The 55,182-nt window shown below is 62.7% G+C and carries 57 protein-coding genes (2 of these 57 only partly in view); 27 read left to right on the top strand and 30 right to left on the bottom strand.

Translation table 11 applies throughout. The features are described from left to right. The 7 genes from cckA to flgB form a co-directional block, all read right to left on the bottom strand. Window positions 1-1,189 carry the 5' end (the start) of a cell cycle histidine kinase CckA gene (gene cckA, locus ACI3KW_RS04445; RefSeq protein ID WP_113121167.1) on the bottom strand. It extends 1,382 nt beyond the left edge of the window, so only the first 1,189 of its 2,571 coding nucleotides appear in the window; the start codon lies at window positions 1,187-1,189; its stop codon lies beyond the left edge, outside the window. 223 nt (window positions 1,190-1,412) lie between these two features. Further along, window positions 1,413-2,495: a flagellar biosynthesis protein FlhB gene (gene flhB, locus ACI3KW_RS04450; protein WP_262167014.1), complete on the bottom strand. Its 1,083-nt coding sequence runs from the start codon at window positions 2,493-2,495 to the stop codon at window positions 1,413-1,415. Then, the gene (gene fliR / locus ACI3KW_RS04455; protein WP_404847093.1) at window positions 2,496-3,266 is read right to left on the bottom strand and encodes a flagellar biosynthetic protein FliR; all 771 of its coding nucleotides are present in this window, start codon (window positions 3,264-3,266) and stop codon (window positions 2,496-2,498) included. Further along, window positions 3,266-3,532 carry a flagellar biosynthesis protein FliQ gene (gene fliQ / locus ACI3KW_RS04460; RefSeq protein WP_035098915.1) on the bottom strand — a complete coding sequence of 89 codons (267 nt, stop codon included), beginning with the start codon at window positions 3,530-3,532 and terminating at the stop codon, window positions 3,266-3,268. The genes fliR and fliQ overlap by 1 nt, the downstream gene beginning before the upstream one ends. 77 nt (window positions 3,533-3,609) lie before the next feature. Beyond that, window positions 3,610-3,939: a flagellar hook-basal body complex protein FliE gene (locus ACI3KW_RS04465; protein WP_404847094.1), complete on the bottom strand. Its 330-nt coding sequence runs from the start codon at window positions 3,937-3,939 to the stop codon at window positions 3,610-3,612. Between the two features lie 20 nt (window positions 3,940-3,959). After that, the gene (flgC, locus tag ACI3KW_RS04470; protein WP_262167009.1) at window positions 3,960-4,370 is read right to left on the bottom strand and encodes a flagellar basal body rod protein FlgC; all 411 of its coding nucleotides are present in this window, start codon (window positions 4,368-4,370) and stop codon (window positions 3,960-3,962) included. 11 nt (window positions 4,371-4,381) lie between these two features. Beyond that, entirely contained in the window at window positions 4,382-4,789 is a 408-nt protein-coding gene (gene flgB / locus ACI3KW_RS04475) for a flagellar basal body rod protein FlgB (protein ID WP_404847095.1), read from the bottom strand. Between the two features lie 190 nt (window positions 4,790-4,979). On the opposite strand from flgB, the gene ACI3KW_RS04480 reads away from it, so the two are divergent. Both ACI3KW_RS04480 and fliP read left to right on the top strand, forming a co-directional pair. Further along, window positions 4,980-5,612, top strand: a complete 633-nt coding sequence (locus tag ACI3KW_RS04480; RefSeq protein ID WP_404847096.1) for a flagellar biosynthetic protein FliO — start codon at window positions 4,980-4,982, stop codon at window positions 5,610-5,612. Window positions 5,613-5,616: 4 nt separating this feature from the next. Beyond that, the gene (gene fliP, locus ACI3KW_RS04485; protein ID WP_113121161.1) at window positions 5,617-6,369 is read left to right on the top strand and encodes a flagellar type III secretion system pore protein FliP; all 753 of its coding nucleotides are present in this window, start codon (window positions 5,617-5,619) and stop codon (window positions 6,367-6,369) included. Here the strand turns inward: fliP and ACI3KW_RS04490 are convergent. From ACI3KW_RS04490 to ACI3KW_RS04510, 5 genes are all read right to left on the bottom strand, one after another. Next, entirely contained in the window at window positions 6,366-9,713 is a 3,348-nt protein-coding gene (locus ACI3KW_RS04490) for a tetratricopeptide repeat protein (RefSeq protein ID WP_404847097.1), read from the bottom strand. The two genes, fliP and ACI3KW_RS04490, sit on opposite strands and share 4 nt — an antisense overlap. 145 nt (window positions 9,714-9,858) lie before the next feature. Continuing rightward, window positions 9,859-10,866 (bottom strand): MotE family protein, encoded by a 1,008-nt coding sequence (locus ACI3KW_RS04495; RefSeq protein ID WP_404847098.1) that lies wholly within the window; start codon window positions 10,864-10,866, stop codon window positions 9,859-9,861. After that, window positions 10,863-11,291, bottom strand: a complete 429-nt coding sequence (locus ACI3KW_RS04500) for a DUF6468 domain-containing protein (protein ID WP_162740160.1) — start codon at window positions 11,289-11,291, stop codon at window positions 10,863-10,865. The genes ACI3KW_RS04495 and ACI3KW_RS04500 overlap by 4 nt, the downstream gene beginning before the upstream one ends. Beyond that, on the bottom strand, window positions 11,291-12,442 hold the full coding sequence (fliM, locus tag ACI3KW_RS04505; protein WP_113121157.1) for a flagellar motor switch protein FliM: 1,152 nt from the start codon (window positions 12,440-12,442) through the stop codon (window positions 11,291-11,293). The genes ACI3KW_RS04500 and fliM overlap by 1 nt, the downstream gene beginning before the upstream one ends. Continuing rightward, on the bottom strand, window positions 12,442-12,936 hold the full coding sequence (locus ACI3KW_RS04510; RefSeq protein WP_113121156.1) for a flagellar basal body-associated FliL family protein: 495 nt from the start codon (window positions 12,934-12,936) through the stop codon (window positions 12,442-12,444). Before ACI3KW_RS04510 ends, fliM begins: the two co-directional genes overlap by 1 nt. A 283-nt stretch (window positions 12,937-13,219) precedes the next feature. Here ACI3KW_RS04510 and flgF point away from each other — a divergent pair, with 283 nt between their 5' ends. From flgF to ACI3KW_RS04555, 9 genes are all read left to right on the top strand, one after another. After that, window positions 13,220-13,960 carry a flagellar basal-body rod protein FlgF gene (gene flgF / locus ACI3KW_RS04515; RefSeq protein ID WP_315974497.1) on the top strand — a complete coding sequence of 247 codons (741 nt, stop codon included), beginning with the start codon at window positions 13,220-13,222 and terminating at the stop codon, window positions 13,958-13,960. A 16-nt stretch (window positions 13,961-13,976) separates the two neighbouring features. Further along, the gene (gene flgG, locus ACI3KW_RS04520; protein ID WP_404847099.1) at window positions 13,977-14,762 is read left to right on the top strand and encodes a flagellar basal-body rod protein FlgG; all 786 of its coding nucleotides are present in this window, start codon (window positions 13,977-13,979) and stop codon (window positions 14,760-14,762) included. A 12-nt stretch (window positions 14,763-14,774) separates the two neighbouring features. Then, the gene (flgA, locus tag ACI3KW_RS04525; protein ID WP_404847100.1) at window positions 14,775-15,716 is read left to right on the top strand and encodes a flagellar basal body P-ring formation chaperone FlgA; all 942 of its coding nucleotides are present in this window, start codon (window positions 14,775-14,777) and stop codon (window positions 15,714-15,716) included. Between the two features lie 16 nt (window positions 15,717-15,732). Further along, window positions 15,733-16,470, top strand: coding sequence for a flagellar basal body L-ring protein FlgH (gene flgH / locus ACI3KW_RS04530; RefSeq protein WP_404847101.1), 738 nt, complete (start codon window positions 15,733-15,735; stop codon window positions 16,468-16,470). A 220-nt stretch (window positions 16,471-16,690) separates the two neighbouring features. Then, a complete protein-coding gene (locus ACI3KW_RS04535; RefSeq protein WP_404847102.1) occupies window positions 16,691-18,187 on the top strand; it encodes a carboxypeptidase M32 in 1,497 nt (498 codons plus the stop codon). 359 nt (window positions 18,188-18,546) lie between these two features. Further along, window positions 18,547-20,130: an ABC-F family ATP-binding cassette domain-containing protein gene (locus ACI3KW_RS04540; protein WP_404847103.1), complete on the top strand. Its 1,584-nt coding sequence runs from the start codon at window positions 18,547-18,549 to the stop codon at window positions 20,128-20,130. A 136-nt stretch (window positions 20,131-20,266) separates the two neighbouring features. Next, window positions 20,267-20,698, top strand: a complete 432-nt coding sequence (locus ACI3KW_RS04545; RefSeq protein ID WP_404847104.1) for a curlin — start codon at window positions 20,267-20,269, stop codon at window positions 20,696-20,698. Between the two features lie 69 nt (window positions 20,699-20,767). Continuing rightward, on the top strand, window positions 20,768-21,163 hold the full coding sequence (gene csgH / locus ACI3KW_RS04550) for a curli-like amyloid fiber formation chaperone CsgH (RefSeq protein ID WP_404847105.1): 396 nt from the start codon (window positions 20,768-20,770) through the stop codon (window positions 21,161-21,163). Between the two features lie 195 nt (window positions 21,164-21,358). After that, window positions 21,359-21,778 (top strand): curlin, encoded by a 420-nt coding sequence (locus tag ACI3KW_RS04555; protein WP_262166981.1) that lies wholly within the window; start codon window positions 21,359-21,361, stop codon window positions 21,776-21,778. A 71-nt stretch (window positions 21,779-21,849) separates the two neighbouring features. Here the strand turns inward: ACI3KW_RS04555 and dksA are convergent, their stop codons facing one another. The 3 genes from dksA to ACI3KW_RS04570 form a co-directional block, all read right to left on the bottom strand. After that, on the bottom strand, window positions 21,850-22,269 hold the full coding sequence (gene dksA, locus ACI3KW_RS04560) for an RNA polymerase-binding protein DksA (RefSeq protein WP_113121149.1): 420 nt from the start codon (window positions 22,267-22,269) through the stop codon (window positions 21,850-21,852). Between the two features lie 180 nt (window positions 22,270-22,449). Further along, window positions 22,450-23,784, bottom strand: coding sequence for an MFS transporter (locus ACI3KW_RS04565; protein WP_404847106.1), 1,335 nt, complete (start codon window positions 23,782-23,784; stop codon window positions 22,450-22,452). A 112-nt stretch (window positions 23,785-23,896) separates the two neighbouring features. Continuing rightward, entirely contained in the window at window positions 23,897-24,799 is a 903-nt protein-coding gene (locus ACI3KW_RS04570; RefSeq protein ID WP_404847107.1) for a LysR substrate-binding domain-containing protein, read from the bottom strand. A gap of 95 nt (window positions 24,800-24,894) precedes the next feature. Here ACI3KW_RS04570 and ACI3KW_RS04575 point away from each other — a divergent pair, with 95 nt between their 5' ends. Beyond that, window positions 24,895-25,146 carry a hypothetical protein gene (locus ACI3KW_RS04575; protein ID WP_404847108.1) on the top strand — a complete coding sequence of 84 codons (252 nt, stop codon included), beginning with the start codon at window positions 24,895-24,897 and terminating at the stop codon, window positions 25,144-25,146. Window positions 25,147-25,215: 69 nt separating this feature from the next. On the opposite strand, the gene ACI3KW_RS04580 is transcribed toward ACI3KW_RS04575, so the two are convergent. Then, a complete protein-coding gene (locus ACI3KW_RS04580; RefSeq protein WP_404847109.1) occupies window positions 25,216-25,602 on the bottom strand; it encodes a GFA family protein in 387 nt (128 codons plus the stop codon). A gap of 7 nt (window positions 25,603-25,609) precedes the next feature. Continuing rightward, complete coding sequence (locus ACI3KW_RS04585) at window positions 25,610-26,533, bottom strand: LysR family transcriptional regulator (protein ID WP_404847110.1); 924 nt, start codon at window positions 26,531-26,533, stop codon at window positions 25,610-25,612. Window positions 26,534-26,625: 92 nt separating this feature from the next. Between ACI3KW_RS04585 and ACI3KW_RS04590 the strand changes: the two genes are divergently transcribed. Continuing rightward, complete coding sequence (locus ACI3KW_RS04590) at window positions 26,626-27,495, top strand: aldo/keto reductase family oxidoreductase (protein WP_404847111.1); 870 nt, start codon at window positions 26,626-26,628, stop codon at window positions 27,493-27,495. A gap of 46 nt (window positions 27,496-27,541) precedes the next feature. Here the strand turns inward: ACI3KW_RS04590 and ACI3KW_RS04595 are convergent, their stop codons facing one another. Beyond that, window positions 27,542-28,192 carry a pyridoxamine 5'-phosphate oxidase family protein gene (locus ACI3KW_RS04595; RefSeq protein WP_404847112.1) on the bottom strand — a complete coding sequence of 217 codons (651 nt, stop codon included), beginning with the start codon at window positions 28,190-28,192 and terminating at the stop codon, window positions 27,542-27,544. Window positions 28,193-28,549: 357 nt separating this feature from the next. Here ACI3KW_RS04595 and ACI3KW_RS04600 point away from each other — a divergent pair, with 357 nt between their 5' ends. After that, the gene (locus ACI3KW_RS04600; protein WP_404847113.1) at window positions 28,550-29,737 is read left to right on the top strand and encodes a TCR/Tet family MFS transporter; all 1,188 of its coding nucleotides are present in this window, start codon (window positions 28,550-28,552) and stop codon (window positions 29,735-29,737) included. On the opposite strand, the gene ACI3KW_RS04605 is transcribed toward ACI3KW_RS04600, so the two are convergent. Continuing rightward, the gene (locus tag ACI3KW_RS04605; protein ID WP_404847114.1) at window positions 29,734-30,375 is read right to left on the bottom strand and encodes a glutathione S-transferase family protein; all 642 of its coding nucleotides are present in this window, start codon (window positions 30,373-30,375) and stop codon (window positions 29,734-29,736) included. The genes ACI3KW_RS04600 and ACI3KW_RS04605 overlap by 4 nt on opposite strands. Window positions 30,376-30,553: 178 nt before the next feature. On the opposite strand from ACI3KW_RS04605, the gene ACI3KW_RS04610 reads away from it, so the two are divergent. Further along, window positions 30,554-30,946, top strand: coding sequence for a DoxX family protein (locus ACI3KW_RS04610; protein ID WP_404847115.1), 393 nt, complete (start codon window positions 30,554-30,556; stop codon window positions 30,944-30,946). 4 nt (window positions 30,947-30,950) lie between these two features. On the opposite strand, the gene ACI3KW_RS04615 is transcribed toward ACI3KW_RS04610, so the two are convergent. Further along, the gene (locus tag ACI3KW_RS04615) at window positions 30,951-31,379 is read right to left on the bottom strand and encodes a flagellar assembly protein FliX (protein ID WP_404847116.1); all 429 of its coding nucleotides are present in this window, start codon (window positions 31,377-31,379) and stop codon (window positions 30,951-30,953) included. Window positions 31,380-31,599: 220 nt separating this feature from the next. Here ACI3KW_RS04615 and ACI3KW_RS04620 point away from each other — a divergent pair, with 220 nt between their 5' ends. The 7 genes from ACI3KW_RS04620 to flaF all read left to right on the top strand — a co-directional run bounded on the left by ACI3KW_RS04620 (window position 31,600) and on the right by flaF (window position 36,495). Beyond that, window positions 31,600-32,736: a flagellar basal body P-ring protein FlgI gene (locus tag ACI3KW_RS04620; protein ID WP_404847117.1), complete on the top strand. Its 1,137-nt coding sequence runs from the start codon at window positions 31,600-31,602 to the stop codon at window positions 32,734-32,736. After that, window positions 32,736-33,056 (top strand): rod-binding protein, encoded by a 321-nt coding sequence (locus tag ACI3KW_RS04625; protein WP_404847118.1) that lies wholly within the window; start codon window positions 32,736-32,738, stop codon window positions 33,054-33,056. Before ACI3KW_RS04620 ends, ACI3KW_RS04625 begins: the two co-directional genes overlap by 1 nt. A gap of 2 nt (window positions 33,057-33,058) precedes the next feature. Next, window positions 33,059-33,526, top strand: coding sequence for a hypothetical protein (locus ACI3KW_RS04630; RefSeq protein ID WP_113121138.1), 468 nt, complete (start codon window positions 33,059-33,061; stop codon window positions 33,524-33,526). Between the two features lie 114 nt (window positions 33,527-33,640). Further along, window positions 33,641-33,973 carry a hypothetical protein gene (locus ACI3KW_RS04635; protein ID WP_262166949.1) on the top strand — a complete coding sequence of 111 codons (333 nt, stop codon included), beginning with the start codon at window positions 33,641-33,643 and terminating at the stop codon, window positions 33,971-33,973. 262 nt (window positions 33,974-34,235) lie between these two features. Then, complete coding sequence (locus tag ACI3KW_RS04640) at window positions 34,236-35,624, top strand: flagellin (RefSeq protein WP_113121136.1); 1,389 nt, start codon at window positions 34,236-34,238, stop codon at window positions 35,622-35,624. Between the two features lie 126 nt (window positions 35,625-35,750). Further along, on the top strand, window positions 35,751-36,176 hold the full coding sequence (gene flbT / locus ACI3KW_RS04645) for a flagellar biosynthesis repressor FlbT (RefSeq protein WP_404847119.1): 426 nt from the start codon (window positions 35,751-35,753) through the stop codon (window positions 36,174-36,176). After that, the gene (flaF, locus tag ACI3KW_RS04650) at window positions 36,127-36,495 is read left to right on the top strand and encodes a flagellar biosynthesis regulator FlaF (protein WP_035098871.1); all 369 of its coding nucleotides are present in this window, start codon (window positions 36,127-36,129) and stop codon (window positions 36,493-36,495) included. Before flbT ends, flaF begins: the two co-directional genes overlap by 50 nt. A 298-nt stretch (window positions 36,496-36,793) precedes the next feature. Here the strand turns inward: flaF and ACI3KW_RS04655 are convergent, their stop codons facing one another. The 3 genes from ACI3KW_RS04655 to ACI3KW_RS04665 form a co-directional block, all read right to left on the bottom strand. Beyond that, entirely contained in the window at window positions 36,794-38,713 is a 1,920-nt protein-coding gene (locus ACI3KW_RS04655) for a hypothetical protein (RefSeq protein WP_404847120.1), read from the bottom strand. A gap of 12 nt (window positions 38,714-38,725) precedes the next feature. Beyond that, window positions 38,726-40,561: a flagellar hook-associated protein FlgK gene (gene flgK / locus ACI3KW_RS04660; protein WP_262166940.1), complete on the bottom strand. Its 1,836-nt coding sequence runs from the start codon at window positions 40,559-40,561 to the stop codon at window positions 38,726-38,728. Window positions 40,562-40,630: 69 nt separating this feature from the next. Beyond that, window positions 40,631-42,406, bottom strand: a complete 1,776-nt coding sequence (locus ACI3KW_RS04665; RefSeq protein ID WP_404847121.1) for a flagellar hook protein FlgE — start codon at window positions 42,404-42,406, stop codon at window positions 40,631-40,633. A 199-nt stretch (window positions 42,407-42,605) separates the two neighbouring features. Here ACI3KW_RS04665 and ACI3KW_RS04670 point away from each other — a divergent pair, with 199 nt between their 5' ends. After that, window positions 42,606-43,508 (top strand): ATPase, encoded by a 903-nt coding sequence (locus ACI3KW_RS04670; RefSeq protein ID WP_404847122.1) that lies wholly within the window; start codon window positions 42,606-42,608, stop codon window positions 43,506-43,508. 68 nt (window positions 43,509-43,576) lie between these two features. Next, complete coding sequence (gene metA, locus ACI3KW_RS04675; protein ID WP_404847123.1) at window positions 43,577-44,488, top strand: homoserine O-succinyltransferase; 912 nt, start codon at window positions 43,577-43,579, stop codon at window positions 44,486-44,488. Window positions 44,489-44,545: 57 nt separating this feature from the next. Here metA and ACI3KW_RS04680 read toward each other — a convergent pair whose 3' ends face one another. Next, a complete protein-coding gene (locus ACI3KW_RS04680; protein ID WP_404847124.1) occupies window positions 44,546-46,528 on the bottom strand; it encodes a PhoX family protein in 1,983 nt (660 codons plus the stop codon). A gap of 231 nt (window positions 46,529-46,759) precedes the next feature. Between ACI3KW_RS04680 and ACI3KW_RS04685 the strand changes: the two genes are divergently transcribed. Continuing rightward, window positions 46,760-48,211: a YcjX family protein gene (locus ACI3KW_RS04685; RefSeq protein ID WP_404847125.1), complete on the top strand. Its 1,452-nt coding sequence runs from the start codon at window positions 46,760-46,762 to the stop codon at window positions 48,209-48,211. Beyond that, window positions 48,208-49,224 (top strand): YcjF family protein, encoded by a 1,017-nt coding sequence (locus ACI3KW_RS04690; protein WP_404847126.1) that lies wholly within the window; start codon window positions 48,208-48,210, stop codon window positions 49,222-49,224. Before ACI3KW_RS04685 ends, ACI3KW_RS04690 begins: the two co-directional genes overlap by 4 nt. A gap of 85 nt (window positions 49,225-49,309) precedes the next feature. On the opposite strand, the gene ACI3KW_RS04695 is transcribed toward ACI3KW_RS04690, so the two are convergent. Beyond that, window positions 49,310-49,732, bottom strand: a complete 423-nt coding sequence (locus ACI3KW_RS04695; protein ID WP_404847127.1) for a winged helix-turn-helix transcriptional regulator — start codon at window positions 49,730-49,732, stop codon at window positions 49,310-49,312. A gap of 95 nt (window positions 49,733-49,827) precedes the next feature. Here ACI3KW_RS04695 and ACI3KW_RS04700 point away from each other — a divergent pair, with 95 nt between their 5' ends. Beyond that, complete coding sequence (locus tag ACI3KW_RS04700) at window positions 49,828-50,400, top strand: NADPH-dependent FMN reductase (protein WP_404847128.1); 573 nt, start codon at window positions 49,828-49,830, stop codon at window positions 50,398-50,400. A gap of 249 nt (window positions 50,401-50,649) precedes the next feature. Here ACI3KW_RS04700 and ACI3KW_RS04705 read toward each other — a convergent pair whose 3' ends face one another. From ACI3KW_RS04705 to ACI3KW_RS04725, 5 genes are all read right to left on the bottom strand, one after another. Continuing rightward, on the bottom strand, window positions 50,650-50,970 hold the full coding sequence (locus ACI3KW_RS04705) for a 2Fe-2S iron-sulfur cluster-binding protein (RefSeq protein WP_404847129.1): 321 nt from the start codon (window positions 50,968-50,970) through the stop codon (window positions 50,650-50,652). A gap of 91 nt (window positions 50,971-51,061) precedes the next feature. After that, window positions 51,062-52,087 (bottom strand): NAD(P)/FAD-dependent oxidoreductase, encoded by a 1,026-nt coding sequence (locus tag ACI3KW_RS04710; RefSeq protein WP_404847130.1) that lies wholly within the window; start codon window positions 52,085-52,087, stop codon window positions 51,062-51,064. A gap of 151 nt (window positions 52,088-52,238) precedes the next feature. Further along, window positions 52,239-53,513 carry a phosphoadenylyl-sulfate reductase gene (locus ACI3KW_RS04715; RefSeq protein WP_404847131.1) on the bottom strand — a complete coding sequence of 425 codons (1,275 nt, stop codon included), beginning with the start codon at window positions 53,511-53,513 and terminating at the stop codon, window positions 52,239-52,241. After that, window positions 53,500-55,158 (bottom strand): nitrite/sulfite reductase, encoded by a 1,659-nt coding sequence (locus ACI3KW_RS04720; protein ID WP_404847132.1) that lies wholly within the window; start codon window positions 55,156-55,158, stop codon window positions 53,500-53,502. The genes ACI3KW_RS04715 and ACI3KW_RS04720 overlap by 14 nt, the downstream gene beginning before the upstream one ends. Beyond that, window positions 55,145-55,182, bottom strand: partial view of a DUF2849 domain-containing protein gene (locus ACI3KW_RS04725; protein WP_404847133.1) — the 3' end only. Its footprint extends 286 nt past the window's final position; only the last 38 of its 324 coding nucleotides appear in the window; its start codon lies off the right edge, out of view; the stop codon is at window positions 55,145-55,147. The genes ACI3KW_RS04720 and ACI3KW_RS04725 overlap by 14 nt, the downstream gene beginning before the upstream one ends.

Raw genomic sequence — 55,182 nt, forward strand, 5'->3', positions numbered from 1 at the left:
GCTCGCTCAGCGGCTGCATTTCGAGGCTCTTTTCCTCGCCCGACCATTTGAAGATGCGTCCGAACGGGGCATTGGTGCGGATAATGCGGCCTTCGCCGTCCAACGTGGCGATGGCAAAGGGGGTGTCGTTGAAGAAGCGCGAGAACCGCACTTCGGCGGCGCGCAGCTCTTCTTCGGTGTCGGGCGCGCTGGACATATCAAGCACCAGGGTGCGCGTCTCGCCCAATTCGCCATCGGCCATGCGGGCGGCGCGATGCAGCAGGCGCACCGGCAGGCTGGTGCCGTTGCGGCGAACCAGATCGATATCGATGACTTCGGTGGAAATCTCGCCATCGCCACGGCCGCGCATCAACAGCGTCGCCCCGTCGCCGCGCACAATATCGGAGAGGCCGAGATGTCCGGCATTGAACTCGGCCAAGTCGTAGCCGAGCCAATCGGATAGCGTGGAATTGAGATATTGAATGCGGCCATGCGCGTCGGCCGAGAAGAAGCCGGCCGGGGAATGATCGAGATAATCGATGGCGCGCTGCAGGTCGCGGAAGGCGCTCTCATTATTGTCGCGGTCGCGGGTGATGTCTTCCACTGACCAGATCACCAATGGCTTTTTGGTTTCATCGCTCTCGGGCAAGGGGCGCACGGCGACGCGATACCAGAAGGGGCGCGCGCTTTCGGCCTGCGAGCCACCCAGTCCACCGACGAGGCGGATATCTTCGACGGCACTGCGGCCATCCTTGGCGGCGCGGGAGAGGCGATAAATCGCTTCGCTGGCGTCGGACTGGCCGGCGAACAGGCGTGGCACGCCGACGGGCAAGCCATTGTTCAGCGCGCCACTGAAATTGCCATAGTGGGCATTGACGTAGGAAATCTTGCCGTCGCGATCGGACACCACCGCGCCGAAGGGCAGGCTATCGACCACGGCGCGGGAAATGGTGCGGCGTTCCTCATTGCCGGCAAAGCGGAACAGGCCCGCGGCCAGACCGAACAGGCAGAACACGCCGACCACGGCCAAGATGCCGACAAAGGTCATCACCAGGTCCATCGGGATCCGGTCGCTGAAGAAGGAAAAGGCGACGGCCAACGCCACCAGCGCCACGCCCAGGGCTACAACGCGCCACAGCCCGGCGCTGCTGCGCTCGGAGGCCAGAAGTGGGTCGGGATAGGTGTCCTCGCCGAGCGGCGTCGATGCCATGGGTCGTGGTGCTCCGGATGACGGTGAGTCGGGGGCGAATCAGGGCCTGCGACAGGTCTAGCAAAGGAACCGACCCGTTGGGAGGGTGAACAAAGTTATAAACACCGGCGTGAAAAGCGCCACACGTCTGGTTCGGCGCAAGCGGTGAGCGGCCCTCGGGTCGAGCCGGAGGGAGAGCGGTGGAGAGGATAGGCTTGTAAGGCGCCGCCGCTTCGTTGGCGCCCTACCCCGCCTTCCAGCCGCCGGGTTTCTTGAGGCGCATCACGAAGCCGATGACTTCGGCGACGGCCTGGAAATGTTCGCCCGGGATGACGTCGTCGATATCGACGCTGGCAAACAGCGCGCGGGCCAGTGGGGGATTTTCGACGATGGGTACGTCATTTTCCTTGGCCACTTCGCGGATGCGCAGGGCCACTGCATCGGCGCCCTTGGCGACGCATTGCGGGGCGCCCATCGAACGGTCGTATTTAAGGGCCACGGCAAAGTGGGTCGGGTTGGTGATCACCACGGTCGCGTCGGGCACCGAGGCCATCATGCGCTTGCGGGCGCGATCCTGCCGCATCTGGCGGATGCGGCCCTTGATCTTGGGATCGCCTTCCATCTGCTTATATTCGTCGCGGGTTTCCTGCACCGTCATCATCTGCCGCTTCCACCATTTCTGGCGGACATAGATGTAATCGGCCAAGGCGATGATGGTCAGCACGGCAAGCGTTGCGCCGAAAATCTTGAGGCCGATCTCCTGGAAATCGGCCAGGATGATGAGCGGGTCGGCCGTCATCATGGTGTCGAGGCGGTCGCGCTCGGGCCACACGACATAGAACAGCACCGTGCCCACGATGCAGATCTTGAGCAGGCCCTTGCCGAAATTGACCAGGGATTCCGTCGAAAACAGCCGCTTGAAGCCGGCGAGCGGGGAAATCTTGGAGAATTTCGGGGTAATCGGTTCGGTCGAGATCAGGGGCCGATGCTGGATGAGATTGGCGGCCACCCCGCAAAACGTCAGGATGGCCAGCGGCACGAGAATGGTGCCGAGCAGCGCCAGCGCCAAGCCATTGAAGAACACCGCAAAGCCCGACCCGCCCAGCTCGAACTGATCGGCATTGGTCATCACCACCTTGAGCGATTCCATCAGGCTGGCGCTGGTCGAGGGCGCCATCATGGCAAAGATGGTGGCCGAACCGAGCAGCATGAACCAGGTGGTCACCTCCTGGCTCTTGGCGACATCACCCTTTTGATGGGCGTCCTCCAGCTTTTTCTGGGAGGGATCCTCGGTTTTACTGGCTTGCTCGGGGGCTTCGTCTGACATTTAGCCCCTCCACATCGCCAGATGGTTCTCAAAGCCGGTGATGTACCAACCCATCATCATGGTCAGCAGCAGGGCAAAAAGAATGAGCCCGACCATCACATTGGCCGGCATCAGCAGGAAAAACACCTGCAGCGCCGGCATCAGGCGGGCGAGAATGCCGGCGCCCAGGTTGAAGACCAGGCCGAAAACGATGAACGGCGCGGACATCTGGATGCCGATGGAAAAAGCGCTGGCGACAGTGCGCAGCGCCAATTGCGCGGCGTCATCGAACATCAGGGGCGCATCGACGCCGAACACCACATAGCTGTCATAGGTGGCGGCCAAGGCGACGTGATGCAGATCGGTGGCGAAGATCAGCGTGACACCGAGGAAGGACAGAAAACTGCCAAACACCGCGCCCTGTACACCCGCCTGAGTCGGGTCGGCGGCCAGGGCGGCGCTCAACCCGGACTGGAAGGCTATAACTGCGCCGGCCACTTGCGTCGCCATGACGGTGATGCGGGCAATGGCGCCCAGCATCAGCCCGATGGCCAGTTCGTGAAAGATCAGCCCGATAATGCCCATGAAATCAACCGGCATAGTAGGCAGGTTGGGCGCCAATAGCGGATAGACCACCAACGTAAAGGCCAGCGCGAAAGCCAACCGCATCCGCGCCGGGATCATGGTTTCGCCCAGCGCGGGCATCAGCATCAAAATGGCGCCGATGCGGGAAAACAGCAGCAGATAGACAAAGGCGGTATTGGGCAGCCAATCCAGCCCGATCGTGATCATCAGCCGCCCACGATGATCATGTCGATCACCCGGTTCATATAGCCGCCCATTGTGGCGCCGAGGAATGGCAGGGTAATCAGCATGGTGATGAAAATGGCGATGATCTTGGGCACGAAGACCAGGGTCTGTTCCTGGATCTGCGTCAGCGCCTGGAACAGGGCGATGACCACGCCGACCAGCAGGCCAACGATCATCATCGGCGCAGCGACGATGATCAGTGTCCAGATGCCATCGGTGGAAATATCGAGAACTTCGGCGCCGGTCATTGCAGGTCCTGTCGGGCGAATCGTCGCCCACGCGCCCAGTCTACTCCCCTCGCGTCATTCCCGCGCGGGGGTCAGTGTCAGATCGGCATCCGCATGATTTCTTCATAAGCCGAGATCACCCGATCGCGTACCGTGACCATGCTTTCGATGGCCAATTCGGTCTGGCTGAGGGCGGTGACCATATCCACCACATTGGCCTTGCCATTGACCATGTCCAGCGCCATGGCGTCCGACGTCTTACCGGCATCCATCACGCCCTGCACCTGTTGGGCCAGCATGCTGGCGAAATTGTTGCCCGAGCCGCCAGCGGCGGCACTGAGATCGGTGGTGGGCTTGGCAGCCTGGTTGATCAGGCGGCTGGCATTGCCATAGGCAGCGGCGGCGGCATTGAACGGGGTGGTGACCATCTGGCTTATCCTTGTCGCGCTTAGCCGCGCAGAATATCGAGCGTGCGGCCCAGCATCTGCCGGGTGACGGTGACGACGTTGAGATTGGCTTCATAGGTGCGCTGGGCTTCGCGCATATCCATCGTTTCGATCAGCGTGTTGACGTTGGGATATTGCACATAGCCGCTGGCATCGGCGGCCGGATGGCCGGGCTCGTAGCGGCTGGTGAAATCGCTCATGTCATAGGCCAGGCGCCCCACTTCGACGACCTTGCCCCCCACTTCGGCATCATACTGAGCCTGAAAGGTCGGGACGCGGCGGCGATAGGGTTCCTCACCGGGCGCCTTGCCGGCCGAGTCGGCATTGGCGATGTTTTCGGCGATGACGCGCATGCGGGCCGTCTGGGCGTGCAGGCCGGTGGCGGCAATGCGGAGCGAGGAATTGAAATCCATGTCTGAGGCTCCTAGGCCGAGCGGCCAAGCGCGGTTTTGAGGATCTTGATCGACTTCTGGTAGACCGTGGTGGCGGCCTGGTAGTCCATCATGTTGGTGGTCACCTTCATCATCTCGTCTTCGAGGGAGACGCCATTCCCCTCCGGCGTGATTTCGAAATTGGCCATGCGCTGGGCGCCAAAGGCCCCGCCTTCGCTGCTGGACACAGAAAAATGCATCGGCTGGGTGGCGAGCGTGGTGACGTTGGCGGAGGAGAAACCGCTCATCTGGTCGGCAAAATCATATTGCGCCAGATCGCGGCCGCGATAATTGGGCGTTTCCGCATTGGCAACGTTTTCGGCAAGCAGGCCTTGACGGGCCTGATGCCAGCGCATCTTGTCGGTGAGCGCGGCAAAAACCGGCATGTCCATAAGGCCCATTGGCCGATACCCCCGCGAGTCTTCTGATAATGCGCGATGGGCAAATCTTGCCGGGTCATGGTTAATCAAGTGTTAATTAACCCCTGCAATACCGGCACCTGCCTCGCAATTTGCAAATTGCCGTCGCCAAATAGGCAATATATGCCGCTTATACCGTCCGGATTCGGGTCGGCACGTTCTGGGAGCCATCATGCAATTCATCACCAGCCTGTTCGGCGGTACGGAAAACTCCATCCTCACGGTGGTCTTTGCGCTCGGCATCGTGCTGGTGCTCATCGTGCTGGCCGTGTGGCTGCTCAAGCTGCTGTACGGCGCCACCGGCAATGTGGCGCGCGGGCGCAATCGGCGGCTGTCCGTCATCGATAGCCTCGCTATCGACCAGAAGCGGCAATTGCTCATCGTGCGGCGCGACAATGTTGAGCACCTGGTGCTGATTGGCGGGCCGCAGGACGTGGTGATCGAAACCGGCATCGCGGTCGATGAAACCGCGCTGGCCAGCCGCCGGCCCGTGCCGATGCTGGGCCGCAAGCCGGTGCAGCCGGCGGCCCCTGCCCCCAAAGCCGTGGCGCCAGAGCCGGTGGTCGCGCCCACTGTCGCACCCGTCGCAGTGGTCGAGCAATTGGCCGACAAGCCCCGCGGGCCCCGCTCCTTGCGGCAGACCGGGCTGATGCGGTCGGTGGAACCTGCCGAACCCATAGTAAAGGCGGGAAACTCCGACAAACCGGCTTCGCGACCCGCCGACTCAGCTAAAGAAGACAGTGCACAGCAGGACGTGGAAGGCACTGATCTTGTCGACGGCGATAGCACGGCCAACCGGAACTGACCCATTGCCGCGCCGTGCGCGACGTCTGATCGTTGTCGCCGGCCTTGCCGCTTTTGCCCTGCTGGCGCTGCCGAGCCTGGCCTATGCGCAAAACCTGTCGATCGATTTCGGCGACGAAGCGACGCTGACCGAGCGAGCCGTCCAGCTCATCGGGCTGATCACGCTGTTGTCGCTGGCCCCCTCGATCCTGGTGATGGTCACCAGCTTCACCCGTATCGTGGTGGTGCTGTCGCTGCTGCGCACGGCCATTGGCCTGCAAACCGCGCCGCCCAATTCGGTGATGGTGTCGCTGGCGCTGTTCCTGACGCTGTTCGTCATGCAGCCCACGCTGCAACAGACCTATGATCAGGGCATCGCGCCTTTGCTGGCGGGTCAGATCGAGGTTGCCGAAGCCTTCGAGGCGGGATCGGCACCGCTGCACGCCTTCATGCGCGCCAATGTGCGCGAGCAGGATCTGCAGCTGTTTTTCGACCTGACCAATGCCGAACCGCCGGCGGAGCCCGAAGCGATCCCGCTGCAATTGCTGGTGCCCGCCTTCATGATTTCGGAGCTGCGCCGCGCTTTCGAAATCGGCTTCTTGCTGTTCCTGCCCTTCGTGGTCATCGACATGGTGGTGGCGTCGGTGCTGATGTCCATGGGCATGATGATGCTGCCCCCGGTGGTGATCTCGCTGCCGTTCAAGCTGATCTTTTTCGTGCTGGTGGACGGCTGGTACCTGGTGGCCGGTTCGCTGGTGCGAAGTTTTGTCAGCAGTTAAAGCGCCGCCAATCCTGCATCGGGCTGGCTGGCGGAGAGCGGCGCCAGGGCGTCCTCGCCGCCATAGGTCTGGCGATAGGCGGCAAGGAAGGCGTTGAGGCCATCAGTCCCCGATACCTGGCTCGCCACCTTCTTGAATTCGAGGCTATCGACCTGGATCGGCCCAGTGACGTAGTCGAACATCGGCCATTCCGGCGAAGTGACCATGCGATCGGCGAATTTGGAGCGCAGGCGGGAGAGGCCCAGCGTGTCATTGGCCATGACATAGCCCACCGCCGCCTTGATAACGCTCATGCGCTCGGGCTGGCCTAGCGGGTCGGTCTGGTTGGGCTCGGAATAAAGCGCCTCCAGCATTTCGCTAGCCTCGACATAGCGCTTGGATTTCCAATGGGCATCGACGCGCAACAGGCTCACGTCGCGCCCATCCATGTCGCGCATCATGTCGAGCGCCAGCACGTCGCGGCCCAGATCGATCATGGCCCGGGCCTCGAGCAGCCGGCGCTGACGCACCAGGGATTCCGGCAGGCCCGGCAATTGGGTCGCATTGAGCACCCGCAGGGCATCCTGCGGCTTGCGATCGGCGACGTAGATCACGGCAAGATCGGTGGCGACCTGCGTCTTGGCCACGCCGCGCAGGCGATTGTCGAGCTGGTATTCGAGCAATTCGGCGGCCTGGGGCAGCAGGTCAACCCGCACCAGCCGGCGCGCCAGATTGCGGATCATCTCGTCGCCACGGCGGCCGGGCGGAGTGAGATGACGGAAGTCGTAGTAAAGGCTGAGCGCTTCGACCGGTCCCAGCGTATCGGCCTTGCCATCTAGGAACAACGCGCCGAACTCGGCCTGCGCTTCGTCGCGCATCGCATTGGTCGAGGCGCCGTCGGGATAGGTGCCGACTGCCTGCTTCACCACTTCAAAGCCGAGCCGGTAGTCGCCCTCGCGGAAGTAGAACTCGGCCAACAGCTTCTGCATATCGGCTTCGAGCGGATTGCCGCGCCATAGCAGGGCCTCCGCCGCCAGCGTCTGCGAGGCCTTGGCCAAATCCAGCCGCCCCGCCTGATCGAGGAGGTATAGCGTGCGATAGACCGCTTCGGCGCGGGTGGGGCGGATATCGGCGGCGATGACCTGGCCATAGGTGTCGATGGCCTCGTCGACCCGGCCATTGGCCTCGTCGATCCGGCCCGACATCAGGTGATAGAGGCTGCTGTCCTCGGCATCGAGGCTGGCGAAATCCACCTGGCTGAGAAAGCGTTCGGCCACGGCGCTGTCGCCGGTTTCGACGGCCGCCCGCATGGCGGCGAAATAGAAGCGATTGCGCGCCCAAGCGGGGTAGGAGCCGGCCACGCTGGCCGCTTCGAGGGCGTCCAGCTTGGCGCCCTTGAAATCATAGGCATCGGCGCGGGCAATGGTGCGCCAGAACAGGCCATCGACCTCCTGCGCCATGGCCGAGGTGTTGAGGATGGCCAGGGCCTCCTTGGGGCGGTGCGCCATGGTATCGGCGATGGCCAGGCTCATCCGCAGCTTGCGGGTCAGCGCCATGGATTGCAGCTGGCTTTCGAGCACGCGCAGCACGCCGATCGCCTCATAGGACAACTGGTTGGCCAGATAATATTGCGCCAGATCGAGCCGAGCCACGTCGCGCTGCGCGCCGTCGGCCTCGGCGGCAGTCGCCAGCAAAGCATCGCGCTGGGTAGCAAAGGCCTTGGGATCGGGCTGCTCGAGCCGAGCCAGATCGACAAAACTGCCGCGTGCACCCTCCCCCGCAGCAGCGCCGCCAATGCTCCGCGGACCATCGAGTGCCGAAACGGTCAACCCGCCCGGCGTCGAGATGACAGCCAGATCGTTGTCGATGGCCATGGCGAGGCCTTCGGTTTCCGGCTTGATCACGAGGCCATGCACGCTGCGCAGCGCGGAGAAATCGACATAGTCCAGCGCGCGGGTGATGCCCCGTGCCGGCGGATAGGCGGTGACCACCTTGAGCATGTCGCCCACATCTGGATCGCGGAAATCATGCACCTTGGCTGGTCGGGCGATATTGGCGGTGATCTCGAACGAGCCTTCGACATCGCGGCGGCGGCTGAGCTGGATCGGCTCGGTCGGGGTCAGCACGGTGTCGCCCAGCGACAGCACCCAGGCCATGCCTTCCGAGCCAAGGCTGGCCAAGCGATCCTGGTTGAGATTGACCCGCACCACCTGCGTATCGCCGGCGGCGACCACCGAGAATTCATCGGCCAGTGCATCAAGCTCGTCCGACTGGGCCGGCGAGGCAATGCCGGCCGTGGTGTCGAAAATCATCCAGACGGTATCACCGCGCCGGAACACCGCGGCAGGCGTATCCTGCTCGAACGGGAACACGACGCGGATGGTCGAGCCCACCACATTAACGAAGGGTTTTACCGTGGCGCCCGGCGTCTCGGCCTGCAAGGCGCCAATGCGGGGGGCGCCACCCACCTCCCCGGCTGGACCGGCGCTGGCCGGAATCTTGACGGCCTCGGCTAGTTCGGCCGCTTGGAAGCTGGGCAGAGCCTGCCCCGCAATATCGATATCGAGCACGAATTGCCGCGACGAATTCTGGTAAAAACGAGGCGTCACGCCCTCAGCCAGTTGCAGGGTGACATTGGCGCCATCGGGCGTGACGGCGCTGTCGACCCCGACAATTTCGGCGGGAAGATCAGCCAAAAGGCCACGCATATCGACGCCGACCGGCCACTCGAAGGCGATATGGCCCGTCTGTCCATCCTGCACATATTCCGCCGTGGTTGGCACGGTCCAATCAAATTGCAGGCGCAGGAAAGTGGGATTGCGGCCGATGCGGACATCCGCTTCCGGCTTCAGCGCTTCGGCATCGGCCGCCTTGCGCTCCCGCTCGGCGCGAATGGCCGCCAGCCGCGCCCGTTCGGCCAAATCGTCCACCACCTCCTGCGGCAGAGCCGGGGGCATGCCCTGCCAGGTGGTGGGCAGCAGATCGATAAACAGCTTTTCGCCGGCCTCGATGCGGTTGAAATTGAAGGCCTTGCGCAAGCCCATGCGCAGGCCGCGCCCATCCGGATCGACACGGGCCACCGACAGATAATCGGACATGGTGGTGCCGACATCGGGCAGGATCATCGAAACCTGCTCACCGAACTCGATCGAGAGCACGCCGTTTTCGATGCGCATCTTGTAGCTGGGCAGGCGATCTAAGCCGGGGAAACTCAGGATCAGCCGGCCATAGCCGTCTTCCTGGGTCACGTAGAGTTGGCCCTGCTCCTGGGCAAAAGCGGGCGCAACAGCGCAAAGCGTCACCGCCGCACATATTGCCAACGCACGCCTGGCCTTCTGCCAGGTTGCAAGTATTGCGGTCTTCACCGGCCGCTACCCCGAGCACTCTGACGCGTCTTCTCCGCCGGCTATTCTTGCCGGGAATTTGAAAACACGTGGGTTACACAAACTCTTGTGCCTAACCCATAGCGTGCCGGGCTTAACGGCGGCTTACTCCAATAGGGACAAAGCCCTATTGTCCCACGATCTGCGGCAGCGCCGCCAGGTCGTCCGGCGTCATCTCGGCGGCTGGCTGGTCGGCCAGCGCCGCCATGCGCACGGTGAGTTCCTGCGCCCGGGCGGCATCCATGGCCGCAAGGATGGGCGACATCTTGCGCGGGTTCATGGTCTTGGCGACGCGCAGCAGCACATCCATGTCCAAAGCATTGAAGATATTGGCGGCGTCGCGCGGCTTCATGGTCTCGTACATGGCCACGATGCCGGCAAATTGCCCGGCTTCCATTTCCTGGCGCTGATCGACCAGCGCGGAAATCTGCGCTTCCAGCGCCTCCAGCGTCGTCTGCCGCTCGGCCACGCGCTTTTCGGCGGCGTCGACCAAGGAAGCGCGCAGGGCCAGGTCTTTCTCGTAGGCTTCGAGTTCCGTGCGGCGCGCTGCCAGCGATTGCAGAATGCTGTCCTGCGTGGCCGAGCCGCCCTGCACATTGGTCATGGGCACGGGCACGCCGCTGGCATCGACCTGCATCGGCACCGCGTCGCCGGAGGGGAAACAATCCAGCGCCATGGAATCCACAAAGCTGCTGGTCCCGGGGTCCGCGGCGGCGCCTTCGGCGGGCGCGGCCTCGCCATGGCCGGCGGCGGCAGCCGGGGCAGTCGTGGTCACCGAACCGTTTTCCTTCAACTCGGCATCGACGGCGACGCAATTGTCGCCCGATGTCGCGGATGCCGGCGTGGCATGATCGGCCGCGGGACTTTCGGCCGGCGCCGGCTCGCCATGACCGCCCGCTGCTGTCTCGGAGGCCCCTAAAGTTGGAGCCGTATCGAACAGTGTCGGTGCGGAATCGTCGAGAGTGGTTTCGCCCTCAGGGCCCGGCGCAGCTTCGCCGCCGCTGGCGCCTGCCGCCCGTGCGGCGGTCACGCCAGTAAGCACATAGCCGCCATTGGTAACCAGACCGATGGTCTTGAACACCAGGAGGGCCGCAACTGCCATGACCACGACAGGAAGCAGGCGAACCGTTTTCACGCGGCAACCCCGCGATTGCGAACGCGGGAGGAGAGCTGTTCCAGCGCCGACTGCACCTTGTTGGGCTGCTCCACTGGCTCGGGGACCTGGCTCTGCCGGGCAACGCTGGTGATCTTGGCGATGCGCTCCAGCACGGCGGTGCCGGAGGTGACGTGATTGGCGAGTTCGATACCGAAGCGCTCGGCTTCCTCAAGGCGGGAATTGAGCGCCAGATCGGCTTCCACCGCGGTCTGCTTGAGTTCCTTGATCGCCTGATTGGCGAGATTGGTGGCGCCCACCAGATCCGCCACCATCTGGCGCATCACATCCTTGTCGGCATGCAGCCGCTTGAGGCGCTGGTTGAGGACCATGCAATAGCCGATGGTCAGAGCCAGAAGTACGGCAACCGCGCCTTCCACGAAAATCCCGAGGGGCAAACCGAACATCATCGTCCTTCCACTGTGTCGTCGAGTTCCTCAAAGGCCGCCATGGTGACCTTGGGAGGATTGAGCGGGCGGGTAACCCGCACCGAAACATGATTGCCGATATGGCCCATAATAGCCTCGGTGAGCTCCACATCGCCGCAGCGCAGGCGCACCGGATCGCTCGGCGTGCGCTCGAACATCACCATGTCGCCGGTCTTGAGGTTGAGCACACGCGACAAGGGCAATTCCTGCTCATGCAGCACAGCCTCGATCTCGACATCGGCCGAATAGATTTCGGTGGCCAGATGGCCTTCCCAGATCGGGTCGCGGCCGAATTTTTCGCCCATGAACATCTGCAGCAGCTGCTCGCGGATCGGCTCGATGGTGGCGTAGGGCAGCAGGATTTCGATCTTACCGCCGCGATCGTCCATCTCGATCCTAAGCTCGATCAGGATGGCGGCATTGCCCGGCCGGGAAATCGCGGCAAAGCGCGGATTGGTTTCCATGCGCTCGAGCTTGAAATTGACCTGCGTCACCGGTTCGAACGCGCGGTGGGTGTCGTCGAGAATAACTTCGATCATTCGCCGCGCGAGCGCCAGTTCGATGGTCGTATATGGCCGACCCTCGACGCGGATATTGCCCCCGACGCGACGGCCGCCTAGCAGCACGTCGATCATCGAATAGATCAGGGAGGAATCGACGGTCAGCAGCCCGTAATTCTCCCATTCCTCGGCCCTGATTACCGACAGAATGGCCGGCAGCGGGATGGAATTGAGATAATCGCCGAAGCGGACGGAGGAGATCGAGTCGAGCGTGACTTCGACATTGTCCGAGGTGAAATTGCGCAGCGAAGTCGTCGTCAGCCGCACCAGGCGGTCGAAGACGATTTCGAGCATGGGCAGGCGCTCGTAGCTGACCAGCGCCGAATTGATCAGCGCCTGCACGCCCGTCAGCTCGACATTACTGCCTACGCTGGCATCGAACCCGAGCAGGCTGTCGATTTCGTCCTGGTTGAGGACGCGGTCGCCGCTGTCTTCCCCGTCGCCCGCGGCGCCCTCGATCATCGCCGCCCATTCGGCAGCGGCTTCGGCGGCGCGCGCTTCCTCGGATTTGCCGGCGGCGTCGAGGCCCCAGTTTTCCGACAGCTTGTCTTGATCGGTTGGTCCAGCCATCACTGCACCAGAATTTCCTTGAACAGGATGCTCTCGACGCGTTGCGGATAGATCGCGACATTAACGCGGCGCGTCAGCTCTTCCTTGAGGCGATAGATGCCGGCGGAGCCTTCCAGATCGCTCTTGCGCAGCTCGCGCAGATAGACCTGGAATGCATCGGTCACCTTGGCAAGGCTCGGCTGAATCGCGGTCATCACCTCCTGATTGGCCACTTCCAGAGCAATGGTGAGCCGCATGAAGGATTCCCCGCCAGCCTCATTGCTGAGATTGACCGTCATGGGAGGCAGATTGAAGATGAAGGTCGGCGTCGCGGCGGCAGCAGTGGCGCCATGGCCATCGGCCGCGCCTTCGGCAGAGCTTCCCGATGAGAGGAAATAATAAAGGCCCGCCCCGCCCAGCAGCACGACCACAGCAGCGGCCCCGATAATGAGAAAGAGCCTGGGAATTCCCTTCTTGCGGGCGGCGCCTTCACCGGCTTCTGCTTCAGCGACCATGCCAACCTGCCAAACACGAGGAATTCCGGACGATTCCGGCTGTGCGTCCAGCTAAGCGCCGGATGGTTAACGATTGGTTACAAACACACGCAAAGCGGCAAAATTTGCCGGGCAGCTTTTGCCGCAAGGGAAAAGACTAACCCGGCAAGGCTAAGCCCACCGAAATCCTATCCATCTGATTTTATTAAATTTTCCGACTTGGCATGGTTTCTGCAGTGTAAACGGCGAGGCCAAGGCTTGGGGAAGTCGGCGGCTTCGGGGACGTTAACACCGGGGATCAGCGATGATCGGAAACGCGCAACTGATCAGCCTCAGCAGGCAGATCGCGCTACAGCGGCAGATGGATGTGGTGGCCAACAATATGGCCAACATCAACACTACCGGCTTCAAGGCCGAGAACCTGCTGTTTGAAGAATACATCATGCCGGTCGCCCGCGACCAGGATTTCCAGACCCGCGACCAGCCGCTCTCCTATGTGCAGGACTGGGCGACGATGCATGACATGTCGGGCGGCGCCATGGTGCAGACCGGCAACGAGCTCGATGTCGCGCTCAACGGCGAAGGCTTCTTCGCCGTGCAGACCGGCGCCGGCGAACGCTGGACCAAGTCCGGCTCCTTCCAGATCAGCAATAACGGCACGCTAGTCGACCTCAACGGCAATCCGGTGCTCGGCGAAGGCGGTCCGATCCAGTTCGGTCCCGAGGAAAGCGGCATCGAGATTGCCGCCGACGGCTCGGTCAGTTCCAGCGCCGGCCCCAAGGACCGGCTACGCCTGGTCGAATTCGCCAATGTGCAGGACCTGACCCGCGAAGGCGCCAATCTCTATGCCGGCGGCACGCCCGTAGCCGCCACCAATACTCGCACCATGCAGGGCTTTGTCGAACGCTCCAACGTGTCGGGCGTGTCCGAAATGGCCGAAATGATCCGCGTCACCCGCTCCTATGAATCCATCGCCTCGTTGACGCAGAAACAGGACGAGCTCCGCCGCTCGGCCATTCAGCGTCTCGGCGATGCCAACGCTTAAGTCCTGAGGAAAAGCCATGAAAGCCCTCTACATCGCATCGACCGGCATGAGCGCTCAGGAACGCAACGTCGAAGTCATCTCCAACAATATCGCCAACATGCGCACCACTGGCTACAAGCGCCAGCGCGCCGAATTCCAGGATCTGCTCTACCAGCAGATCACCCGCGCCGGTTCGCAAACCTCGGACCAGGGCACCATGCTGCCGGCCGGCCTCGAGATCGGCTCGGGCGTGCGCACCGTCTCCACCCCCCGCGTGATGAGCCAGGGCAGTGTGAGCATGACCGAACGCGAACTCGACATCGCCATTCGCGGCGAGGGCTTTTTCATGGTCACCATGCCCGATGGCCGCACCGGCTACACCCGCGACGGCTCGTTCGAACGCAGCGCCGAGGGCACGCTGGTCAATTCGAGCGGTTATGCCATCGAGCCCAATATCACCATTCCGGGAACCGCCACCTCGGTGTCGATCTCGGCCGATGGCGTGGTCGAAGCCTATCTCAACAATGACACCAACCCGACCGAACTGGGCCAGCTCCAGCTCGCCCGCTTCGTCAACAAATCGGGCCTGGAATCGCTGGGCGATAACCTCTTCACCGAAACCGCCGCCAGTGGCCCGGCCCAGGTGGAACTGCCCAATCGGGATGGCACGGGCAATCTGCTGCAGAACTATCTCGAAATGGCCAATGTTAATTCGGTCACCGAAATCGCCGACCTCATCGCCGCCCAGCGCGCTTACGAGATGAATGCCCGCATCATCTCGGGCGCCGACACGATGATGCAGGCCACCAGCCAACTTCGCTAAGGGAGAGCCTAGATGACCCGCACATTGCTTGCCGCTCTCGCCACCACATTGCTGATCGGTACCGCCTTTGCCGCGCCCGTACTCAAGACCGACATCGTCGTTTCGGCCGCGGTGGTCACCGTGGGCGACATGTTCGAGCAGGCCGGGATCGACGCCGAGCAGCCCCTGTTCCGCTCGCCCAAGCCGGGCACCAGCGGACTGGTGCCGCTGGCCGACATCACCGCCGCCGCCGCACGCGTGGGCATCACCGGCTTCGACAGCAGCGGCGCCACCGCCAGCCGCGTGACCCGCGCCAGCAGCGTCGTGGATGAAGCAAGCCTCACCGCTGTGATTACCGCTGATCTGCGCCAGCGCGGCATCATCACCGATGGCATGACGGCCGACATGCTGTTCAACACGCGGATCGCCCCGTTCGACGCCGAGCCGGTGGCCGAACCCGCCAGCATTATCAGCCTGCGCTACCTGCCGGGTACGGGCGCCTTCACCGCCCGCTTCGCGATTGCCGGCGAAGCCCAGCCGCTCGATGTTGCCGGCACGATCGAACTGATGATCGCGGCGCCCCATCTCAAGGCCAACCTGCCCGCCGGCGCCGTGCTGTCGGCTGATGATATCGAGATGCGTCCGGTGGCGCTGCGCTTTGCCGAAACAGCCGGCATTGCCCAGCTCAACCAGCTGGTGGGCATGGCCCTGACCCGCCAGACCCGTGAGGGCATGATGCTCAAGCCATCCGACGTCGCCATCCCCCAGCTGATCGCCAAAAACCAGCTGGTCACCATCTATTTCCGCAAGGGCCCTATGACGCTGACCGTCAAGGGCCAGGCCATTACCAGCGCCGCCACCGGCGGGCCGGTGCAAGTGCTCAACCTCATCTCCAAGCGCGTCATCAACGCCACCGCCATTGCCGCCGGCGCCGTCGAAGTCAGCGCCGCCCCCTTTTCAATTGCCGGCCTCTAAGCTCAGGAGCCCCAAAATGCTGCTCGTCAAACTCTCCGCCCTGCTGCTGCTCACCGGCTCGCTCGTCGCCTGCACCACCACAGATCGCCTCGCCAATGTGGGCAAGGCCCCGGTGCTGACCGCCATCGAGGACCCCACGACCGTGGCCGGCTATCAGCCGGTGCGCATGCCGATGCCCGAAGCCATTGCCGACACCTACCAGGCCAATTCGCTTTACCGCACCTCGGCCCGCGGCTTCTTCAAGGATGAGCGCGCCCACCGCATCGGCGACATCCTGACCATCGTCGTGACCATCAATGACAGCGCCCAGATCGACAACGCCACCAATTCCAGCCGCAGCGCCACCAATAGCGCCGGCATGGGGGGTATCCTGGGCACTGCCATCAAGGACGTTTCGGCCGGCGTCATCGATCCTTCCGCTGCCGTCGACTTCACCTCAGGCATGGCCAATAAGGGCGCGGGCTCGGTCAACCGCTCGGAAAGCCTGGAAACCTCGGTTGCGGCCGTGGTCACCCAGATCCTGCCCAATGGCAATCTGGTCATCGAAGGCCGCCAGGAAGTGCGGGTGAATTTCGAAGTCCGCGACCTGATCGTCACCGGCATCGTGCGCCCCTCCGATATCCGCGCCAACAACACCATCCCCTCGGCCAAGATCGCCGAAGCCCGCATCTCCTACGGCGGCCGCGGCCAGATCACCGATGTCCAGCAGCCCCGCTACGGCCAGCAGGTGATGGACGCCATCCTGCCTTTCTAGGCAGCGCCACCTCCCAGTTTCCCGCCGCGCATTCCCCCAATGGTGCGGCCGGGCTCTCCCGGCGGGGTCCAGAAGGACCTTGCCTGGCCGGCTCCAGAACAGATCCGGCCTTCCCCAGAGGCGCAGTCTCCCCGGCTGCGCCTCTTCCCCTTTTGTGGGCATGTCTTGCCCTCAGGGCCGAGCTATGGAACACCTCTGGGCGCAAATTTGGAGCCTGCCCATGTCCTTCAGCAAACTCGACGATCTCGGCCGCAAACTCGAAGCGCTGGAGCATGCGCTGTCCATTCTGGGGGCTGACGAAGCCACCCACATGGCCGTTGGCGGCGGGGAAAAGCGGGCCGAGGCCATGTCCAACCTGGCCGGGCTCTATCATGCCCAATCCACCGCGCCCGAAATCGCCGACTGGATCGCGGCGGCGGAAACAGAGGTTGAGTCGGAAGACCAGAAGCTGGCGCTGGTTGAATTCCGGCGCAGCTATATCAACGCCACCTGCCTGCCCACCGAATTCGTCGAGCGCCGCACCACTGCCACCATGAGGTCGGAACAGCTGTGGCGCGAATTGCGCGCCAAGAATGACTGGGACAGCTTTCTGCCGGCGCTCGAAGGCGTCGTGGCGCTGGTCCGCGAAGAAGCCCAATTGCGCGCCGAGGCACTGAAGCTGGCGCCCTATGACGCGCTGATGGAGCAATACGATCCCGGTAATCGCACGGCCGATCTCGATCTGGTCTTCGGCGATCTCAAGAGCTTCCTCAAGGGCTTCGTGCCCGAGGCACTGGCCGCCCAGGAAGAACGCCTCGCCAAGCGGCCCCGCAAGGCGCTGAACGGCCCCTACCCCATTGAAAAGCAGCGCGAGCTTGGCCTTGCCGCCATGCGCGCGGTTGGCTTTGATTTCACCCATGGCTCGCTGGCCGTGTCGCATCACCCCTTCTGTGGCGGCGTGCCCACCGATGTGCGCATGACCACGCGTTACCGCACCGACGAATTCCTGTCCTCGCTGATGGGCGTGCTGCACGAGACGGGTCACGCGCTCTACGAGCAGGGCCTGCCCAAGGAGTGGTCGCACTGGCCGCTGGGCAAGGCACGCGGCATGGGCATTCACGAAAGCCAGAGCCTGTTCGTGGAAATGCAGCTGTCGCGCAGCCCCGAATTCTGGGAATTCGCCCTGCCGCTGGTGCATCTGCATCTGGGCGAAGACGCCATTCCCGGCTGGGATATCGCCGATATCCTGAGCGAGGTGAACTATGTCGAGCGCGGCTATATCCGCGTCGATGCCGACGAGGTCACCTATCCGCTTCACGTCATCCTGCGCTACGAACTGGAACAGGACCTGGTCAACGGCAAGCTCGAGGCCAGCCAGATTCCCGAGGCCTGGGACGCCAAGATGACCGAATATCTGGGCCTCTCCACCCTGGCCGACCCCAAGGACGGCCCGATGCAGGACGTGCATTGGCCCGGCGGGGCCTTCGGCTATTTCCCCAGCTATACGCTGGGCGCCATGATCGCCGCCCAGCAATGGGCAGCGTTGGAAACGGCGCAACCGGGCGTGCGCGAGGATATTCGCAAGGGCGACTTCAGCGGCGTCAACCAATGGCGCTCGGACAATATCTGGAGCCAGGGCTCGCGCTGGTCGACGCCTGATCTGATCACACGCGCCACGGGCGAGCCGCTGAATGCGGATTTCTTCAAGGCGCATCTGAAGAAGCGGTACTTGGGGTAGTTTTGCAGGGGAATCAAAGCGGTAGAGGCGGCGGCGGAATCAATTTCCGTCGGCCCCGACCCACCCACCATCGTCATCACCCGGCTTGTCCGGGTGATCCATCGCCCCGCATATGCTGCAACATGGATTGCCCGGACAAGCCGGGCAATGATGGTGCGACGGGTATGGATCCCAACCAGCGAATCCCCAGTAGACCTCATCCTGAGCCTGTCGAAGGACGAGGTCGTGGCAGGCGACCAAACTTGACATCTCCACCACCCTGCCTATTTTCAACCCACCCGCAGCACAGACCGGACGGTACCCAATGGAATTCTCGATGACCGACTGCCTCATCCGCATCGCTCATTCGGAATCTGTCCATGCCCGCCTCCATAACGCTGCACCAAGTCTCCTACTCCACACCTGACAATCAGCCACTTTTCACCGGTCTCGACCTCAGCTTCGGCAATGAACGAACGGGGCTGATCGGCCGTAACGGCACGGGCAAATCCACCCTGCTCCGCCTGGTCACGGGAGAGGTCTCACCCTCATCCGGCTCGATCAGTGTGACCGGCACGCTGGGCGTGCTGGAACAATCCGTACAGGTTGACCCCGCTGAAACGGTCGCCGGCCATTTGGGTATTGCCGGTGAACTCGCGCGGCTGGATCGCCTCGAACAAGGTCTCGGCACTGCCGACGACGCCGGCGAAGCCGACTGGTCGCTACCCGGCCGCATCGAGACTGCGCTGGCCGATGTGCATCTGCCGGCGCTGGACACCAATCGCCTGATATCCACACTGAGCGGCGGCCAGCGCACGCGGCTGGCCCTCGCGCGGTTGATCCTCGCCAAGCCCGACATGATCCTGCTCGACGAACCCACCAATAATCTTGACGCCGATGGGCGGCAAGCCGTAGCCGACCTGCTGCATCGCTGGCGCGGCGGGGCGATCGTGGTCAGCCATGATCGCACTTTGCTGCGCGAAATGGATGCCATCGTTGAACTCACCAGCCTGGGCGCCAAGACCTATGGCGGCAATTGGGACCATTACAGCGAGCGCAAAGCGCTGGAACTGGCCTCCGCCGAGCACCAATTGGCATCGGCCGAGCGGAAAGTGGCCGAGGTCGACCGCAAGCTGCAGGCCGTCGCCGAAAAGAAGGCGCGCAAGGACAGCGCAGGCAAGCGCAAGGCGGCCAAGGGCGACATTCCGCGCATCATGCTGGGCGGCATGAAGGAGAATTCGGAAAATACCAGTGGTGGCAATGCGCGGCTGGCCAGCCGCTTGCGTGCCGAGGCATCGGAAGCCGCCAGTGAGGCCAGATCGCAGATCGAAATCCTGACCCCGCTCTCCGTCACGCTGACGCCCTCGGGCCTGCCGGCAGGTCGCACCGTGTTGCAGGTCGATAGCCTGAGCGGCGGGCCGGTGGCCGAGGCGCCGATCATCGAAAATGCCTCGTTCAGCATTTTCGGGCCGGAACGCGTGGCCATTACCGGCCCCAATGGCTCGGGCAAGACGACGCTGCTGCGGCTGCTGACGGGCGATCTGCCGCCCACCGCTGGCGCCGTGCGTATCCTCGTGCCCTATGCCTTGCTCGATCAGACAGTAAGCCTGCTCGACCCCGCCCTCAGCATTCGCGACAATTTCCGCCGCCTCAATCCCGATGCGGATGAGAATACCGGACGAGCGGCGCTGGCTCGCTTCATGTTCCGGGCCGATGCGGCGCTGCAATTGGTGGGGACGCTCAGTGGTGGCGAGACGCTGCGCGCCGGACTGGCCTGCACCATTGGCGGCAATAACCCGCCGCAATTGCTGATCCTGGACGAGCCCACCAACCATCTCGACATCCACGCCATTGAGCAGGTGGAGGCCGGTTTGCGCGGCTATGACGGAGCCTTGCTGGTGGTCAGCCATGACCGCGATTTCCTCGACGCCATCGGCATCGAGCGGGAGATCGCGCTGGGGTAAAGCCCACCGCTGCGCTTTTTTGAGAATGAACGGAATCTGAATCCGGGGTTCAGTCAGCGTTCCGGCTCGCCTGTTTAAACCAATCGTCATCGGCAAGAAGCGCTCGGAGGGAGCGCCGCCAAACAGGAGAAGTCAAATGAAGCGCATCGTTATCACCACCGCAATCGCCGCAATGCTCGCCGTTACCGCAGCGCCCGCCATGGCCGCTGGCGTCTGGGTCAATCAGTGGGGCTTCGGCAATGCTGCCGGCGGCAACCAGGCTGGCTGGAACAACAGCCTGGGCATTTCCCAGACCGGCAATTGGAACTCCGCTGTCGGCCATCAGTCCGGCCACAACAATGTCGGCGCCATCGGCCAGCAGGGCAATAACAACTATGGCGACACCTGGCAGCACGGTAACAACAATGCCGCTGGCGTCGGCCAGTTCGGCGACAACCACACCGCCATCCTGACCCAGGACGGCAATGGCAATGTCGCCGCCGGCGTACAGGTCGGCAATGGCTGCAGCGCCAATGTCGCCCAGGCCGGTGCCGGCAATGTCACCGCGTTCGTCCAGGCCTGCCCCTGATGCTTGATGACCTTCGGCCGGAAGGGCAAGCCCCTTCCGGCTTCATTCTAGAACGGGAGATTTTTAGAAATGCTTAGCTTCGACAAATGTTTAGGCGTTATTCCTGCCCTGTTCGGCCTTGGCCTTGCGGCCTTCGCAGTGACCAGCGGGCAGGCCGAAACCACCAGCGCCGGCCCGGTGCAGTGCGGCATAACCTCGACCACCCAGAACGGCATGCTCATGCTCGAAGGGGCGCTGCGCACCGATGTAGCGGTCAATGGCTCCTACCAATTCCGGCTACAAAGCTCGGGTTCTGGCGGCAGCAGCAATATCAGCCAGGGCGGCAATTTCTCGGCGGCGGCGCATGACAAGGTGTCGCTCGGCAAAGTCATGATCAATGCCGGATCCAAATATGATCTGGTGTTCGAAGTGACGGCCAATGGCCAGAAACTCGATTGCGATCAGGACCTTGTCACGACGCTTTGACTCAAGACTGCATCGCCGGCACCCATAGGGGCTTCAGTTCGCTGAGGCCCTCTTTGCGTTAGCACTTTGGCCCAATTGGTGCACGGACTGTGAACGCCGAGTGAATATCGCGCTCCAGATCGGTTCAGCCGCTCCCCTGCATAGTCAAACCATCAGCTGGACAACAGCCAGCGCACAACAAACAGGAGAGACGCCATGACCACCAAGATCATCAAGACCACTCTTGCCGCCCTTGTCGCTGCCGCCATCGGCGTCGCCGCGATTGCCACCCCAGCCACCGCCGCCGGCCAGGTTTCCATCAGCTACGCCCCCACCAATTCCGATGAGGCGCAGATGCTCGGCCTGGGGCTTGGCCTCTATTCGCTGTTTCAGGGGATGAACGCCACGGGTGCCAATGTCAGCCAGCACGGCAATGGCAATTCCGCTGGCGGCAGCCAGACCGGCTCGGGCAATAACGGCGTCATCGTGCAGAATGGCAATGGCCACAACGGCACGATCCATCAGAATGGCAACAACAATAGCTGCGGCCTGTTCCAGTTCGGCCAGAACACCAATGGCTCCTGCGTGCAGAACGGCAACGGCCAGTCCAGCCTCACCGGCGTGTTCGGCTTCTGAGCTGATGGATGTGGAAACGACAAAGGGCCCGCTTGTGGCAAGCGGGCCCTTAATTCTGTGGTGCTATCGGATCATTCGTCGCGGTAGACCTTTTCGCGCCGCTCATGCATTTCCTGGGCCTCGAGGCTCAGCGTCGCGGTCGGGCGGGCATCGAGGCGGGCCAGGCCAATCGGATCGCCGGTTTCCTCGCAATAGCCATAGGTGCCATCGTCAAGGCGCTTGAGCGCGGCATCGATCTTGGAAATCAGCTTGCGCTGGCGGTCCCTGGTGCGCAGTTCCAGCGAGCGATCGCTCTCCGAACTGGCACGATCGGCCATATCGGGGTGGTTTTGGCTTTCTTCCTGAAGATTGGCGAGCGTCTCGCGGCTTTCGCGAAGGATCTCGTCCTTCCAGGTATTCAGCTTAGCCCGGAAATACTCGCGCTGGCGCGGATTCATGAACGGCTCGTCATCACTGGGCCGGTATTCAACTAGGTCAACAACCGAAGACATCAGTAGACTCAACTCCAATGCACCCCTTAGGCGGCCTATATATGCGCGCAGGCGAGCCCGGGCAAGCACACAAATCACCCGGTGGACAACGCGACAAACCGCCCCGTGCCGGCCGTGTAGCCGATAATCGGCGACGGTTTGATGAATGGCGAGAGAGAGTTGCGACGGGGGTCGCCGCTTTCAGCCGGGTGCGTCAGTGGGCATGGCGGCGTGGCGGAACCGTGAGAGTAGCAGGGCTGTGCCCGTCCCCACCATTATTGTGCCCGCAATTGTCAGTGCGGCGCGATCGCCGAATTGCAAGGCCAGCCAGCCGCCCAGCGGCGCCGCCAGCGCGATCAGGCCCCAGTTTATCGAGCGGATCGTCGTGTTCATCCGTCCCCTCAGGCGCGAGGGCGTCACCGCGTTGCGGAAACTCATCTCAAGGGGGCCGCGCAGGCCAAGCCCTATGCCATAGACGAATTGCGCAGCGCAGAGCGCATAGAGTGCGACGCCCGTCTGCGGCGTCACCGCCACTATCAGCCAGGCGAGCCCGGTCAGAAAGTCGCAGCAGAGGATGGCCTTGCCCGTTCCAAGCAGCCGCGCCGTCCGTTCCGCGAGCCCCGCCCCGATCACCCCGGCCAGACCCGCCATTCCCAGCGTCAACCCGACGGCGCCCCCATCGAGACCCAGGCGCGTCGCATGGAAGACGTAAACCGTTCCGGCGATAGCATTGCCGATGAACCAGACATGCAGGCAAAGCGCATAGGGGGCGAGGAACGGATGCCGGTAGACCCAGGCAATTCCTTCCCGCAGGTCGGCGCCGAGCGAGGACCGCGCCGTGCGCTCGGTGGGCTGCCTGCCGGGCACGCCGGCCAACAGCACCGCCGAGGCGGCGTAGGTAGCAGCGTTGATCAGCATGGTGACCGGCGCGCCAACGACACCGGCCAGCACCCCTGCCAGCAAGGGCCCTAATGTCTGCGCTGCGGTATAGGTCTGGGTCAACGCCACGTTGCCCGAAGCAAGAAGGCTTGGCGGCAGCAGGTCGGCGGTGAACGATTGATGCGCCCCACCCTGCAATACCGCAGCGGTGCCGAGCAGGAAGACCAGCACGGCCACCCCAAACGGGGAGAGCATTCCCAACAAGCCCATGCCGGCAATCGCCAGCAGCAGCACACAACTCGCAATATCGGTGGCGATCAGCAATTGCTTGCGCTGCACACGATCAACGACCACGCCCGCCAAAAGCCCGAACAACAGCGAGGGCAGCCACTGCGCGGACCGCACCCAGCCGATCTCCAGCTGGTCGGCACTGAGCACGTGGATCAGCAAGAGCTGCAGCGACAGTCCGAAAATGAACGTCCCGAAATTGGAGAGCCCATCAGCCATCCACAGTCGCACGAAGCCGGGATAAAGCAGCAACTGACCAAATGAAGCCCGCTCAACTTTGGTCACCGCATCACTATCCTGCAGGGTCGCAATGCCGTTTTGGTAGCGATGATTGCCAAGTTCATCAAGGCGGGGATCAGCGAGCGGCAATATCGGCTCGTCCCATTTGGCATAACCAGAGAACCCGCCGATGCGAGAGAGCCTACGCGCTGGGCCAGTGGCAAACCCGGTATCGGCTTTCGCTTGCGGCGTTTGACCGCTTTTAGCGGGAGGCTGGTGATTTTCCGGAGATGCCCATGGCCGCCACGAGCCAGTCGCAAAACGTCCTCTCCGACATTGTGAGCTTGGCGAAGCTCCGTGCCACCAGCCAATATGCACCATTCTCAATATCCAGATCGAACGGTGCGCGGAGGTGGCCATCACTGAGGAGGCGATCGGCCAGGTGACGGTCAGCAAGGGCGGCGCCATGCCCGAGTTGGGCGCTTTGCAGGGCTATCGCGGCGTTTGAAAAAACCGGCCCCCATGTCGGGCGTACCTGGACCCCGGCAATAGCAAGCCAGCGCTGCCATGGCGCTTCGTTTTCGTCTCGCAGGAGCGGGATTTTTGCAATGTCCAAAGGAGATTTTATCTCAATCGCCAGGTGCCCGACAGCGACCACGGGCGTGAGCAGATTGTCGATAAGATGCCGGGCCTCCAACCGTGGCCAGCTCTTGTCGGTGAGGCTGTAGCGAACGGCGACGCCAGCATCGTCACCGCTTAGATCCACGAGCGTCGAACTGCTTTCAATCTGAACATCAATATCGGGGTGTGCGACAGTGAACTCGGCAAGCCGGGGGATCAGAAACAGCGTGGCGAAGGTCGGTTCGACGCTGACGAATACCCGCTTTTTGCGTGGCGGCGCGAGCAGTTCGGACAGGGCCGTGTCGATGGCATCAAAACTCTTCGTCAGTTGCCCCAATAGCCGCGCCCCGCCCGAGGTCAGCCGGACATTGCGATGCCCCCGCTCGAACAAGGCGCCGCTGAGTTGGCCCTCGAGGTCCCGGATTTGCCGGCTAATGGCGGCTTCGGACACGGCCAATTCTTCGGCCGCCTTCTTGAAGCTCTGGTGCCGACCAGCCGCTTCGAAGGCGCGCAACGCGGTAAGGGGTAGACGGCTGCGCTTCATCGGACAACCTCAGGTTATCTGAGCTGCCTTATACTCGTTTGAGCGATCGGCACCAACGGCCTAGCGTGATCCGACCACAGACGCGGAGAGCAGAAATGACCTCTTTGATCGGAAGGCTGAGTCACGCACTGATTCAGGAAATCAAACTAGAGTATGAACTTTATGGTGGCATCCGGGACATCCCAGACGATCCCCGGCTGCTCAATGACATTGGCTACACACGAGCCGAACTTAAAGCAGCACTCATTGCAGAGCGAAATGCCGCCAGCCAGCGGCGACGCCTGGCTAAGCCCGAAAATGTCCCCGCCTACGAAATCGACCGGAATGTGGTCCAATCGGGGTATTAACTCTGGAGCCAGCAGCTACCGGCCCGGCGGCAGCGATGTCCTCGACGGCCCGGCCGTCCTTTAGGCTAATCACAGCGGCGGCGGGTTGTGCTCGTGCAGGTCGACGCCGGGGATGTGGGGCAGCCAGGGTTCGCGGCGGATGGTCCAGACTTCGAGATGAGGCGGGATGTCGTAGGGGGCGTCGTCGAGGGTGCCGAGGAAGATTTCGACGCCATCGTCGAACAGGAAGAACAGGCGCGAGCCGCAGGCGGGGCAGAATTGGCGCCGGTCGTAGGTTTGCACGTTGCCGATCATGGTGAACTGGTCCTGGCGCCAATTTGCCGTGGCTGAGAAGGCCGAGCCCGTCAGCTTGCGGCATTTGGTGCAGTGGCACAGGCCGGCAATATAGGGCTCGCCCGACACTTGGTAGCGCACGGCGCCGCAGAGGCACCCGCCCGTCCTGATCCTGTCACTCATGGCGGTTTTACTCCCCTTTGGCCGGCGCGGAATGTTGCATTTTCCGGACGAAGTCGACGAAGGCCCGCAGCGGTGCGGGCACCAGCTGACGGCCGGGATAATAGAGGAAGGGTCCGGAAAAGCTGACCCACCAGGGCTCGAGCACCGGCAGAAGCGCGCCGCTGAGGAAATGCGGGCGCAGCCAATCTTCAAACAGGGCCACAATGCCGGTGCCGGCAATGGCGGCATCGATAGCCAGTTCCGTCGCGGCGCCGGCCTGTACGATGAGCGGGCCTTGCGGCTCGATGCGCACTGTTTCGCCGTCGCGCTCGAAATCCCAGGAGAACAGTACACCGCTGGGAAAGCGGCCTTGCAGGCAGGCATGGCTGAGCAGATCGCGGGGGTGTTCGGGGCGGCCGCGGCGGTCGAGATAGGCGGCGGAGGCGCCCAGAGCAAAGCGCTGCACGCGCGGGCCGATCGGCACGGCGATCATATCCTGGGCCAGGCGTTCCTCATAGCGAATGCCGGCATCGCAGCCGGTGGCCAGGATATCGACGAAACTTTCCTCGGCGACGATCTCCACCCTGATATCGGGATAGGCGGCGAGGAAGGCCGGGATGATGGCGGGCAAGACAGTGCGGGTGGCGCTGACCGGCACATTGAGCCGCAGCGTGCCCATGGGCTGCTCGCGATGGGCATTGACCACATCCATGGCCGCTTGGATTTCCTGCAAGGCGGGCTCGAGCCGCGCCAGCAGGTCGCGCCCCGCCTCGGTGGGCAAGACGCTGCGAGTGGTACGGTTGAGCAGCCTCACGCCCAAGCCGGCCTCGAGCCGGCGGACGGCGTCGCTCAGGCTCGACGCGCTCTTGCCGGTCTCGCGGGCACCATCGCGAAAGCCGCCATTGCGCACGACGGCGGCGAAAGCCTTAAGGTCATTGAGATCAGGATTCATTGTACGCCTTGTCGGACAGCCCGTGCGGATTGTGACCCATTATTCTGGCAATGGGCAAACCTTATCTTGGCGGCGTAATAACGGAGATGATCATGTCCAACTTAGCAGCAGCCGGAACCTTTGCCCTGGGCCAGCGTCACGTAAAGCGCCTGGGCTATGGTGCAATGCAGCTCGCCGGCCCCCACGTGTTCGGGCCACCGCGCGATCCCGACGCCGCCCGCGCCGTATTGCGCGAAGCGATCGCGCAGGGGATCAACCATATCGACACCAGCGACTTCTATGGGCCGCACATTACCAACCAGCTGATCCGCGAGGCGCTGCCCAGCTATCCGGACGATCTGGTCATCGTGACCAAGATCGGTGCCGTACGCGGAGCCGATGCCTCGTGGTTGCCAGCCTTTTCCGCTGCCGACCTGGCGCAGGCGGTCGAGGATAACCGTAAAAATCTGGGCCTCGACGTACTCGAAGTGGTCAACCTGCGGATCATGTTCGGCATGGGGCCGACGGAAGGCTCGATCGAGGCGCCGCTGACGGCGCTGGCGGAGCTGCAAAGCCGGGGCCTGGTGCGCCATATCGGGCTGAGCAATGCCACCGCAGCGCAGGTGGCCGAAGGCCGCAAGCTGGTGCCGATCGTATGCGTGCAGAACCAGTACAACCTGGCGCATCGGGAAGATGATGCCCTGATCGATGATCTGGCACAGGCGGGCATTGCCTATGTGCCATTCTTCCCGCTGGGCGGCTTTACCCCGCTGCAGTCGTCGGCGCTGTCCGAGGTGGCGAGTCGGCTGGGTGCCACCCCGATGCAGGTGGCGCTGGCCTGGTTGTTGCGACGTTCGCCCAATCTCTTGTTGATCCCCGGCACGTCCTCGGTGGCGCATCTGCAGGAAAACCTGCTCGCCGCCGACACCGTGCTGTCGGACGAGGACATGACCGTGCTCAACGGCATTGCCGCGGCGAAATGAGCTGATGCCCGGCCGCTGTTTGCAGCAGGCCGGGCCCTGCCCCGCGCTAGTACATCGACTTCTTGTATTCGACTTCGAGATCGGCATCGATCTGGCGCATCGCCTCGGCGTCGCTAGGCGCACCGGTGGTCTGGTCCAGGATGATCTTGGACAGCGAGGGCATGTCACGGCGATCCTGGAAATGTTCAGGGTCCCACAAATGCGAGCGCCGGAACGCCTTGGCGCAATGCATGAACGCCTCGCTGACCTTGATCACGATGGCGAGCTTGGGCTGACGGCCATTGACGCTCATCCCACCCAGAATGGCCGGGTCAGTCACGAGGCTCGCCTGCCCGTTGACGCGCAGCGTGTCATCAAAGCCGGGAATGATGAACAACAGGCCGACATTGGGATTGGCCAGGATATTGACCAGGCTGTCGAGCCGGTTATTGCCGGGACGGTCCGGGATGGCCAGGGTGTGCTGATCGAGAATTTCGACAAAGCCGACCGGATCGCCGCGCGGGCTGACATCGGCCCGGCCATCGGCATGCTGGGTGCCGATACACACGAAAGGCGAGCGCCGGATAAAGTCCTGCGCATAGCTATCGAGCAGGCTCTGGCACTTGTGAATGGCCAGCGCCGTTTGCGCCGGAAACAGGCTGCGCAGCGTCTGCTCATCGGTGATGGTGAAGTCCGGATCGACCTTGAAGTCCGGCATTTTTGGCTCTCCCCTCCAAAATATGAGGTACGTACCTCACATTTGATTGGTAGCGGCTTTTTTGCCGGCGGGCAAGCCGGCTCGATGCTCGGCTAGCGCCGCTGCGAAAGCACTTGCCGCGCCCCGCGATCAGGCGTATTCGACGCATGTCGCGAAAAGCGACCGCTTTCCTTGGTCCGCTCAGTGGCGGAGTAAATAGGTGGACGAATGGTCGTCCAGGTGGTCAAGCACACGCCGTCCATGCCCAAGGCATGCCTCGGCCAGCGGCTCCAACACATCACCGCCTGACACGATCAGGCTCAATCGCGCACCATGGGCGCCGCGCGGCGCTGCATGTTTGCGCCGGAGCACGTCCACATGAGCAGACCCCTCACCGTCATCTTCACCGCCATTGTCCTCGATGCCGTTGGCATCGGCCTCATCTTCCCCATCCTGCCCTCGCTGCTGCAGGAGGTGACCCATGCCGAAAACGTGGCCCCCTATATCGGCATCATGACTGCGCTCTATGCGATCATGCAGTTCATCTGCGCGCCCGTGCTCGGCTCGCTCAGCGACCGGCTCGGACGGCGCCCCGTATTGCTGATTTCCATCGCGGGCGCTGCCGTCAACTACCTGTTCCTCGCCTTCGCGCCGAGCCTGTGGCTGCTACTGATCGGGCGCGCCATTGCCGGGCTGACCGGCGCCAATATTTCGGTGGCCATGGCCTATATCACCGACATCTCGCCCGAGGATAAGCGGGCACGGCGCTTCGGCCTGTTCAATGCCATGTTCGGCATCGGCTTTATCATCGGGCCGGTGCTGGGTGGCGCCTTGGGCGATCATTGGCTGCGGCTGCCCTTCATCGCGGCGGCAGTGCTGAACACCGCCAATCTACTGCTGGCCTTTTTCGTGCTGCCGGAATCGCGCACCCCCAGCAAGGCGAAGATCGACTTGGCTTCGCTCAACCCATTGCGGCCGCTGCGCTGGGTGTTTTCACTCAAGAGCCTATTGCCGGTGGTCTTCATCTTCTTCGTGTTCAGCGCCACCGGCGAGGCCTATGGCACCAGCTGGGCGCTGTGGGGCAACGACACGTTCGGCTGGAACGGACTGTGGATCGGGCTGTCGCTCGGCGCCTTCGGCATTTGCCAGACGCTGGCGCAGGCTTTCCTGCCGGGACCGGCGGTGAAGCTGCTGGGCGAACGCGCCGCCATCCTGACTGGTATCGGCTGCGCGTGCCTTGCGCTGACCGTCATGGCGCTGGCCAATCAAAGCTGGATGATCTTTGCCATCATGCCGGTCTTTGCGCTGGCTGGCATTGGCGTGCCGGCGCTGCAATCGCTGGCCACGCGACAGGTCGATGCCAGCCAGCAGGGCCAGTTCCAGGGCGTGCTGGCCTCGGCAGTGAGCCTGGCTTCGATCGCCGCACCGCTGGGCTTTTCCAGCTTCTATTTCGTGGTCCAGGCGCAATGGCCCGGCGCGATCTGGCTATCGGTGGTGGCGGTCTATGCACTCAGCGTACCACTGGTGCTCGGCTTGCGACTGAACCAGCAGGAAGCGGCGACCTAGGCGCCATTAGCGACCGCCAATTGAGCGGCGAAGGCGCGCTGATAAGCCGGGCGCGCCCGAGCGCGGTCACAATAGGCGGAAAGCGTGGCAAATTCGTCGAGGATCCCCGATGGCCGCACGCGCAGCAGCACATGGACCATCATCAAATCGCCCGCGCTGAAGGTGCCATCGAGCCAATCGGCATCGCCCAGGCGGGCGGCGAGGTCGCGCAGATAGGCGCGGATGCGATCCTGAACCAGCGGCAGGCGCGCTTCAAACCAGGGTTTGTCGCCCTCGCCGAATTTGAGGGTCTGCAGTTCGAGGATCGGCGGCTCTACCGTGCTGGCGGCGGCAAACATCCAGGTGATGGCGCGGGCGCGGCCATTGGCATCGTCGGGCAAGAGGCCGGCATGGCGCTCGGCGATGTGGAGCACGATGGACCCGGTCTCGAACAGGACGAGATCGCCTTCTTCATAGGTGGGAATTTGTCCAAAGGGTTGCAGCGCGCGATGGGCGGGCTGTTTCATTTCCGCGAAGGAGACCAGCCGGACATTGTAGGGCTGGCCCACTTCTTCAAATGCCCAGCGCACGCGCATGTCGCGCGCCAGTCCCTGGCCACGGTCGGGCGAGCGTTCAAATGCGGTGATGGTGGGGATCATGACAGGCTCCGAATGGTGATCATCGACTTCACTGCCGCAACGAACGGCCGGGCCGGACTTCGACACGGCCCTGCAAAAAATGCGGACGTCCCCGCTGTCGAATCCGGCGCCTATTGGTCGTCGTGGTGGGGAACGGGTATAATACCCCTTCGCTCCATCATGTCTGAGGGGACTATCAATGATTGCGAGACTGAACAGCCTTTCGCCCTATGTCCTGGCGATCCTGAGAATTATCACCGGCCTGCTCTTCGTGCATTTCGGCCTGCAGAAACTCTTCGGCTTTCCCGTGCCATTTCCGGTGCCGCTGGACGCGATGACCACGACCGCCGGCGTGCTCGAACTGCTAGGCGGTGCGCTGGTGACCATCGGGCTCTTCACCCGGCCAGCCGCCTTCATCCTGTCGGGCATGATGGCGGTGGGCTATTGGATCGGGCATGCGCCCATGGGGTTCTACCCCGCGGTCAATATGGGCACCGGGGCGATATTGTTCTGCTTTATCTATCTCTATCTGGTGTTTTCCGGGCCGGGCGCCTGGAGCCTGGATGGCAAGCTGAACCTGCCCTGGCGGTGACGCCTTAGAGAAACCGGCCCAGCTTGGCCAGTTCCACCCGGACACGCAGTTCGATGTCGTCGAGCACGGCATCGAGCCCCGGCACGGAGCGCTCGCGCACTTCGCCCAGCAGGATGACGAGCTGATCAAGCTTTTCGGCGCCGACGCGGCCGATCAACAGGTCTGCCTTGATGGCGTCGAGCGTGTCGAGCAGCGAAGCGCCACGGCCGACGGCGCGCTTCTTCTTGCCGGCCAGTGGGTCTTCGACAGCCTGCAAGGCGAGGATCGCGTCGATGCCGGCCGTTGCGGCCATGGGCGCGGCGGCAGCGGTGCGCACGGCACTGTCTTCGCCGGCCGGAACGAAGGCCATGCCCGAGCCGGCGCGGCCTGCGGCGCTACGGCCACTGACCCCATTGGTGCGAGTATTGGTTTCGATGCGCAAAGCCAGACTCAAATCAGTTCGGTGCTATCCCCGGCAAAATCTGCCGCAAGGCGTTAACAAGAGCTTAATCGACCCGGCAAGAATTGCTTAGCGCTGGGTCGTTGCGCGTCTTGGCGCCGACAAAACCAACATAAAACCCAGTTACTTCAAAAGCTTGAAGCGAAAAATGCGGCTTGGCACGCTTTTCGCAATGTCGTCGTCAAATGTCGCGCCATGGGGATGGAGCGGCCGAATGACGGGGATGACGATGCACATGATCTTGCGACGGCTCGCGGCAACTGCCCTCAGCGCCGCCCTGCTGCTGGCTCCGATGGCCGATGCCTTGGCCGCGGCAGCGCGCATCAAGGACATTGTCGACATGGAAGGCGTCCGTGAAAACCAGCTGGTCGGCTATGGCCTGGTGGTGGGTCTCAACGGCACGGGCGATCGGCTCAACAATTCCCCCTTCACCAAGCAATCGCTGCAATCCATGCTGGAGCGACTGGGCGTCAATACGGCGGGCGAGAATGTGCGCACCGCCAATGTCGCCGCCGTCATGGTCACCGCTAATCTACCGCCCTTCGGCACGCAGGGCTCGCGCATCGACGTTTCGGTGGCGGCCCTGGGCGATTCCGACAGCCTGCAGGGCGGCACGCTGCTGGTCACCCCGCTGCTGGGCGCCGATGGCGAAGTCTATGCCATTGCGCAGGGCCCGGTGAATATCAACGGCTTCAAGGCGCAGGGCGACGCCGCCACGGTCATCTCGGGCGTGCCGACCACGGGGCGGATTTCCTCAGGTGCGGTGATCGAGCGGGAGATCGATTTCCATCTCGGCTCGCAAACCTCTCTGCGGCTGGCGCTGCGCAATCCCGACCTGACCACGGCGCGACGCATCGCGCTCTCGATCAATGATTTCATCGGCGTGCCCACTGCGACGCCGGAGGACCCGGCGACGGTGCGGGTCACCCTGCCCCGCGGCTTCAATGGCAATATTGTCGACCTTTTGACCGATATCGAACAGCTGATGGTGGAAACCGACCAGCCGGCCAAGATCGTCATCGACGAGAATTCCGGCATTATCGTCATGGGCAAGGATGTACGGGTGTCCAGCGTTGCCGTGGCCCAATCCAACCTGACGGTGACCATTGCCGAGAACCCCACAGTGGTGCAGCCGGCGCCGTTCAGCGATGGCGTGACGGCGGTGGAGCCGAGCACCAATCTGGATGTCTTCGCCTCGGATAAGGCGCTGGCGGTAGTCAATGAATCGGTGACGCTGCAGGAATTGGTGGATGGGCTCAACGCGCTGGGCATAGCGCCGCGCGACCTGATCGCGATTCTCCAGGCGATCAAGGCCACCGGGGCGCTGCAAGCCGAAATCGAGGTGCTGTAATGGTCGAGGCCATCGCCAAACCGGGATCGACCCTCAGCGCCAGCCAGATCGCCAAGGTGCGCCAGCAGGCCGAGGAATTCGAAGGCGTGTTCCTCAACACCCTGACCAAGACAATGTTCGAAAGCGTCAAGAGCGAGAACGGTTTTGGCGGCGGCTTTGGCGAGGAAACCTGGCGCTCGATGCAATCGGAACAACTCGCCAATTCCATGGCGCAAAATGGCGGGCTCGGCATTGCCGACCAACTGATGGGCGACCTGCTGACCCTGCAGGAAGCCGCCAACGTGCAGAACAGCCTGACACTTCCCAAGGGAGCCTATTGAGTATGACCGCCGCAGCCCGCCTCGCCGCCCTCGACAGCCTGCCGGCCGACGATCTGTGCCAGATGGCCGAAGTCGCCCTCGCCGCGCTTGTCGATATCATGAACCAGGAAACCGTGCTGCTGCGCACCGGCCACATCAAGCAGGCCAGCACGCTTACGCCCGACAAGACGCGGCTGGCGCAGGACTATGTGGGCTTTGCCCGCGCCGTGCAGCGCCAGGGCGATCGCCTGCGCGCCGAGGCGCCCAAGGCCATCGACCGGCTCAAGCAGGGACATGAAAGCCTCGCCACGCAGATGGCGGAGAATCTGCGCGTGCTGGCGACGGCGCGGACCGTGACCGAAGACCTGCTGACCGATGTGGCGCAGATCGTCGGGCAGCAGAACAAGGCCAAGACTTACGGCCGGGCTGGCGCGGTGGCGTCCGATCCGGCGAGTTCGGCGCGGGGGATTGCGGTTAATCGCTCGATGTAGGGGCGCTGGCGGCGCACTCCCGCATTTGAATCTAATCCGCCCTAAACCGGTAAGTGCGCCACAATCTGTTCGTGCCTAGGCTGCCACTGCATTCGTATATGCAAGGACAGCGTCATGGTCACCGCAATCGCACCCGAGCCGATTGGCCCGAGTCATACCAATATTTCGGATTACCGCTATCGCGCCGCGCTGGGCGAACGCACCGTTTTGCCGCAAAGCACGCCATCCGCTCCCAAGAATGCCAAGCCGAACCCGGACCGCGAAGAGCGCTCCAGCGATAGCGAACAGGAAGCGCCGGCGCGCGATTCATCGTCCATGTTCGCCGCGGCGGTAATTGCCGGCGCCCTTGCCCCGACGCCACAGACGCTGGCCGAGCTGTACCAGCGCATCGGCTCCGCAACCATTCCCCCCGAATCCATGGCGCGGCTGAAAGACTTAATGGCGTGATACGTCGGGCCCCATAGCCTTGTCCTTGCCACAAAAGCCCCGGACAACGGGGCTTTGTTCTGTCTGGAGGCCCAGATTCCGCCGGATTCTGCCCCGGTAGCAGGCTCTTCACCTGCTTTTAACCGAGCTGAGTAATCCTCAAGATCAACGCAAGCTGCGGCATCAAGTTAACGATTTTTTATGCCGCTCCGTGCATGCTCCACGCTGTCTCAGAATGAGGCGTCAAAGCAAAATACGAGTCTCCTAGAAAGGGAACTTTACCATGGCTGATATCAATCTCACTGCCGCCGTCCGGTCCAATCTCTCCTCGCTGCAGAACACAGCGACGCTGATGGCCAAGACCCAGGACCGCCTGTCGACCGGTAACAAGGTCAACTCGGCACTCGACAACCCCACGAACTTCTTCACTGCCGCGTCGCTCAACAGCCGCGCCGGTGACCTGAACAACCTGATGGACTCGATGGCTAACGGCATCAAGACCATCGAAGCTGCCAATAACGGCCTGACCTCGATCACCAAAAACCTGGAATCGATGCAGTCCACTCTGCGTCAGGCTCGCCAGGACAAGTCGTTCCAGACCCAGTCCTACACGCTCGATACCGCTGCCACGACCGGCAATATCAGCTTTGAGGGCGGCGCTGTCGGCGACACGGCCGTTGATGTGGCCCTGACCAAGACTGTAAAGACCGCAACCTTTACGGGCACGGTTGCCGCTGCTGACACCGGCAAGCAGTTCACCATCAGCGATGGCACGACTGCTACGCTCGACATCACGCTGGCGACCGGCGACACCGCCACCGACATCGCCAACAAGATCAACACCGCTGCCACCACTGCCGGCAATGCCATCACCGCCAAGGTGGAAAATGGCCAGCTGAAGGTCTCCAACAGCACTGGTGCTGCGATCACCGTTGCTGAAGGCACCACCACTGGTGGCGCGGCCGTCCTGGGCTTCGGCGCCGACGCAACCGCCGCCAAGTCGACCGACGAGCTGGTCTCCGAGATCAACAAGAACGACGACCTCAAGGGCAAGATCCGCGCTTCCAACGACAACGGCAAGCTGCGCATCGAGAACCTGTCGACCCAGGCGCTCGACGTGACCCAGGGCACCACTGCCTCGGAAATCGCCGGTAACTCCGTGCGTGCCGATCTGGCCAACCAGTTCAACGAACTGCGCGACCAGCTCGACAAGCTGTCGGACGATGCTTCGTTCAACGGTATCAACCTGCTGCGTGGCGACAAGCTGAAGATCACCTTCAACGAAACCGGCACCTCCTCGATCGACATCCAGAGCAAGGGTGAAGATGCAGTCAACGCCGCCAACCTGAAGTTGTCGACGACCCTGACCGCCAAGGACCTGGACAGCGACGCTGGCATCGACGCCTTCCTTGACCAGGTCAAGGGCGCCCTGAACTCGGTTCGTTCGCAGGCTTCGTCCTTCGGCTCGAACCTGTCGATCGTGCAGAACCGTCAGGACTTCACCAAGTCCATGATCAACACGCTCGAAACCGGTGCCGGCAACCTGACCCTGGCCGACATGAACCAGGAAGCTGCCAACATGATGGCGCTGCAGACCCGCCAGTCGCTGGGTACCTCGACCCTGTCGATGGCCAACCAGGCTGACCAGAGCATCCTGCAGCTGCTGCGTTAATCGCACCGCAAATAGCTTGAGGAAGGCGGGCTTTGGGGCCCGCCTTTTTCTTTGTCCGCTCGGACTAGAAAGCGCCGCAAATGGCGCTAGTGTGAGCGCGCAAACGAATATGTGAAGGAGAATGCCTTGGCGCTAAAGGTCGAACTCAAGCCCGGCGAGAAACTGCTGGTGGGCAATTGCATCATCACCAATTCCGAACAGCGCTCGCGGCTGTTTATCGACGGCAAGGCGCCCATTCTGCGCGAAAAGGATATCCTGACCACCGAGACTGCCGACACCCCTGCCAAGCGCATCTACCTGGCCGTGCAGCTGATGTATATCCAGGAAGACATCACCACGCTGCGGGACGAATATTTCACGCTGATCAACGATTTCGTGAGTGCGGCGCCGTCCACAATTTCAATTGCGGACCGCATCAATAACGACATCTTAACTGGCGACCTGTACAAAGCTCTCAAGACAGCCAAAGAGCTGATTCAGTACGAACAGGACCTGTTTGAGCATGCAGCAATACGGCGCGGCAGCCTATCAGACGACAGCCAAGACGGTTGAATCCCCTCGCGAACGAGAAGCTGCGCTGCTCATCAAATCCGCTGCGAGCCTGCAGTCCGTGCGCGACAACTGGCCGGCTGATAGCGAAGTGCTCAAGGGCGCGCTGACCTTCAATCGCAAGCTGTGGACCATCTTCATGACCTCGGTGACGCGCGACGACAATGCGCTGCCGGCCATGGTGCGCCAGAACATCGCCAATCTGGGGATGTACATCCTCAACGAAACGCGCGAGATCCTGCTCGATCCGGTATCCCCCAATCGGCTGGACACGCTGATCAACATCAACCGCCAGCTAGCGCAAGGTTTGCGCGCGAACTGAGTGAGTGGTGAAATGAATGAAGAGGCCCCGCATTGCGGGGCTTTTTTGTTTTGGGGGATGGTCAGAGAAATGTCATCCACCCACACGCTCGCTGACACCCGGCGCAGGCCGGGGCCCATCCTGAGATCGTGGTTGTTCCGCCAGGTGGCGGAGCGAAGATACACACACCTTGCGGCGGGTCTACCATCTCGAGATGGGCCCCGGCCTGCGCCGGGGTGACACCGTGGGTGGGAGGTAGTGTCGTGGGTTTGAAGTTAGCCACGGTGTTCTCTCCCACGGGAGAGGCTCCTCTCCCGCCCTACTTCATGAAGTTGACGAGGCTGAGTTGGCTGATCATGGAGGTGGCCTGGTAGCTGGCTTGCAGGCGCGTCTGCAGGGCCAGGATTTCCATGGCGACGTTTTCCTTGCTCACCGTTTCCACATCGCTCAGCAGGTTTTCGAGCTGCAGCTTGTAATTGGAGTGGCGGGTGGTGGTGTTGTTGAGCGCGCTGCGGGCCATACCCAGTTCCATGGTCAGGACTTCCACCGAACCGCGCTTGACATTGTGGGCCTCCGACAGCGCCGATTGCTGGCGCTCGGCCATGGCGTCGAAGCGGCCGGTGGCGGTCGGATCGCCATCGGGATAGGTCTCGACCGACATGGCGGCGGTGGTGCGCATCAGGGCGAGCAGGCCCGATTCATTGGCCTGCAGGCCGTAATTGACGCGGGTGGAATCGTCGATCTGGGCGGTGACGCTCTGGCGCGGATTGCCTTCGGCCAGGATGGCAGCGTCGGTGACGACGCCGGTCAGCGCCTTGGAGAAATTGGCGGCGGTGGCGTTCACATCGGCCCCGATGGTGAACTGGCCGGGGCCCGCTTTGCCGACTACGGCAGTCAGCGCCATGGTGCGGGTGGTGCCGTTCGGTTCGGTCAGGGTGATATTGACGGTTTCCCCAGGCGCAGGAATGGCGGTGAATTGCGCGGTGGCCTGGGACGGATTCGTTGCCGTGTAGCCGGTGGTGATGCTGGCGGTGGACGCCGAAATGCCGCTGACCTGGAAGCCATGGGCGGCCGAGACAGGCTGCTTTTCGCCCAGGGTGACATTGGCGCCATTGGTGCCGATTTCGAGACGCCCTAGCCCCTCGGCTGCGACTGCCGGGGTCTGGCCGGTATACCACATGACCGTGTCCGCCTCGGTGGCTAGCCGCAGGCTGGTGGGGGGATTGCCGCTGCTCTGATCGACGCGCAGCACGGGCTCGCCCGCGCCGTTGAAGAAGTTCTGCGAAGCGGCGAAGGTTGAGGCGCCGGACAGGGTCGTGCCGCCCACTTCGACCAGCTTTTTATCGAGCGCCGTCTTGAAATTGGCGGCCGTGGCCTCGGCATCCGCGCCGATGACGAATTCATTGATGCCGCCGGGCGCATCGGCCGCCGCGATCGCCCGCATGGTGATCTGCGTTTCGGTGCCGTCGGGCAGCGTGAAGCCCATGGAAATGGTCTGGCCGGCGGCGATCTGCTCGGCGGGCGTGGGCGCAAAGGTGACGCCGACCTGGTTGCCCAATGTCCCGCCACCCGCCGCCGGCTGCGAGACGGTGACGGCGCCGCTGGTGGTGGAGATAGCGGACACCTTCATGCCGAAGGGGTGCACGCCATCCTCGGCCAGGTTGACACTCGTGGTGCCTGCAGCGAGCGAGGATTGCAGGCGCCCGCGCCCGTCGAGGCCGGCATCGGCGGCCTTGCGCTCGGTGACCACAGCCTTGAAGCCGGCGCGACCGCCCTGCCCTTCGAGCAGCGTCGTGGTATCGGGCAGCGGCGCCTTGTCGGTGTTGGAGCCGCCGAACAGATAGCGGCCGGCAATATCGGAATTGAGCATGGTCACCATCTCATCCAGCCGGCCATAGGCGAGCCCCGGCACCGTGGCCAGGTTGATGTTATTGGTGCCGTATTGCCCCTGTACGGCCGAACTGCGGCCTTCGGCCTCGAGCTTGTCGAAACGCGCCATGGCATTGTCGAGAAAGCTCAGGCGCAGATTGACCGTGTCGATATTGGCGGAGAATGAATCGATCTTGGCAAGGCGCGAGCGCACCGAGATCGACATGGGTAGATCGTTCCCCATTTCGGCCAGGGTCGACGCCTTCATGCCGGTGCCCAGCTGGACCTGCAGCGTGGCGAAGCGATCCTGCATGCGCGAGATGACGGAGAACCCGGTCTGGATCGGATACATCGACTTGTTGACGATCATTCAGGGGTCTCCTCAGGTCGAAGCAAACAGGGCGTCGAGCAGTTCCTTGACCACCGACACGATGCGGGCATTGGCGGCATAGGCATTTTGCAGCTCCATCAGCCGCGCCATCTCGGCATTGACGTCCACGCCGTATTCCGAGGACATCTGGTCCACAATGGTATCGAGGGTCAGCTGGCGATCATCGGAGCGGGTCAGGGCCGCATTGATGCTGGAGCCCTGGAAATTGAGCACCTGGCCGATCATCTCGCCCAGATTGCCGTTGAGCTGGAAATTCTTGGAATCGGCCGGATTGCCGCCGGAAACCAGCTGCAGGCTGCTGAGCTGGCCGATGACGAAATTGGCGCGATCGGCATCGCCCAGCGTGCCGCCCACTTCGTGCTGCACCATCAGGCGATTGTCGGCCAGGATGGCGCTATTGACCGTGATACGGGCGGCAAAGCCCTGCTTCTGCGGCGGATCGCCATTGAGATTGTTGGTGAAGGAGGCGTCGCCCTGATCGACGAACAGGTTGAACGCCAGGCCATCGCCCTGCACGCCTGAGGCGGTGGTGCGCACGGCAGCCGACTTGACCGTCGTTGGCCCGCCCGCGCCGGCATCGAGCACGCGGATATTGCCGGCGCCCGTGCTGGAGATCGTCAGATTGGGCAGCTTGCTGCCCAGCATGTTTGCCGCCGCGGTCGCATCGCCGGACAGGTTGATGCTGATAACGCGCTGCCCGGTGGCGTCGACATAGTCCTTGCCATCGGTGCTGTTGACCACGCGAACGCGGCGTTCGACACCGTTCTCGGTATAGGTCAGCAGCATGTCATTGCCGGGCTGCATATTGCCCAGGTTCAGATCAAAGCCATTGGCGCCCGCGGCGCTCGTGGCCGTGCCCTGCGCGGTCTTGGTGGAGAAGGCCTGGGCCAGGCCCGCGGCGATCTCGTCGAGCTGATCCTGGGCTTCGACCAGGGTGCGGTCACGCAGGGTGACAAGGCCCGCCAATTCCCCGCCCTGCAGGATGCCCTGGGCCACCAGATCGAGCTTGAGGCCCGACGGAGTGGTCAGGATCAGCTTGCCGACCGAGGTCTGGTTCTGATCGACATTGAACTGGGAATTGGGAGAGAGATTGCCCGCACTTTCAAAGGAGAATTGCCCGACGCCATTGTCCAATAGACCGACGCCGGAGCGGGTCATCAGCGAAACGGTGCCATTGGCGCGGTAATCGGCCTGCACGTCGACCAGCTCGGCAACACCCGAGACCAAACGATCGCGCTGGTCCTGCAGGGAGGCGCGCGCGGAATCGGTCATGCCCAGATCGAGCATGCGGTTGTTCACTTCGGCCAGCGAATTGAGCATGCCGTTGAGATTGTTGACGTGGTTGGCGATCTGCCCTTCGGTTTCCTGGCGCATGCCCTGGATGGTGCCGGACAGGCGATTGAGCGTCTCGGCCATGGTCTGGGCGGAGGCGACGGCCTGCGAGCGGGCTGCGTAATTGTCAGGGCTGGTCGCAATGCCCTGCAAGGTCTTCTGCAGATCGGCAAAGATGGTATCGAGCGAACCGGCGGTGCCGGGCTTGCCCAGCGCGCCTTGCAGGCGATCGAGATAATTGGCCTGGATGCCCGAATTGGCGGCGTCGCTGACCTGGCGGGTGTAATAGGTCTGCAGGCTGGTGTTGAAGGCGCGCACCGTGCCCTGCGTGCGGGCATAGCTGCTGTTCTGCGAATTATAGTCGACGACGTTGAGCGACTGCCGGTGATAACCAGGCGTGCCGGCATTGGCCACATTGCGGCTGAGGATGGAGAGCGCATCCTGGCTGGTGCGCAGACCCGAAACCGCATTTGTCAGAGATGTCGTCAAACCCATGTCTTGGGCTCCTCACGCGAGAACGGGGTCCGCAGCCAGTGCCGCGAACCCAAACTGTCGCCGCTGCGGCTAGCGGATCATGTTGAGCGCTTCCTGCAGCATCTTGTCGGCCGCACTGACGATGCGCGTGCTGGCGGCATAGGCCTGCTGGGTCACGATCAGCTTGGTGAATTCGTCGGAAATGTCGGTGTTGGAGGCTTCGAGCGCGCCGCCCATAATGCCTTCGCCGGTGAGATCCAGGATGGCCTCGCCGGATTCCGAGGTCGACGCGAATACACCGCCATCGAGCCGCTTGAGCGAGTTGATGGCGTTGAAATTGGCCGTGACCACCTGCGCCATGTCGATGCGCTCGCCATTGGAATAGGTGGCAACCACACGGCCATTGTCGTTGATGGCCACCGAGACGAATTCACCAGCGCCATAGCCATTCTGGTTAAGCGTCGAGGTATTGGCCTTGCCGTTCACATCGGCGAACTGGGTCAGCCCGTTGGTGTCGTAGCGCAATTCCACATCGCCCACACCAACGCCGTTGATGTTGAGGCCGGTCAGCGTGGTAGCGCCGCCGGCGGGAGCCGCCAGCGAGCCATTGGCGGCGAACTGGAACGTCTCGTTGACGCGGGTCCACTGCGTCTCCGTTCCGGCCGCATTGCCGTTGGACATGTAGTAGAGGTGCCAGGTGTCGCTACCGGGCGGGGTGCTGGTGGCGCTGTCGACCTTGGCCCAGCGCATAGTCACCTCGGCCGGGGCGCCGTTCTGGGCATAAACCGTGATGGAGCCGGCCGGGATCGTGTTGGTGAGGAATTGCGCGTTCTGGTTGGCAGAAATCGCGTTGACCGGCGTGCCATTGGGCACCGAGCTGACCGGCGGCGTGGTGTTGAACGAGGTCGACAGCCCGGCCGAGGCCGAGGCCGTCATGGTGAAACCGGAATTTGTGGGCATGGTGATCTGCAGCTTGCCGGCGTCGGTACCGGTGGCCGGGATAGCGACGGTCGAGCCGGCGCCATTCGGACGGCCCTGCATGTGGGTCTGAACCTCAGCCAGCACCTGAGCGACCGTCTTGCCATCGGTGTCGATGTACATGTTGGAGGCGTTATTGGCGGGCGGAGCGCCCGCAGCGGCCGAGTAGAAATTGTAGTTGAAGGCCGTACCGCTGATCGCGATGGTCAGGGACTGGCCCACCATGCTGGCGGGCGTGGCGGTGAATGCCGTGGTCGAGGTGGAGCGGGCCGGCGTGAAGGTGCTCGGCAGATAATCGCCCGCACGCATCAGCTCGCTATTGGGCACCGAGGCCTTGTAGGCGTCGGTCTTGGGCAATTGCGGCAGGTTGGCCTGGTAATTGATGCGCGTGGTCTGCTGGGCCGGCAGGAAGGCATTGGAGAGCTTGATGACGGCGGGCGCCGAGCCCGAGACGTTGCCGGTGGCCGGATCGATCGCCAGGCCCTTGAGGTAGTAGCCGGCGCCGTTGACCAGGAGGCCATCCTTGTCGATCTCGAAATCACCGCGGCGGGTGTAGAAATTGGTACCGGCAAAGGTGCCGTCGCCATCGGCCTGCCCGTTCTTGGGCTCGACCACGAAGAAGCCGTTGGAATTGAGCGCGATGAAGGTCTCGTTCGCCACCGTCTTGATGTCGCCCTTGACGTCATTGGTGCCGCGCGACTGCGCCAGCACCGCGCCCGGCACCTGGCGGCGGATCGGGGCGTCGGGGATCAAATCCAGGAAATCGGTTTCGATGCGCTTGTAGCCAGTCGTCTGCGAGTTGGCGATATTGCCGGAAATGTTTTCCAGCGCGTGCGCCTGCGCCCGCAGACCCGTCACCGCACTGGAAAGAGCCCCGTAAATACCCATCAAAAACTCCTGAAACTGCTCGCGCTGGTTGCGCCTGTTCAGCACGGATAGGAGCAAGTAGGGTGCCAACTGCACTTTGCTTTGATTTTAAAGGATAATTTCTCCGCAGACCGGGCAATTGCGGCGAAAACCCGGCAATTGAGTCCGGGCCCACCGGCAGAAATTGCCGCCCGCTTGTCTGATGGCGGCAAGTGCATTAATGCACAAAGACACTGCGCCCGGGATCACCACCGCCATGCTGTTCAAGTCCGCCGATGAGTTCGTGAAGGCCGAGCGCCGCACCGTGACGGTGTTTGGCATGGCCGGCGTCGGCAAGACGCGGCTGAGCAATATGCTGCGGGCGTCGCGCTGGTTCCACTATTCGGCCGATTACCGCATCGGCACGCGCTATATGGGCGAATATATCGTCGACAATTTCAAGCGCGAAGCCATGAAGGTGCCGTTCCTCGCGGACCTGCTGCGCTCGGACTCGATCTATATCTCGTCCAACATCACTTTCGATAATCTCGATCCGCTCTCGAGCTATCTCGGCACGCCCGGCAATCCCGACAAGGGCGGGCTGCCGCTGGCCGAGTATCAGCGCCGGCAGGAACAGCATCGGGTGGCCGAGATCGCCGCGCTGCAGGACGTGCCGCATTTCATCGAGCGGGCCAAGGAACTCTATGGCTATGATGATTTCATCGCCGACACCGGCGGCTCGCTGATCGAGGTAATCGATCCCGCCGACCCGGAAGACCCGGTGGTGAGGACGCTGGCGGCTTCCACCGCCCTGCTCTACATTCGCGGCACCGACAAGGACGCCGCCGAACTGGTGCGGCGCTTCAAGCAGAGCCCCAAGCCGATGTATTACCGCCCGCCCTTCCTCGTCGAGAAATGGGCCGAGTACAAGGCGCTCAACAACATCGCCGAGGACTGCGACGTCGACCCTGCCGGGTTCGGCGCCTGGGGGTTCGAGGCGCTGCTGCATGACCGCCTGCCCCGCTATCAGGCGTTGGCGGATAATTTTGGCTATGTCGTTGAGGCATCGGATCTGGCCATGGTCCGCGACGGGGACGAATTCGTGGACCTGATGGCCGCGGCGATCGAGAGGCGAATGCGTTAGCGCGTTCTCCCATTGGAGACGCGCCGGCCTTGAATCGCTTTCCGATCATTCTCGCTTAAGAGGCTGATATGCCTATTCGTATTCCCGACAATCTACCCGCCCGCAAGACCCTCGAGGACGAGGGCGTCTATGTGATGGATTCCACGCGCGCCGCGCGCCAGGACATCCGTCCGCTCGAAATCGGCCTGCTCAACCTGATGCCCAATAAGGAGCGCACCGAGACCCAGTTCACCAGGCTGATCGGCTCGACGCCGCTACAGGTGGACCTGACGCTGGTGCGCATCACCGATCATCAATCCAAGCACACCTCCGAAGATTACCTCAAGACCTTCTACAAGACCTGGGAAGAGGTGCGGACCAAGAAATTCGACGGCTTCATCGTGACTGGCGCGCCCATCGCCAATCTGCCGTTTGAAGAGGTGCGGTACTGGCCCGAAATGCTCGATATCATGGAGTGGACCAAGACCAATGTGCACCACGCCATGTTCATCTGTTGGGGCGCGCAGGCGGCTTTGCACCATTTCCATGGCGCCAGGCGCTATCGCATGGACAACAAGGCCTTCGGCGTATTCCGCCACCAGGTGACCAATCCGCGCTCGCCCTTCCTGCGCGGTTTTTCGGACAGTCCGATGATCCCGGTGTCGCGTTACAACGATATCGATCGGACCACGCTGGGCGAAAACCTCGAAGTGCTGATCGACAATGCGGAGATCGGGGTCTCCATGCTGGGCGACCGCAAGCACCGGGCGGTCTATTTCCTCAATCACCTGGAATATGACAACCGCTCGCTGGCCGACGAATATGAGCGCGACATCAAATCGGGCCTGGATACGCCGCCGCCGGCCAATCTGTTTCCCAATGGGGACACGAGCGTCGTGCCGGAAAACCGCTGGCGCAGCCATGCCCATCTGTTGTTCCAGAACTGGATCAACGAGATCTACCAGACGACGCCTTATGACATGGAAGAGATTGGGAAGTAGCCCCAAATGCAAACCGGCCCTGTGAGGGGCCGGTTTTTTGTTTACAGCACCAATGGCTTAAACCGCGATCTTGCCGCCACCCTGCTTGGTGATGACGACGACCGAGGGGCGCACGGGGAGTGCGTCGTCGAAATCGGGCCAGCGGGTGGAGAGGTCTTCGTAATAGGAGACGCGGCCAAAGCCTTCCCAATCGTCGCCGCCATCGCCGGGATGCTGCACGGCAACGAAGGCCGTTTCATCATCGGGGGTGAAGAGCGGGCCGCACATTTCGGCGCCGACCGGCACGCGGAAGAACAGCTTGGAGGTGGCGCGGGCATCGCCCTCGGTATCCACGGCCCACAGGCCATCGGTGCGGCCGGTAGCGGAAGGATTGTTGCCATCGGTCGAAACCCAGAGGCGGCCCAGCGAATCCACCGCGCAATTGTCGGGCATGCCGAACCAGCCGTTGACCGTCGTGTCGGTCGAGAAGGTCGCGCCGACTTCGGCAATCGAGGGATCGCCGCATTTGAGCAGCACTTCCCAGGTGCCGGTGGTCGAAGCGAAATCGCCATCGGCCTCGGCAATCTCGATGATGTGGCCAAAGGCATTTTCGGCCCGCGGATTGGCTGCGTCGACCTGGTCGGCCTCGCGCTTGGTGTTATTGGTCAGCATGACATAGACCTTGCCGTTGACGCCATTCGGCTGGATGTCTTCGGGGCGGTCCATCTTGGTGGCGCCGAGCAGATCGGCGGCCAGGCGCGTCGCGATGACCACATCGGCCTGGCTGGCAAAGCCATTGGCTTCGGTCAGCGGGCCTTCGCCGTGCACCAGGGGGAGCCAGGCGATGGTGCCGTCTTCAGCGAACTTGGCGACATAGAGCGTGCCTTCGTCGAGCAGGTCCATATTGGCGGCGCGGTCATCGGGATTGAATTTGCCGGCAGTGACGAATTTGTAGACATAGTCGAAGCGCTCGTCGTCGCCGAGATAGAACACCACGCGGCCGTCCTTGTTGACGATCGACTCGGCGCCTTCATGCTTGAAACGACCTAGGGCTGTGCGCTTCTTGGGGATGGAATTGGGGTCCATCACGTCCACTTCAACGATATAGCCGAAGCGGTTGGGCTCATTGGGTTCCTTGGAAACGTCGAACCGGTCGTAGAAATTGGCCCATTCATAGGAGCCCTCCGGGATGCCCAGGCGATCGTAGTTCGCCGCTTCGGGGTGGCCGGCCGGAAGCTCGCCAGCGAAATAGCCGTGGATGTTTTCCTCGGCCATCACATAGGTGCCCCAGGGCGTGACGCCGCCGGCGCAGTTGTTGATGGTGCCGAAGACTTTCTTGCCGCTCGGGTCGGCATTGGTCTGCAGGCGCGCATGGCCGGCGGCGGGGCCGCTGATCTGCATTTCGGTGTTGACGGTGACGCGGCGATTGAGCGCGCCATCCTTGACCACGGCCCATTTGCCGTCAGTCTTCTTAATCTCGACAATGGTGCCGCCATGGGCCGCCAATTCGATATCGACCTGCTCCTTGGAGAGCGGGTTGAGGGTCATTTCGCCCTCGGCCAGCGTCACGATGCCGGGGAACATCAGGTGCGGGTTGGTGTATTCGTGGTTGACGACCAGCAGGCCATGTTCGGAGGAATCCTCGAAGGGGATATAGCCGACATAGTCATTATTGTAGCCGAACTGGCGGGCCTGGGCCTCGGCAGTCTGGGCGGTCGGGTCGAATTCGGGCGCGTCGGGGAACAGGCCATCGCCCCAGCGCAGCAGGATATCGGCGTCATAACCTTCGGCCACGTGGTGGGTCTCGTCGATCCCCGCTTCCACTTCGGGGAAGGAGAAAGCCGAGCCGCCGGCGGCCTTGGCATCCTGGGCGGTAAGAAGAGCCAGCGGGCTGACGGTCGCGGCAATGGCCGACACGGCCAGTGAACCCTGCAGGAACCCGCGGCGCGAGAAACGCGCGCTGATCAGTTCGCCCATGGTAGGATTGGCAGTCATATTGCGGGGCGGCGCATCGGCCGCTTCGAGCTGGGACGTCTTGAAAATGGGGGCTTGGTCGTTCATCGCGGAAAGCTCCTCAACAGCCTGGAAGTTTTGAACCATTCCAATCTGTAGGCAGCGTGGCTGACAGAGGGGCGACATTTACATGACGTTTTGACGACGCGGGTTTTGGCTGCTGGCTCAAACACTTGAGCGAGCGGGCGGAATCATCGCCTGTGGATAGCCCCTTGCACGCCGCTCTTGCATTGTCGCCGCCAGCCCTTACTTTCTGCGGGCACATGGGAGGCTCGACGTTTGGCTCAATCTCCAACCACCATCGTGGATGAACTGGGCATTGCCCTGGCCAATCTGAGCGACGCCGCGACCGGCGCCTTTACCCCGACGCTGCGGCTGGGGGTGACCGGGCTGAGCCGGGCGGGCAAGACCATTTTCATTACCGCGCTGGTGCATAATCTGCTGACGGGTGGGCGCCTGCCGGGCTTCACGCCACTGGCCGAGGGACGATTTATCGGCGCGCGGCTGGCCGAATATCCCGATGCGACCATTCCCCGCTTTGCCTATGAGCGGCATCTCGAAGCGCTGACCGGCAAGACGCCGATGTGGCCCGACAGTACGCGGCAGATCTCGCAACTGCGCATCGTGCTCAAATATCAGAGCAATCGCTGGTATTCGGGGCTGCGCGGACCTTCGACGCTGAACCTCGATATTGTCGATTATCCCGGCGAATGGATTTTGGACCTGCCCCTGCTGGGCCTGTCCTTTGCCGAATGGAGCGCGGAGGCGCTGGAGCGGGCGCATCGCCCGGGATCGGGCAAGGAGGCCAAGCCGTTCCTTGAACTGCTGGGCTCGATTGATCCGCATAAGGAGGCCAACGACCCGGATGCAGAACAGCTCGCGGCGGCGTTTACCAATTATCTCCGGCGCAGCCGGGAGCATGGGGCACTGTCCACCCTGCCCCCAGGCCGGTTTCTACTGCCGGGTGACCTCGAAGGCTCGCCTGCGCTGACCTTTGCGCCGCTGCCGCCTTCGGACCAGCGCGCCCGCTCATCGAGCCTTTATGCCATGCTGGAGCATCGCTACGAGGCCTATAAGGACCGGATCGTGCGGCCATTCTTCCGCGATCATTTTGCCCGGCTGGACCGGCAGGTGGTGCTGGTGGATACGCTGCGGGCGCTCAATGCCGGGCCGGCTGCAGTGGCGGATCTCGAGACGGCGCTGACGGCAGTGCTGTCCTGTTTCCGGCAGGGCGAGAGCAATCCGCTGCTGCGGCCCTTCATGCGCAAGATCGACCGGATATTGTTTGCCGCGACCAAGGCCGACCATGTGCATCACACCAGCCACGACCGGCTGGAGGCGATCCTCAACCGGCTGGTGGCCAGCGCCAGCAAGCGGGCGCGCTTTGCCGGGGCGGAAACCAAATCCATTGCGCTGGCGGGCATTCGCGCCACGCGCGAGGGCAGCATTGTCGAGAATGGCGAGACGCTGCCGACCATTATCGGCACGCCGATGGCCGGTGAGGTGCTGGATGGCACAAGCTATGACGGCAAAACCGAAATTGCTCTATTTCCCGGCGACTTGCCGGAGCGGCCGGATTCATTGTTCGAGGATGGCACGCCCGTGGCACTGAACTTCCTGCGCTTCACTCCGCCGCAAAAGCTCGACCGCAATGCGGCGGGCGACGTGGTGTTGCCCCATATCCGGTTTGACCGGGCGCTGGATTATCTGGTGGGAGATTGGCTCGCATGAAACGCCCTATTGCCCGCCCGACAGCGACGATCACCGAGGATAGCGAAGCGCTGCGTGTGCCGCGTGCCTTTGCACCAGCCAAGGTGGAGATTGCCGAGATCGATTTTGACCCATCGGTAGATGAAACCCTCGCCGCGCCGCCACCGCGCCCCATGGGCTGGCTTGGGCGGCTGGCCTGGACCACGGGCGGCGTGCTGCTGTCAGCGGGGCTGGGGGTGGCCGCTGACCGGCTGATCCGCGATCTGTTCGAGCGCAATGAATGGCTGGGCTGGGTCGGGATCGGCGTGCTGGTGCTGTTCGTGCTGGCCGTATTGGTGCTGGCGGCGCGGGAGATGTTTGCGCTGCGGCGGCTGAAGGTGCTCGATCATCTGCGGAACGAGGCAGCACAGGCGACTGCCGAGAATGACCAGCACAAGGCCAAGCATGTGGTGGAGCGGCTGGAAGCCATTTATGCGGCCCGACCCGATCTGGCGCGGGCACGGCAACATGTGGCCGATAATCTGCCCCATCTGTTCGATGGGCATGAGGCCATTGCGCTGGCCGAGCGGAGCCTGATGGCGCCGCTCGATGCACGGGCCAAGACGCTGACGGCGGCCTCGGCGCGGCGCGTGGCGCTGGTGACGGCGGTGTCGCCGCGCGCCTTGGTCGACATTGCCTTCGTGATCTACGAGAGCATAAGGCTTGCCGGGGCCATTGCGGCGCTTTACGGGGCCCGCCCAGGCTTTTTCGGCTCTTGGCGGCTCACCGGGGCCGTGCTGGCGCACTTGGCGGTGACGGGGGGCCTCGTGCTGACCGATGGCATTGTCGAGCAACTGGTGGGTCAGGGGCTGGCGGCCAAGCTATCAGCGCGGCTGGGCGAAGGCGTGGTCAATGGGTTGATGACGGTTCGGGTGGGTATTGCCGCCATGCGCGTGGTGCGGCCGCTGCCGTTTGAAACGCAGAAGCAGCCCATGGTGCGGGATTTCATTCCGGAACTGACCAAGGTTACGGCGGATGCAGGGAAGGCCGCATAGAGGGCTGTTCGCGAACGGAGAGCCACCCTCGATCCCTCCCCTCAAGGGGGAGGGAGGCGACCACACCGAACTCAGAGCAAGATGCCTATTCCGCCGCCTGCATTGGCCGATGCAGCACCACCCTGCCCTTGGGTTTGGGCCTGGCGTCGGGGTGGGCGTCGAAATAGCGCATCCGGGCGGCGATGACTTTAGGGCGGTTGTTGACAGCCCAATTGCCCAGCGCTTGCAGCGGCCCCTGCAGGTCGCGGCCCAGCTCGGTCAATTCATAATCGACCCTGGGGGGAATCGATGGCGTTACGGTGCGGGTGACGAAGCCGTCCATTTCCAGATCGCGCAGCGTGGCAGTCAGCACTTTCTGGCTGATGCCGCCGATGACCCGCTTGATTTCGCCGAAGCGCATCGGGCCTTCGCTGAGCTTGTTGATGATCAGAACGGTCCACTTGCCGCCAATCTGATGCAGGATTTCGCTGACCGGGCGGCAATCGTGGTGGGGCTCAATTGGTTTCATTCAGGTGCCTATCGTATCGCAAAAGTGCCGTCTTGCGGCATCGGATATAGTCACTCATATAGCCTCAGTCTCTAACGGATACCATAGGCTTTATCATGAAAACCGTTGCCGTCCTCGTTGGCAGCCTGAGCCCCAATTCCATCAACCGCCAGCTGACCCGGACGCTGGAAAAGCTGGCCGGCGGCAAGCTGAAATTCAACTATGCCGATCTGGGCAGCCTGCCCCATTATGACAACGAATTGTGGAGCAACCCGCCCGCTGCGGTCACCCAGTTCAAGCAGCTGGTGGAAGGCGCCGACGCCGTGCTGATCGCCATGCCCGAATTCAACCGCTCCTTCCCCGCGCTGATCAAGAACGCGCTGGATTGGGGTTCGCGGCCCTGGGGACAAAGCTCATGGCATGGCAAACCCACCGCGCTGATTGGCGCCTCGGTTGGCGCCGTTGGTACGGCGGCGGGCCAGGGCCACTTGCGGTCCATCCTGCCGGTCTATGGCCTGATCCTAATGGGTCAGCCGGAAATGTATTTCACCATGAAGCCGGGCCTGATCACCGACGACCTGGAAGTAACCGACGAGGCAACCGCGACGTTCCTCTCGGGTTGGACGGACAAGTTTGCCGCGTTCATCGAGCGCTATGGGGACGTCGCGCTGGACATTGCGGCGGAATAGTTCGACGCCGATCTGCCTCCCTCCCCCTTGAGGGGAGGGATTGAGGGTGGGGGTGCTGAAGGCTCCACCAACATTGGATTGGTAGAGGCCGCAGCACCCCCACCCTAGCCCTCCCCTCAAGGGGGAGGGGATTGGATTGGGGCTCGCCGGCTATTAAGCCGTCCCACCCATAAACAGAGGTCCCCGCTTTCGCGGGGATGACATTGTTGGGTGGAACAAAATTTGGGGCAGTGCTGAGCCTTTGCCGGCTCAATCCTTGGCAGCACTTGGCGCCAAAGTCAGCTTGAGCCCATCAAGCGCGTCGCTCATCAATATCTGGCAGGAGAGGCGCGAATTGGCGCGGACGTCGCCGACGCCGTCGAGCATGTCCTCTTCCTCGTCGCTGGGGGCGCCGACCACGTCCATCCAGTCTTTGTCGACATAGACATGGCAGGTGGCGCAGCTGAGCGCGCCGCCGCACTCGGCCTTGATGTTGAGGCCCCAGTCACGGATCACTTCCATGGCACGCCAGCCCTCGAGCCCTTCAAGCTCGTGGACGTCGCCGGCCTGGTCGGTGACTTGGATTTTCATGGGCGCTTCCTCAACTCCGGGGCGTCCATACCCCCCTCCCGGCCTCCCCCGCAAGGGGAAAGCCCGCAGACTATTCGACAGACTTGGGGTTTTAAGCCACGCCCAGCTTCTTCTGCAGCTTGGTGGAGCTGGTGGTGTATTGGAACACCACGCGCTCGTCCGGCGAGACGATCTTCTTGGCAGCCTGGGCCATCAGCGCCGCTTCGTGGAAGCCGGAGAGGATCAGCTTGAGCTTGCCCGGATACCAATTGATGTCGCCAATGGCGAAAATGCCGGGCACCGAGGTCTCGAACTTTTCGGTATCGACCTTGATCGTGTTGTCGTTGAGCTCAAGGCCCCAATCGGCCACCGGACCCAGCTTCATGGTGAGACCAAAGAAGGGCAGCAGGCGCGTTGCGGGCACCGAGAGATCCCCGGCATCGGTGATCAGGTGCACATGGTTGATCTGGCCGTTCTCGCCATCGAGCTTGCCGATCTGGCCGGTGAGGAAGTTGATCTTCCCCTCGCCCACCAGTTCCTGCATCTTGTTGACCGAAGCGGGGGCCGCCTTGAACACGGCGCGGCGGTGCACCAGGGTCAATGAGCGCACGATGGGCTGCAGGTTGAGCGTCCAATCCAGCGCGGAATCGCCGCCGCCGACAATCACCACGTCCTGGTCGCGGAAATCGTCCATCTTGCGGACGGAATAGAACACTGACTTGTTTTCAAAGGCTTCGATATTGTCGACCGGCGGGCGCTTGGGCTGGAATGAGCCACCGCCGGCAGCGATGACCACCACCTTGGCGTGGAAAATCTCGTCGGCATCGGTCGCCAGCTTGAACGAGCCGTCTTCCTGCTTCTCGATGGAATTGACCATGCGATTGAAGTGGAACTCGGGCGCAAACGGCGCGATCTGGGCCATCAGATTGTCGGTCAGATCCTGGCCGGTCACCACCGGGAAGCCGGGAATGTCATAGATCGGCTTTTCGGGATAAAGCTCGGCACACTGCCCGCCGGGGCGGTCCAGAATGTCGATGAAATGGCATTTGAGGTCGAGCAACCCGAGTTCGAAGGCCGCAAACAGCCCACAGGGGCCCGCGCCAATCACAACAACGTCGGTGACGATTTCAGTGCTCATGCTTTTCTCAAAGTCCGTTCTTGCCGAGGCATGACAGTTTACCTCGGTGTCATTCCCGGCAAAGCGGGAACCTCTGTTTCAGCAAAACGGGGGTTCCCGCTTTCGCGGGAATGACCCTGTGGGTTAATGTGATAAACCCGCTCCACTTACCTCAATGGGCGCGGCGAAGGAAGGGGCGCGTGCCGGCGGGAACTTCGGTAATGCCCACCGGCTGGTAGAACAGCGCCACCTCGGGCAGGCGGTTCTCGATCAGCGCCTGTCTTGTCGGCTCGTGGGACACCACGAAGGCATTGAAGCCGCAGCGGCGCATCAGCGGAATCTGGTCCTGAAGCACATCGCCTATCGCGCGGATTTCATTGCCATATCCATAGCGCTCGGCCAGCAGCCGGCCCACCGAATAACCCCGCCCATCGGTAAAGGCGGGGAATTTGATGGCGATGGAGGCAAAGCGGCCCAGATCGGCCTCGGCGTCCTCGATCCGGTCGCCCGGCACGATCAGCAGGCCCAGCGGATGCGGATTGGCCAGCACCGCATCGCGATTGGCCAGGAACACGGCCAGCGGCACGTGCTTGTAGCTGACGGTCGCGGGGTCGTCGCTTTCGGCCCATTCATGGAATGGGTCAGCGATGAAGGCGCCATCCTTCCACAGAGTGTGTTTGGTCGCGGCAGTCATCGGCTTGGCGATCGCTCCGTTGAAATCGAAATGGATGCCGCACTCTTTTTTGTTGAGGCCGCGCCACCGGCCGGCGCGCGGGTCCTCGCCCTCGGCAACCACCGAGGTGCAGGGCGCGCAGCCGATCGACTTGTAGCCCTTAGCGAAGAGCGGGTGCTCGGGCAAGCCGTGGTCGATCTTGTATTGGTTGACATCGGCATCGGAGAAATAGGCCAGCGGATTGACCTTGATGCGATCGTCGCTCGTCAGCTCGAAATGCGGCAGCACGCCGCGCTCCTTGGTCTGGAAGCGCTTGCGGCCCGTGACCCAGCCGCCATATTGCTCGGTGACCGGCTCCAGCGGCTCGGTCTTGCGGATATGGCAGCAAGAGTCAGGGTCGGTTTCCCACAGGTCGCCGGTCGGGTCGAACCGCTTCACATCCTCGGAATTGGGATGGAGGGCATGCACATTGATCAGGCCGAGATGCTTTTTCAGCGTTTCGACATAGTCCAGCGTTTCGCGGAAGTGCTTGCCGGTTTCGAGGAAATAGACCGGCAGGCTCGGATCGACCTGCGCGACCAGGTGCAGCAGCACGGCGGAGTCCGCACCAAAGGACGACACGACAGCCAGATCGCCCGCGAGGATTTCGCTGGCGGCCTGGCGGAGGACGCCGACAGCATCCATTTCGTCGAACATACCATTGAGCGCCAGAATGCCGAGCGCGCGCAATTTGTCATGCGCGGCCGGAACGGGGGCCAATTTAGGCATTGCCATAGAGGGCCTCCTTGAACGGCGCTTCGCCCAGGCGGCGATAGGCGGCGATGAAGCTTTCGTCAGCGCTGGTGCGCTTGGCGATATAGGTATCGACCAGCGTTTCGATGGCGCCGGGCACGGCATCAGCCTCAAAGCCGGGGCCGATGATCTTGCCCACGGAAGCGTGCTCGGTGGCGTCACCGCCCAGGGTGATCTGGTAGAGTTCGCCGCCCTTTTTCTCGACGCCCAGAATGCCGATGTGACCGACATGGTGGTGGCCGCAGGCATTGATGCAGCCGGAAATCTTGATCTTGAGATCGCCGATTTCGGCCTGCCGCTTGGGCTCGGCGAATTTCTTGGAGATTTCCTGCGCGATGGGGATCGAGCGGGCATTGGCCAAGGCGCAGAAATCGAGGCCCGGGCAGCAGATCATGTCGGTGATCAGCCCATTATTGCCTTCGGCAAGCCCCGTGGCGACCAGCGCGTCATAGACGGCCCGGAGGTCGGCAATGGCGACATGCGGCAGGACCAGGTTCTGCTCGTGGGTCACGCGCAACTCGTCGAACGCATAGCGCTCGGCAATATCGGCAATGTCGTCCATCTGCTTGTCGGTCGCATCGCCCGGGGCGCCGCCAACCGGCTTGAGGGAGATGGTGACCGAGGCATAGCCCGGCTCGCGATGCGAATTGATATTGTGATCGAGCCAGCGGCCATAGGCGGGATCGATGATGGACTGATAGGCCACATCGATCTTGGTGGCCGGCTGCGCCTTGAATTGCGGCGGCGCGAAATAGGCCGTGATGCGGTCCACTTCCTCGGATGGGAGGGTCAGCACACCGCCGCGCACTTCGGCAAACTCGGCTTCCACCTGCCCCTTGATGGTCTCAAGGCCTTCTTCGTGCACCAGAATCTTGATGCGTGCCTTGTACTTGTTGTCACGGCGGCCATAGCGGTTATAGACCCGCATGATGGATTCGAGATACGCCAGCAGGTGCTCATTGGGCACGAAGCTGTTGATCAGCTTGCCGATCATCGGCGTGCGACCCAGACCGCCGCCAACCCAGACTTCCCAACCGATTTCGCCGGCCGCATTGGTGGCGGCTTGCAGGCCGATATCGTGGAAGCGGATGGCAGCGCGATCGTTCGGCGCGCCGGTGATGGCGATCTTGAACTTGCGCGGCAGATAGCTGAATTCGGGATGCAGGCTCGACCACTGGCGCAGGATTTCGGCAATCGGGCGCGGATCGATGATCTCGTCCGCGGCAGCACCGGCGAAATGGTCGGCGGTGACATTGCGGATGCAATTGCCCGAGGTCTGGATGGCATGCATTTCGACCGAGGCCAGCTCTTCCAGGATCACCGGAATGTCTTTGAGCTTGGGCCAGTTGAACTGGATGTTCTGCCGCGTGGTGAAGTGGCCATAGCCGCGATCATAGGTGCGGGCGATATGGGCAAACTTGCGCATCTGCTTGCTTGACAGCGTGCCATAGGGCACCGCGATGCGCAGCATATAGGCGTGCAATTGCAGGTAGAGCCCGTTCATCAGCCGCAGGGGGCGGAACTGGTCTTCGCTCAGCTCGCCCGACAGGCGACGCCTGACCTGATCGGCAAATTGGCTGGTGCGGCCCGCAACGAAAGCCGCGTCGAATTCGTCATATCGATACATGACCGTCCTCACCCAGATGCTGGC

Source organism: Devosia sp. ZW T5_3 (assembly GCF_044987315.1).
Lineage (GTDB): Bacteria > Pseudomonadota > Alphaproteobacteria > Rhizobiales > Devosiaceae > Devosia.

What these genes read in the sequence shown, in the direction of transcription:
- ACI3KW_RS04535 (WP_404847102.1), top strand. Translation starts at nt 16,691, where the DNA reads ATGTCCTTCAGCAAACTCGACGATCTCGGCCGCAAACTCGAAGCGCTG.
- ACI3KW_RS04600 (WP_404847113.1), top strand. Translation starts at nt 28,550, where the DNA reads ATGAGCAGACCCCTCACCGTCATCTTCACCGCCATTGTCCTCGATGCC.
- fliM (WP_113121157.1), bottom strand. Translation starts at nt 12,442, where the DNA reads ATGGCTGGACCAACCGATCAAGACAAGCTGTCGGAAAACTGGGGCCTC.
- ACI3KW_RS04510 (WP_113121156.1), bottom strand. Translation starts at nt 12,936, where the DNA reads ATGGTCGCTGAAGCAGAAGCCGGTGAAGGCGCCGCCCGCAAGAAGGGA.
- ACI3KW_RS04620 (WP_404847117.1), top strand. Translation starts at nt 31,600, where the DNA reads ATGACGGGGATGACGATGCACATGATCTTGCGACGGCTCGCGGCAACT.
- flgK (WP_262166940.1), bottom strand. Translation starts at nt 40,561, where the DNA reads ATGGGTTTGACGACATCTCTGACAAATGCGGTTTCGGGTCTGCGCACC.
- ACI3KW_RS04555 (WP_262166981.1), top strand. Translation starts at nt 21,359, where the DNA reads ATGACCACCAAGATCATCAAGACCACTCTTGCCGCCCTTGTCGCTGCC.
- fliQ (WP_035098915.1), bottom strand. Translation starts at nt 3,532, where the DNA reads ATGACCGGCGCCGAAGTTCTCGATATTTCCACCGATGGCATCTGGACA.
- ACI3KW_RS04585 (WP_404847110.1), bottom strand. Translation starts at nt 26,533, where the DNA reads ATGAATCCTGATCTCAATGACCTTAAGGCTTTCGCCGCCGTCGTGCGC.
- ACI3KW_RS04605 (WP_404847114.1), bottom strand. Translation starts at nt 30,375, where the DNA reads ATGATCCCCACCATCACCGCATTTGAACGCTCGCCCGACCGTGGCCAG.
- ACI3KW_RS04610 (WP_404847115.1), top strand. Translation starts at nt 30,554, where the DNA reads ATGATTGCGAGACTGAACAGCCTTTCGCCCTATGTCCTGGCGATCCTG.
- ACI3KW_RS04665 (WP_404847121.1), bottom strand. Translation starts at nt 42,406, where the DNA reads ATGGGTATTTACGGGGCTCTTTCCAGTGCGGTGACGGGTCTGCGGGCG.
- ACI3KW_RS04640 (WP_113121136.1), top strand. Translation starts at nt 34,236, where the DNA reads ATGGCTGATATCAATCTCACTGCCGCCGTCCGGTCCAATCTCTCCTCG.
- dksA (WP_113121149.1), bottom strand. Translation starts at nt 22,269, where the DNA reads ATGTCTTCGGTTGTTGACCTAGTTGAATACCGGCCCAGTGATGACGAG.
- ACI3KW_RS04480 (WP_404847096.1), top strand. Translation starts at nt 4,980, where the DNA reads ATGCAATTCATCACCAGCCTGTTCGGCGGTACGGAAAACTCCATCCTC.
- ACI3KW_RS04715 (WP_404847131.1), bottom strand. Translation starts at nt 53,513, where the DNA reads ATGGCAATGCCTAAATTGGCCCCCGTTCCGGCCGCGCATGACAAATTG.
- metA (WP_404847123.1), top strand. Translation starts at nt 43,577, where the DNA reads ATGCCTATTCGTATTCCCGACAATCTACCCGCCCGCAAGACCCTCGAG.
- csgH (WP_404847105.1), top strand. Translation starts at nt 20,768, where the DNA reads ATGCTTAGCTTCGACAAATGTTTAGGCGTTATTCCTGCCCTGTTCGGC.
- ACI3KW_RS04580 (WP_404847109.1), bottom strand. Translation starts at nt 25,602, where the DNA reads ATGAGTGACAGGATCAGGACGGGCGGGTGCCTCTGCGGCGCCGTGCGC.
- ACI3KW_RS04590 (WP_404847111.1), top strand. Translation starts at nt 26,626, where the DNA reads ATGTCCAACTTAGCAGCAGCCGGAACCTTTGCCCTGGGCCAGCGTCAC.
- fliR (WP_404847093.1), bottom strand. Translation starts at nt 3,266, where the DNA reads ATGATCACGATCGGGCTGGATTGGCTGCCCAATACCGCCTTTGTCTAT.
- ACI3KW_RS04625 (WP_404847118.1), top strand. Translation starts at nt 32,736, where the DNA reads ATGGTCGAGGCCATCGCCAAACCGGGATCGACCCTCAGCGCCAGCCAG.
- ACI3KW_RS04465 (WP_404847094.1), bottom strand. Translation starts at nt 3,939, where the DNA reads ATGGTCACCACCCCGTTCAATGCCGCCGCCGCTGCCTATGGCAATGCC.
- ACI3KW_RS04500 (WP_162740160.1), bottom strand. Translation starts at nt 11,291, where the DNA reads ATGTTCGGTTTGCCCCTCGGGATTTTCGTGGAAGGCGCGGTTGCCGTA.
- flgA (WP_404847100.1), top strand. Translation starts at nt 14,775, where the DNA reads ATGACCCGCACATTGCTTGCCGCTCTCGCCACCACATTGCTGATCGGT.
- flgC (WP_262167009.1), bottom strand. Translation starts at nt 4,370, where the DNA reads ATGGATTTCAATTCCTCGCTCCGCATTGCCGCCACCGGCCTGCACGCC.
- ACI3KW_RS04710 (WP_404847130.1), bottom strand. Translation starts at nt 52,087, where the DNA reads ATGAGCACTGAAATCGTCACCGACGTTGTTGTGATTGGCGCGGGCCCC.
- ACI3KW_RS04635 (WP_262166949.1), top strand. Translation starts at nt 33,641, where the DNA reads ATGGTCACCGCAATCGCACCCGAGCCGATTGGCCCGAGTCATACCAAT.
- ACI3KW_RS04595 (WP_404847112.1), bottom strand. Translation starts at nt 28,192, where the DNA reads ATGCCGGACTTCAAGGTCGATCCGGACTTCACCATCACCGATGAGCAG.
- ACI3KW_RS04690 (WP_404847126.1), top strand. Translation starts at nt 48,208, where the DNA reads ATGAAACGCCCTATTGCCCGCCCGACAGCGACGATCACCGAGGATAGC.
- ACI3KW_RS04575 (WP_404847108.1), top strand. Translation starts at nt 24,895, where the DNA reads ATGACCTCTTTGATCGGAAGGCTGAGTCACGCACTGATTCAGGAAATC.
- flgG (WP_404847099.1), top strand. Translation starts at nt 13,977, where the DNA reads ATGAAAGCCCTCTACATCGCATCGACCGGCATGAGCGCTCAGGAACGC.
- ACI3KW_RS04670 (WP_404847122.1), top strand. Translation starts at nt 42,606, where the DNA reads ATGCACAAAGACACTGCGCCCGGGATCACCACCGCCATGCTGTTCAAG.
- flgB (WP_404847095.1), bottom strand. Translation starts at nt 4,789, where the DNA reads ATGGGCCTTATGGACATGCCGGTTTTTGCCGCGCTCACCGACAAGATG.
- ACI3KW_RS04700 (WP_404847128.1), top strand. Translation starts at nt 49,828, where the DNA reads ATGAAAACCGTTGCCGTCCTCGTTGGCAGCCTGAGCCCCAATTCCATC.
- ACI3KW_RS04630 (WP_113121138.1), top strand. Translation starts at nt 33,059, where the DNA reads ATGACCGCCGCAGCCCGCCTCGCCGCCCTCGACAGCCTGCCGGCCGAC.
- ACI3KW_RS04705 (WP_404847129.1), bottom strand. Translation starts at nt 50,970, where the DNA reads ATGAAAATCCAAGTCACCGACCAGGCCGGCGACGTCCACGAGCTTGAA.
- flhB (WP_262167014.1), bottom strand. Translation starts at nt 2,495, where the DNA reads ATGTCAGACGAAGCCCCCGAGCAAGCCAGTAAAACCGAGGATCCCTCC.
- ACI3KW_RS04655 (WP_404847120.1), bottom strand. Translation starts at nt 38,713, where the DNA reads ATGATCGTCAACAAGTCGATGTATCCGATCCAGACCGGGTTCTCCGTC.
- flgF (WP_315974497.1), top strand. Translation starts at nt 13,220, where the DNA reads ATGATCGGAAACGCGCAACTGATCAGCCTCAGCAGGCAGATCGCGCTA.
- ACI3KW_RS04695 (WP_404847127.1), bottom strand. Translation starts at nt 49,732, where the DNA reads ATGAAACCAATTGAGCCCCACCACGATTGCCGCCCGGTCAGCGAAATC.
- flaF (WP_035098871.1), top strand. Translation starts at nt 36,127, where the DNA reads ATGCAGCAATACGGCGCGGCAGCCTATCAGACGACAGCCAAGACGGTT.
- ACI3KW_RS04720 (WP_404847132.1), bottom strand. Translation starts at nt 55,158, where the DNA reads ATGTATCGATATGACGAATTCGACGCGGCTTTCGTTGCGGGCCGCACC.
- ACI3KW_RS04545 (WP_404847104.1), top strand. Translation starts at nt 20,267, where the DNA reads ATGAAGCGCATCGTTATCACCACCGCAATCGCCGCAATGCTCGCCGTT.
- ACI3KW_RS04570 (WP_404847107.1), bottom strand. Translation starts at nt 24,799, where the DNA reads ATGAAGCGCAGCCGTCTACCCCTTACCGCGTTGCGCGCCTTCGAAGCG.
- ACI3KW_RS04680 (WP_404847124.1), bottom strand. Translation starts at nt 46,528, where the DNA reads ATGAACGACCAAGCCCCCATTTTCAAGACGTCCCAGCTCGAAGCGGCC.
- flgH (WP_404847101.1), top strand. Translation starts at nt 15,733, where the DNA reads ATGCTGCTCGTCAAACTCTCCGCCCTGCTGCTGCTCACCGGCTCGCTC.
- ACI3KW_RS04540 (WP_404847103.1), top strand. Translation starts at nt 18,547, where the DNA reads ATGCCCGCCTCCATAACGCTGCACCAAGTCTCCTACTCCACACCTGAC.